Annotated in this window: 33 protein-coding genes and 2 pseudogenes (2 of these 35 cut by a window edge); 10 read left to right on the forward strand and 25 right to left on the reverse strand. The window is 43.0% G+C overall.

What is annotated here, in order from left to right:
- From GD631_RS05470 to GD631_RS05545, 16 genes are all read right to left on the reverse strand, one after another.
- Window positions 1–371, reverse strand: the start of a protein-coding gene (locus tag GD631_RS05470) for a hybrid sensor histidine kinase/response regulator transcription factor (RefSeq protein ID WP_143256709.1). It extends 3,688 nt beyond the left edge of the window; the window shows 371 of its 4,059 coding nt (coding positions 1–371); the start codon lies at window positions 369–371; its stop codon lies beyond the left edge, outside the window.
- 167 nt (window positions 372–538) lie between these two features.
- Entirely contained in the window at window positions 539–1,606 is a 1,068-nt protein-coding gene (locus GD631_RS05475) for an endonuclease/exonuclease/phosphatase family protein (protein WP_143256710.1), read from the reverse strand.
- 22 nt (window positions 1,607–1,628) lie between these two features.
- On the reverse strand, window positions 1,629–3,401 hold the full coding sequence (locus GD631_RS05480) for a RagB/SusD family nutrient uptake outer membrane protein (protein ID WP_143256711.1): 1,773 nt from the start codon (window positions 3,399–3,401) through the stop codon (window positions 1,629–1,631).
- Between the two features lie 11 nt (window positions 3,402–3,412).
- Window positions 3,413–6,445: a SusC/RagA family TonB-linked outer membrane protein gene (locus tag GD631_RS05485; protein ID WP_143256712.1), complete on the reverse strand. Its 3,033-nt coding sequence runs from the start codon at window positions 6,443–6,445 to the stop codon at window positions 3,413–3,415.
- Window positions 6,446–6,457: 12 nt separating this feature from the next.
- Complete coding sequence (locus GD631_RS05490) at window positions 6,458–8,296, reverse strand: RagB/SusD family nutrient uptake outer membrane protein (RefSeq protein WP_143256713.1); 1,839 nt, start codon at window positions 8,294–8,296, stop codon at window positions 6,458–6,460.
- A gap of 19 nt (window positions 8,297–8,315) precedes the next feature.
- Window positions 8,316–11,570 (reverse strand): SusC/RagA family TonB-linked outer membrane protein, encoded by a 3,255-nt coding sequence (locus GD631_RS05495; RefSeq protein ID WP_143256714.1) that lies wholly within the window; start codon window positions 11,568–11,570, stop codon window positions 8,316–8,318.
- Window positions 11,571–11,598: 28 nt separating this feature from the next.
- A complete protein-coding gene (locus GD631_RS05500) occupies window positions 11,599–13,347 on the reverse strand; it encodes a leucine-rich repeat domain-containing protein (protein WP_143256715.1) in 1,749 nt (582 codons plus the stop codon).
- A 37-nt stretch (window positions 13,348–13,384) separates the two neighbouring features.
- Window positions 13,385–16,894 (reverse strand): alpha-galactosidase, encoded by a 3,510-nt coding sequence (locus GD631_RS05505; protein ID WP_143256716.1) that lies wholly within the window; start codon window positions 16,892–16,894, stop codon window positions 13,385–13,387.
- Window positions 16,891–18,990 (reverse strand): glycoside hydrolase family 36 protein, encoded by a 2,100-nt coding sequence (locus GD631_RS05510; RefSeq protein WP_143256717.1) that lies wholly within the window; start codon window positions 18,988–18,990, stop codon window positions 16,891–16,893. The genes GD631_RS05505 and GD631_RS05510 overlap by 4 nt, the downstream gene beginning before the upstream one ends.
- Window positions 18,991–19,002: 12 nt before the next feature.
- Window positions 19,003–20,157 (reverse strand): MFS transporter, encoded by a 1,155-nt coding sequence (locus GD631_RS05515; protein WP_143256718.1) that lies wholly within the window; start codon window positions 20,155–20,157, stop codon window positions 19,003–19,005.
- A gap of 136 nt (window positions 20,158–20,293) precedes the next feature.
- Entirely contained in the window at window positions 20,294–21,895 is a 1,602-nt protein-coding gene (locus GD631_RS05520; RefSeq protein ID WP_143256719.1) for a glycoside hydrolase, read from the reverse strand.
- A 21-nt stretch (window positions 21,896–21,916) separates the two neighbouring features.
- On the reverse strand, window positions 21,917–22,495 hold the full coding sequence (locus tag GD631_RS05525) for an SIS domain-containing protein (RefSeq protein ID WP_143256720.1): 579 nt from the start codon (window positions 22,493–22,495) through the stop codon (window positions 21,917–21,919).
- Between the two features lie 5 nt (window positions 22,496–22,500).
- Window positions 22,501–23,469 carry an ROK family protein gene (locus tag GD631_RS05530; protein WP_143256721.1) on the reverse strand — a complete coding sequence of 323 codons (969 nt, stop codon included), beginning with the start codon at window positions 23,467–23,469 and terminating at the stop codon, window positions 22,501–22,503.
- Between the two features lie 5 nt (window positions 23,470–23,474).
- Window positions 23,475–25,877: a glycoside hydrolase family 2 protein gene (locus tag GD631_RS05535; protein WP_143256722.1), complete on the reverse strand. Its 2,403-nt coding sequence runs from the start codon at window positions 25,875–25,877 to the stop codon at window positions 23,475–23,477.
- 122 nt (window positions 25,878–25,999) lie between these two features.
- Entirely contained in the window at window positions 26,000–28,636 is a 2,637-nt protein-coding gene (locus tag GD631_RS05540) for a family 78 glycoside hydrolase catalytic domain (RefSeq protein WP_143256723.1), read from the reverse strand.
- A 125-nt stretch (window positions 28,637–28,761) separates the two neighbouring features.
- Window positions 28,762–29,772 carry a LacI family DNA-binding transcriptional regulator gene (locus GD631_RS05545; protein ID WP_143256724.1) on the reverse strand — a complete coding sequence of 337 codons (1,011 nt, stop codon included), beginning with the start codon at window positions 29,770–29,772 and terminating at the stop codon, window positions 28,762–28,764.
- Between the two features lie 187 nt (window positions 29,773–29,959).
- Between GD631_RS05545 and GD631_RS05550 the strand changes: the two genes are divergently transcribed.
- Window positions 29,960–30,601: a carbohydrate-binding family 9-like protein gene (locus GD631_RS05550; protein WP_143256725.1), complete on the forward strand. Its 642-nt coding sequence runs from the start codon at window positions 29,960–29,962 to the stop codon at window positions 30,599–30,601.
- Window positions 30,602–30,763: 162 nt separating this feature from the next.
- Here GD631_RS05550 and lpxA read toward each other — a convergent pair whose 3' ends face one another.
- The 5 genes from lpxA to lacZ all read right to left on the reverse strand — a co-directional run bounded on the left by lpxA (window position 30,764) and on the right by lacZ (window position 40,871).
- The gene (gene lpxA, locus GD631_RS05555) at window positions 30,764–31,534 is read right to left on the reverse strand and encodes an acyl-ACP--UDP-N-acetylglucosamine O-acyltransferase (RefSeq protein WP_143256726.1); all 771 of its coding nucleotides are present in this window, start codon (window positions 31,532–31,534) and stop codon (window positions 30,764–30,766) included.
- A gap of 18 nt (window positions 31,535–31,552) precedes the next feature.
- The gene (locus GD631_RS05560; RefSeq protein ID WP_143256727.1) at window positions 31,553–32,944 is read right to left on the reverse strand and encodes an efflux transporter outer membrane subunit; all 1,392 of its coding nucleotides are present in this window, start codon (window positions 32,942–32,944) and stop codon (window positions 31,553–31,555) included.
- A gap of 11 nt (window positions 32,945–32,955) precedes the next feature.
- Window positions 32,956–36,390 carry an efflux RND transporter permease subunit gene (locus GD631_RS05565; RefSeq protein WP_143256728.1) on the reverse strand — a complete coding sequence of 1,145 codons (3,435 nt, stop codon included), beginning with the start codon at window positions 36,388–36,390 and terminating at the stop codon, window positions 32,956–32,958.
- A gap of 16 nt (window positions 36,391–36,406) precedes the next feature.
- Window positions 36,407–37,582, reverse strand: coding sequence for an efflux RND transporter periplasmic adaptor subunit (locus tag GD631_RS05570; RefSeq protein ID WP_143256729.1), 1,176 nt, complete (start codon window positions 37,580–37,582; stop codon window positions 36,407–36,409).
- Between the two features lie 181 nt (window positions 37,583–37,763).
- The gene (gene lacZ, locus GD631_RS05575) at window positions 37,764–40,871 is read right to left on the reverse strand and encodes a beta-galactosidase, LacZ type (protein WP_143256730.1); all 3,108 of its coding nucleotides are present in this window, start codon (window positions 40,869–40,871) and stop codon (window positions 37,764–37,766) included.
- 615 nt (window positions 40,872–41,486) lie between these two features.
- On the opposite strand from lacZ, the gene GD631_RS05580 reads away from it, so the two are divergent.
- Entirely contained in the window at window positions 41,487–42,479 is a 993-nt protein-coding gene (locus GD631_RS05580; RefSeq protein ID WP_143256731.1) for an Rpn family recombination-promoting nuclease/putative transposase, read from the forward strand.
- Window positions 42,480–42,591: 112 nt separating this feature from the next.
- Here GD631_RS05580 and GD631_RS05585 read toward each other — a convergent pair whose 3' ends face one another.
- The gene (locus tag GD631_RS05585) at window positions 42,592–44,769 is read right to left on the reverse strand and encodes a TonB-dependent receptor (RefSeq protein ID WP_143256732.1); all 2,178 of its coding nucleotides are present in this window, start codon (window positions 44,767–44,769) and stop codon (window positions 42,592–42,594) included.
- A gap of 597 nt (window positions 44,770–45,366) precedes the next feature.
- Window positions 45,367–45,978 (reverse strand): HU family DNA-binding protein, encoded by a 612-nt coding sequence (locus GD631_RS05590; protein WP_143256734.1) that lies wholly within the window; start codon window positions 45,976–45,978, stop codon window positions 45,367–45,369.
- A gap of 337 nt (window positions 45,979–46,315) precedes the next feature.
- On the opposite strand from GD631_RS05590, the gene GD631_RS05595 reads away from it, so the two are divergent.
- A complete protein-coding gene (locus GD631_RS05595; protein ID WP_143256735.1) occupies window positions 46,316–48,232 on the forward strand; it encodes an Ig-like domain-containing protein in 1,917 nt (638 codons plus the stop codon).
- Window positions 48,177–49,052, forward strand: coding sequence for a DUF3108 domain-containing protein (locus tag GD631_RS05600; protein ID WP_087317595.1), 876 nt, complete (start codon window positions 48,177–48,179; stop codon window positions 49,050–49,052). Before GD631_RS05595 ends, GD631_RS05600 begins: the two co-directional genes overlap by 56 nt.
- A 68-nt stretch (window positions 49,053–49,120) precedes the next feature.
- On the opposite strand, the gene GD631_RS05605 is transcribed toward GD631_RS05600, so the two are convergent.
- Window positions 49,121–49,531: a PaaI family thioesterase gene (locus GD631_RS05605; protein ID WP_143256736.1), complete on the reverse strand. Its 411-nt coding sequence runs from the start codon at window positions 49,529–49,531 to the stop codon at window positions 49,121–49,123.
- Window positions 49,532–49,563: 32 nt separating this feature from the next.
- Window positions 49,564–50,214, reverse strand: a pseudogene (locus GD631_RS05610) (FecR family protein); the annotation flags it as partial.
- On the opposite strand from GD631_RS05610, the pseudogene GD631_RS05615 reads away from it, so the two are divergent.
- The 6 genes and pseudogenes from GD631_RS05615 to GD631_RS05640 form a co-directional block, all read left to right on the forward strand.
- Window positions 50,214–50,396, forward strand: a pseudogene (locus tag GD631_RS05615) (beta-galactosidase); the annotation flags it as partial. The pseudogenes GD631_RS05610 and GD631_RS05615 sit on opposite strands and share 1 nt — an antisense overlap.
- Window positions 50,397–50,717: 321 nt before the next feature.
- Window positions 50,718–51,722 (forward strand): LacI family DNA-binding transcriptional regulator, encoded by a 1,005-nt coding sequence (locus GD631_RS05620; RefSeq protein ID WP_143256737.1) that lies wholly within the window; start codon window positions 50,718–50,720, stop codon window positions 51,720–51,722.
- 77 nt (window positions 51,723–51,799) lie between these two features.
- Window positions 51,800–53,587 carry an L-fucose isomerase gene (locus GD631_RS05625; protein ID WP_143256738.1) on the forward strand — a complete coding sequence of 596 codons (1,788 nt, stop codon included), beginning with the start codon at window positions 51,800–51,802 and terminating at the stop codon, window positions 53,585–53,587.
- Window positions 53,588–53,597: 10 nt separating this feature from the next.
- A complete protein-coding gene (locus GD631_RS05630) occupies window positions 53,598–54,821 on the forward strand; it encodes a DUF6786 family protein (RefSeq protein WP_143256739.1) in 1,224 nt (407 codons plus the stop codon).
- A gap of 25 nt (window positions 54,822–54,846) precedes the next feature.
- Window positions 54,847–56,277, forward strand: a complete 1,431-nt coding sequence (gene fucP, locus GD631_RS05635; RefSeq protein ID WP_143256740.1) for an L-fucose:H+ symporter permease — start codon at window positions 54,847–54,849, stop codon at window positions 56,275–56,277.
- Window positions 56,278–56,288: 11 nt separating this feature from the next.
- Window positions 56,289–57,671 carry the 5' portion of a ribulokinase gene (locus GD631_RS05640; protein ID WP_143256741.1) on the forward strand. The gene runs 273 nt beyond the window's last position, so the window shows 1,383 of its 1,656 coding nt (coding positions 1–1,383); its start codon is at window positions 56,289–56,291; the stop codon falls past the right edge of the window.

A 57,671-nucleotide genomic window follows, 5' to 3' on the forward strand; every position in this document is an offset into this window, starting at 1 on the left:
GCATCCACATTCCCTTGCAGTAATGTTTTGAATTTTTGCGTAGTCAGATCGAACTCTGCTACTCCATCAGTGCAAAGCAAGTATACTTTTCCGTTTTTGTTTCCGGTGATGCGCAGCACTGTATTGCTGAACAGACTATTCGGATCGTTCTTATTGAGTTTGAAACTTTTGATATCGTTACCGTTATATCGGTTAAGTCCTTCACGCGTACCGATCCATATAATCCCTTGTTCGTCAATATAAAGGCTATTAACAGAGAACTGGGAAAGCCCGTCGTCCGTGGTCAAATGACTAAAAGTGATGTTTTGACCTTGTGTGCGGACTGCGACTACGCTTAAAAATAGCAAAAATAAAAGGATTACTTTTCTCACTAATTTGTATTTTAAGGTGTTTACATCTATGCAAATATATTGTTTTTATTTGATTTCAGTGAATCTTATTAGAAGAAAGTAACTATAAAACACCGGGAGAGAATTCTATTTAACAGAACTGCTCTCCCGGTGTTTAACTTAACTAACCTTTTATATAGTGCCCATGACTATTTGATGTAGAACGTGATCAATACTCCTTTATGATCGCTTGGCCATTGACTGTTTACGGGTGGAATAATCGGATCTTTGGTTTGTTCCTCTACTCTTTGCCCACGTACAATAGATCCTGTCGGGCCTACTAGCTCTGCTTTCTTCACTTGTAGACTCTTATTGGGATAGTAATAAACGAAATCAATCCGTTCACGTTCATCTGCCTCCGGTGCCCATGAGAGGTTTTCCGGAGCGATCGCCTTGTTGTCGGCAGGAAAAGTGAATCCCGGACATTTCACCGGATTGGGATGAATTACTCGGTAGGCATCTTTATATCCCCGTTGAACCAACAATTTGGAAGTTCCCCAATTGACGATACATCCGCGATGATCGAATAGATCTTTTGTATCGGCCTGCCAATCCAGATAAGAAGGCTCATTCAGATCTCCGGCAAAAAATACGAGTGCTCCTTGCTCTAGCTCTTTGGCGGCGTTGTTGATAAAAGCTTGGGCGGATTCTATACGGTCTGATTCTTCGCAGACAGCAAGTATCTTGTCTACATCAGTGATAGGAACCGGAAGCTTATCCCAATTAACGTTGCCGTCATTGTACCCCCGGGGATAATAACAGGTGTAGTAACGATACTCCGAATGTGCCGGGTAAACGGCCACTCGTTTCCCGTTTACATCCAAAATAGCTTTGAACATCCATTTATTGATGCGTTCTGTCTCTTTGATCGGAAATTTCGATATGACTGCCCTTCCGTCAATTCGTGCATCGTAATAGGTGAGTCCCCTATCTTTAAGTCCTTGCATCAGTTTAGGCATTACAGGATCGTCTTGCGGACCTTTATATAATTCACAAAATGTAGCAATGTCAGGCTGTAGGGCAGCAATCTGTTCTATCAGATATTCCGGAGCGTGTTCCACCTTGGTACACTCCACCCATAAGTTGAGTTGAAGGAACTTAATCTCTGTTTTCTTTCCTGTTTCTTCTTCCGGTACAGATACTTCCGTATCGGTTTTAGAACATGCAGTGATAACAGGAAGTATGGTAATAATAATAGTTAATAACCACTTTTTCATAATCTGTATTTTTTAGGTTTGATTACCAGCCCGGATTCTGACAGTTGGTTCCTGCTGCATTTTGCAACCTGATTGCCTCATCACCCGGTATCGGATACAACAGGAATTTCTCACTGTATGCTTTTCGGGTATTATCTACTACAAAACGGGAGTAACTTCCATCCGAGTTTGCTTTCATTCCGGTGACTACCTTATCTGTCTGATCCAGTATTTTCCAACGGCGTACGTCGAAGAAGCGATGTTCTTCAAAAGCAAGTTCCACACGCCTTTCGTTTCTGATTCGCAGACGGAACTGTTCACAGGATAATCCATAAGGAATGCCCGGCATGCCTACTCTGGAACGCACTGCATTGACTGCATCTACTGCATCATTAGGTACAGTCCCGGTGGTAGATGCCTCGTTAGCGGCTTCTGCATAATTCAAATATAATTCGGCCAAACGGAATTCTTTGAAATATCCGTCGAGGTTACCGGAACGTCCAGATTTATAATGTGAAAACTTACGTGTATAATAACCTGTACAGGTGTAGCGTGCATTGCTCGGATCGAGAGCACAGTTTCCTCCTGCCTTGGTTGAGACTAATGCACCCGTTTCCAGATTCAGTTTGGAACCATCATAATAGATAGAAGCTTTAAGACGTGGATCACGGTTCTCATACGGCTTAGATTGATTATAAAGGTTTTGAACAGCCGAATTCAGATTGGGTTGCAGGTGATTGGCGTCTTGATAGGGATTCTCAAGATTGAGCAGGGGATAGGCCTCTGTCATATCCGGGTTCACGACTTCATAAGCATCAAGTAATTCTTGAGACGGACATGCGCCGGCATCTGTCTGACCATCAGTAGTTGGCAGGCCGGCATAATTCCACATATACATTTGTCCAACCTCCATGATGGTTTCTTTGTCGTTTACTACCGGAAGGTCAGTACGCGAGTAGAAATAAACATCATAAGGAGAGTAGCCGGCTGTGGCATTCGGCTGTCTCTTATAAAGTTCATAATTGTTTGCCAGGCAGTCATCCAAAGATTTCTTCGTGATTTCTGCGGCTTCTGTCCAGGTGATTGTTCCGTCATTGTACAAGGGGCTGGCTGCATAGAGCGCTATTTGCGAACGGATAGCAGCGCAGATGGCTTTTGTCATTACATGACGGTAGTTTTCCTTGTCCAATGAACGCCATCCCCATTCTTCAACAGTGGGAATGTCGATGGCATCCTGGCAATCGGCCAATATTTGACGGGCACATTCGCCGAATGTACCTCTCTTGACTTTGGTATAATCGTAGTCAGGAGTTGTTATGACGGGAACGCCTCCATAACGTTTTACTAATTGAAGATAATAGAAAGCACGTAGTGTTAGTACCTGTGCCTTGAAACTGTTGCGTATCTCTTCCGAATAGACACTGGCAGTAGGGATATTGGCAAGGAAGATGTTACAAGCGCGTATCCCTTGATAATAATAGTTGTAATTTTCCGGATTACCTTCGATGTTTTCCAATGGATTACTGAAGGGGGATAATTGTCCTTCATTCCATTTGCGGGTAGCTCCGTTCTGTAATTCCCAAGCATCTTTAGCTTCGTCCGTACAGCCTGCAAGCATTGTGTAGTTATAGTTCATTCCGTAGTTTAGAATCCATCCGTAGCATTGGTTCATATAGGCATACGTTTTGCGATTAGTGGTAAACAAATCACTGTAATCTGTACGACCGTCCGGGTGATCCTCAATATCGGTGCATCCGTTCAATGCAGGCAATATAAATAGGGAGAGTACTCCTAATATAAGTTGTTTTATTTTCATAACTTTAGTCTTTAGAAATTCAAGTTAAGTCCGATATTAAATGTTCTGTAAATAGGGTATGTGGTATAAGAATATTGTTCAGGGTCCAGATTGTCAAACTTAAGAGATGAGGTAGTCAGCAGATTGGCGCCACTGATATAAAATCTCATCTTCTCCAGTTTTAGTTTACTGCTCCAACGTTTTGGCAATGTATATCCTAATACTACATTCTTTACTCGCAAGTAGTTGTTCTTAGAATAGAAGAACTCATTGTTTTGGAGACTGGAAGAGTTTCCGGTGGTCAGAGCCGGGTAGGAAATCTCTTCATTGGATGCATAACGTTCTGCTGTCCAGGCATTACGATGGAGGTCGGTGTACACGCCTTGATAGCTATTGTCGAAGATACCGCATCCACTATAATAGGCGGCTGTGCCCGACACACCCTGCAACTGAACATATAAATCAAAGTTCCTATATTCCAATTGGACAGAGCCGCCATAGGCGATGGTCGGCAGCGTTTGTGCTTTATCCATTGGGGCCTGGTCGCGTTCGTCGATATTTCCATCGTTGTTCAGGTCTTTGTAGATAAAGTCGCCCGGACGGGGAGAAGCTCCGGAGAATCGGAGTCCGCTCTTGTCTATTTCTTCTTGACTATTGTAATATCCGTTTCCGTTGGAATAGTCAATGAGATAGCCAAACTGCTGTCCGGCAGAATAACCGGTCTTACGATATGGGTAGTAATATCCGCTGGTTGTACGATTCAACTCTTTGACGTCAATTACTTCGTTTTTGTTGTATCCCATGTTGCCTCTGAATGTCATATTTAATCCGCATTTCAGTTTTTTGGTGTAGGATAATTCGATATCGAATCCTTTGTTATTCATCTTACCTAGATTTTCGAAGGGCAGATAATTGCTGGCAATACCTTGTGCAGAAGAGATACTATTGTTTTGGATAGCCATATTGGTCTGCTTCACATTCCAGTAGTCAAATGTGAGACTTAATGAATTGAACAGAGTGATATCGATTCCGTAGTTTTGCTGGAAAGACTTTTCATAGTGGATATATGGATTACCTTGCATACCTTCTACTGTTCGAGCTGCATAGTAGTTACTTAACAAATAGCCTTGCAACTGATAACGTACATCGGTAGCATACAAGAAACGTGTAGCGGATATTTGGTCATTTCCCAGCCAGCCGGCAGACGCACGCACTTTGAAGAAAGATAACCAGTCACTGTCTTTCAGGAAACTTTCGTTGGATACCACCCAAGCGGCGGATACTGTCGGAAAGAATTTAAAACGGTTGCCCGGTTTGAACTGTTCCGTACCGTCATAAGTGAAGTCTCCTTGTATATAGTATCGTGAATCATAGCCGTATTTCACATGTCCCATCAATGATAAACGATCGTATGGAAGATCTCCGTTTTTCATCATATTCTCATTGAAATAACTGACAAATGCATCTACTTCATGTTTTTCTCCAAAAGTACGGTTGTAGCTGACAAACCCCTGAAAGTTGATAAAATAACGCATATTGGCAGTCTTACTTAGGCTTAGAGGAAGAGTGGTGTGTGTGCCAAAAATGCCACTACCATTGGCTGCGTAACGTGCATAGTCGGTAGAACCGTAGATTGTACCGTCATAGTTGGCTTCATAACCTACTATTCCTTTCACGCTTAATCCTTTGGTCAGGAATCCCAGATCCAAGTTCATTCCATAGGCGACATTTAGGTTGATACCCGTTCGATGGCTATATCCGGAACGGTTGATAAGTCCGTAAGTAGGGTATTCGTTATACTCTGTGGTAATTACTTTTCCGTCTTCGGTGACAGGTCCCGGTACGGTGGGAGCCATCTGATAGATCGAATTCATAATATCTCCTGTGCCATTATACCCTTGATTCATCCGGTCGATAGTGACATTGGTATTAAGGAAACAATTCAGATAACGATGCAGAGTAACGTCTACATTGGCTAGGATGTTGAAACGATGCAATTTGAGCGCTGGGTTATAGTTGTCGTTCTTTTCTGCGTCAATCAGACTGTTTTGATGAAGATAACCGGCATTAACAAGATATTTCACCCGGTTATTGCCTCCGCTGATATTGATATTGTATCGTTGCATACTGGCTGCATCATTCATAAAGGTGTCATACCAGTCATGTCCGGGGATAGTCCCATCTGTGAATCCGGCTATTTCATATAAAGAATAAAGCGGAGTGCCTCCATCATTGAGTAATGCCTGGTTACGCATCTGTGCATATTCGCCTGTACTTACTGTTTTGGGGCGCTGGGTAGCCTGCTGTATGGAGAAGTCCATGTTTACATTTACTTTGGTACGTCCTATTTCTCCTCTTTTGGTAGTAATAAGAATCACTCCGGAGGAAGCTCGGGGACCATATAATGCTTTAGCTGCGGCATCTTTCAGAATACTGACAGACTCGACAGTGTTGGCATCAAGCGTATTCATATCGAATAGTGGAGCCGGAATTCCGTCGAGCACGACCAAAGGTGAATTGCCATTTATAGAGTTCAGGCCACGTATATACATTGTCGTTGCATCATCAGCCGGTGTGCTGGTTGACTGGATAGAGGTCAATCCGGCCAAACGTCCGGTCAATGTGGCTGAAAATCCGCTATTGGGCGTTTTTACCAATTCGTCTCCCTGAACGGTAGAGATAGCTCCGGTATAACTTCCTTTTTTCTCTTTTTGTAGCATGGCTACTTCGATAGGTGTATCCTGATCGGCAATATCTGATACCAGGCGAAATTCAACAGGTTTGTTCAGAGTGAATTTCATTGTCTGGTTCCGGTATCCCGGAATCTTACAAACTACCATATTGGCTCCTGACGGTATTTCCATGATGAATTTTCCGTCTTTGTCACTGCTTGTGGTGTATTCGGGATTGTCCGGAACAGAAATGATTGCACCGTCTAAAGGTTCGTTGCTCTCATTCCGCACCACACCGGATATTACTTCTTGCACTTGTGCCCGGCATACTTCGTTGCCTGCAAACAGGCATACGATGCACAAAAGTGTGATTATTCTGTTTTTCATATACATTCTGTTTTATGATTACCATCCTGCATTTTGCCACGTCTGTCCCGTTGTGCCTTCCAATACGGCTGCTTCGTTAGCTGGGATAGGATATACGTGCCATTTTTTTTCGTAACTCATTTTACTCGGCTTGCCGCCGTCTGTTCCTAAAATAATTCTTTCATAAGAATATGAATTTCCATTCTTGGTGATTTTCATACCTGTGGTAAACTTCTCGTTTTCCATGTTCTCATTTGCAGGTGTCCAACGACGGATGTCGAAATATCTGTCTTCTTCGCAAGCCAGTTCTACTTGACGTTCGTGGCGTACCAACAGGCGTGCTTCGTTCTTGTCATTTGTCGACAAATCAACCGAGGGATCAAAGCCTGCCCGATGACGGATTTCATTGACCCATCCCAGACCTTCGGTGAGATGACCGCTTTCAATAGCGGCTTCGGCTGCGTTCAGATAAATTTTACCTAACCGATAGAAACGGAAACGACCGTCATATCCGGCTACTCCGGCTGCTTTACAGTTACCGTTCACCATTCTCTTTCTCCAATAATAACCGGTACGTGTGTTTGTATTTCCACTAGTACGGATTTCGCTGTTTCCTCCTACATATGTTTCTACGACTGCCGGTTCTTTACCTAACAGAACTGGACTGTTATTGTAAAAAACAGTAGCTTGTAAACGTAAATCACGTCCATTATAGGGATTTGCAGGATCATAACCACTGTTGGGATTGTAATTGGGAGACAGATGTTTCTCGTCATTATAAGGTCTGGATAAATCCAATACAGGTTTTCCGGTTGCTAACATATCATAGGCGTCTACTAACTCTTGGGAAGGCACAATGGTTAGTTGGGCATTCCCTAATACCGGTGCTCCGATAACATCATACAAAGGATTTGTATACGGGTCGGGCCAATAACCTTCTGTGCTTTGCCAGATTGTTTCTTTATCACTGGGATCTGTTCCGATGTAGTTATTGAGCGTGAAGTACTCCATATAAGCATTGTTGTAATACTTTTCCGTATCCGAACATTTAGTATAGAGTTCGTATCCGTTGGCTTTCAGTTGTTCCAAACAGTCTTTATTGATTGTGTAAGCCCATTCCCATAGATCCTTTCCGCCATTGTTATAAGTGCTGGCAGCGAACAAAGATGCTTCGGAACGGATAGCCATTGCGATGCCTTTAGTCATTCTGATCTTTTCGTTGAGCGTTGTCAGCCGCCAGGGAAGGTTGGCTGATTTAAGGGCTGTTTCGCAATCGTCTACAATGAAGCGGGCACAGTCCTCGAAGCTGGGGCGTGACAAGGTTGAAAAATCATAATCCAACCCGTAAGGCTCCTTTTCAATAGGTACAGGACCATACCATTTTAACAGTTCCATATAGAAATAAGCGCGGAGTACATGAGCTTCTGCTACCCAGCGGTCACGGTCTGTTTCGCTCGGGATGGCAGCGGTGGCTGCCCGTTGGAGGAATGTGTTGATGGTGCGGATTTGTCCCCAGTATAATTGCCAGTATCCTCCCTCTGAATAGGTATCACCCATATCTCTGCGAACGTCGAGATAGAAGTCTGTAGTAGTACAGTTGCCTGATGCGGCATGTGCAAAGCCACCACCGGAACCATCTGTGCAATCCCATGCTTCGTCACTAAGTGCCACGGGATAGTTGCTCCAGAAGTGGTATCGCAAACTCTTTTTGGGCAGGTAGTCAAAACAAGTGCTGAAATAAGCTTTGGTCAGATCAGGATCCTGAAATACTTCATCCAGCGATAATCTTCCGTCAGGAGCTACATCCAATGCTTCATTACAAGAACTGAATGTGAGCAGGGAAGCAAACATGCATATATAAATAAATCTTTTTTTCATATCGGTTTTGTTTTAGCCATTAAAATGTAATATTCAAACCTACGTTGTAAGTGCGCATTGTCGGATAAGCTGCCGGACCGTTCTGTTCAGGATCGAAGCTATCGGTCTTGAGGTGAGTCCATGTATACAGATTGTTACCGCTTAAATAGAAACGTACATTGGATGCGCCGATCTTCTTGCTGATGCTTTCCGGTAATGTATATCCTACTTCTGCATTTTTCAGACGTATATAGGAGGCATCCATGATAAAGAAATCATTGGGCTGTAAGCTCGGTCCACCACTGCTGGATAAACGGGGATACGTAATCTTTTCATGATTATTATAGCGTTCTTCGCTCCAACGCCCCATGTGCATTTTGTAGAAGTTACCACTACTTTCGTAGATACCGGCTCCCGAATAAGTCTTGCTGTATTGACCTACTCCTTGCAACATGATGGAAACGTCGAATCCTTTCCAATTGGCAGATAAAGAGAAACCGTAATTGATGCGGGGTAACAAAGATGAATAGCCGATAGGAGCTTTGTCACGGTCATTGATCACCCCGTCTCCGTTGAGATCCTTATAAATAAAGTCTCCGGGCTCCGGTGTCCCTACGCCCTCGTAGGTCAGCCCACTCTTGGCGATACTTTCGTCACTGTAGAAGAAACCGGTTCCGTCACGGCCTTTTTCGGGATCATAGCTGTGGTCGATAATATATCCCCAGTTTTGTCCTAATGAAAATCCAGTGGTGCGGGTGCGGTATGCATAATCCTTACCTAATAGCGGTTCATCATATTCTAGAACTTTGTTTTTGGCATAACTGAAGTTTGCATTGGCAGAAACAGACAGCCCGTTCTTGAATTGCTTCTGATATCCGAGTACCATCTCAAATCCTTGGTTCTTGACTTCACCATCGTTCATTAATGGAAGGGCAGAGGAGGGCAGACCTTGAATCATAGGAGTTGTTTGAGGGATAATCAGGATATTCTTTCTTTTCTCAACGAAGTAGTCGAACGAGAAAGAAAGATCATGATACAAAGATATGTCTATACCATAATTCTGTTTTTCAGCTGTTTCCCATGTGATACTTTTGTTTCCGATATAGTTCTCGGCGATTTTATAACCTTGTCCCCAGCCGGAACCGTTGGAAGCATATCCCAAGCTCGGAGATAGCCAGTGGTCTCCTTTACTGTCTGTTACTACGGAATATTGACTGATATTATCCAGATAAAGGAAGCGGGCAGGCTTTCCGTCACTGGTTGTAAATGCATCATTTCCTACTTTCCCCCAAGAAGCTCTTAATTTCAGATTCGTCAGGACTGGATTATCCTGAAGAAAGCTTTCGTTGGTTACTAACCAGCCAAGGGAGGCGGCAGGGAAGAAACCGAATCGTTTGTCTGGAGAGAATTGTTCCGAACCGTTGTAACCCATATTTACTTCTGCAAAATAACGTCTGTCATAATCATAGGTTGCACGTCCTGCAATACCGATTACATTATAAGGCAGCAACAGATCACCTGATGTTTCTTTAGATTCTTTAATATCCCGCTGTGCCAGGAACATGGCAGTAATATTGTGTTTCTCAGCAAAACTACGGTTGTAGTTGATTTGTGCCTGCAGGTTCATTGTCCAATAAGACTCGGAAGACTTGGTCAGCTCGATTGGACCATCTTCATCTTCCAGGCTAGGATGCCGGTTGATAAACAGATGCTCTCCTGAAGCTAACGTCTGATAGGTATACCAAGTGTAGGAACGTTTTCCTATTGTTTTGCCGAATCCTTTGGAGTCGAAAGATACTTGTCCTTTAACAGAGAGTCCTTTGGTGATAACCCCCAAATCAATTTCCACTCCTCCGATGACATTGATTCCTGATCTGGTCTCCAGTTGATAACCCGAACGGTTGATTAACGGATATGCACTCAACGAATTGTTGGCAGGATCTTCTACAGATAATCCGGCTCCGATAGGGAAGGTACGTATAGCGTCGGTGGCGTATGCACCTTCCGGAGTCAGATACATGGAAGTAGGCCGTGAAGTAAGAGCACTGTTGAATACACTTGTCATGCTTGCGGAAGTCCCATTGATCCGTTCCAGATAAGAGGAAGCATTTAAGTTGATCTTCACTGACTTATTGACTTTATAGTCAATATTTGAACGGAAGTTGTAGCGATCTAATGAAGACTGGGCATTGTAACCCAGCTTGGATTTAGGTTCTACGTTGAACATACCTCCCTGATGCAGGTAGCCGGCACTTACAAAATATTGAAGTTTGTCCGAACCTCCGGAAACGTTCATGTTAGCTCTGGTCATAGGTGCATAATCTCTGAATAAGATATCTTGCCAGTTATTATTCGGATAGAAATCAGGATCTACGGGGTTACCTGTTTTCCATGAGTCGAACTTGTCGATGTCCGGTCCGAAGAACTCGGCAGAGTTCCCGTCGTTAGTAAGTGCTTCATTGCGAAGTCTTACCCAATCCCATGAGTCCAGGCGTTCGGGTTTGAAGGCCATTTCCTGCATACTGAATTCTACATTGGCACTGATACGGGCAGTTCCTTTTTCGCCTCTCCGGGTAGTGATCATTATAACTCCATTGGCACCCCGTACGCCGAATACTGCCGTTGCGGAAGCATCTTTCAATACCGAAATATTAGCGATTTCATTCGGATCAATAGAACGCATATCGTCTACAGCTACTCCATCTACCATGATTAATGGATTTGTCCCGTTTGTAGTGGCTGCACCACGAAGGAACATGGTCACTTCGTCACGTCCCGGTTCACCGGAAGTTTGGATAGTGGTCAGTCCGGGGAGCTTTCCGGATAAAGCAGAGCTTAAGTTGGGCGATGAAGACTTCATCAATTCTTTTCGGTCGATGGAAGCAACGGAGCCAATGACAGAAACCTTTTTCTGGGTACCGTAAGCCACTACTACGACTTCTTCCAGATTCGCTACGTCCGGATGCATGATGATGCGCATGTCTTTTTTGGCAGGTACATCCTGTTTCTGATAACCTACATAACTGATCTCGAGTATTGCGTTGGGAGCAACCGATAAAGAGAAACGACCGTCTATGTCGGTAATAGTACCATTCGCCGCGGCTCCTTTTTCCATGACGGAGGCTCCGATCAGGCTTTCACCGGACTCGTCCACGACGACTCCGGAGGCTGTTATTTTAGACTGTTGCTGTATCAGGGTAGCATCTCCGATATCTGATGCATTTCCTGTAACAGGAATACAGATTCCCAACCCGAGCAACAGGCACATTTTGTATAGCCAATAACTTCTTTTCATAACTATAACGTTTAAGATTATTTTCTGTCTAATTAAATGAACTCAACATTTTGTCCTTGTCGTATCCTATGTATTCATAGCGTTCTATCCGGACACCTTGATCTTTTGCGATAATACAAGGGCTTGTGCCGTTCCAAGGGCTATCCATCCACCATTCTTCCACTAATAGCTTTCTTTGAGTTGAAGGGCTGTTAGTAAATGAGAACTGAACTTTTGAAGGATCTACTGTTCCTCCGGAATAACCTAAAACAGAATAAGTGCCTGCCAAATTACGCAGATCGACATAAACGAGCGGGCAACCGGATGCGTTTAATGCTGTGATGGATTTGCAACGGTTTATATCCAGATGTGTCAGCCCCGGATTATTGCTTACATCGATAGAGGTTATCATATACTGGTCTCCGGAAATAAACTTGGTCAATCCTGCGTTCTTGGCACTGAAAGATTGAATACCTTTCTCATCTACCGGACCTGCCGTATAGCTGGTGCTGATTGCATATTTACTCAGGTCGATCTCTCCCAGATTATTACCGTCCAGGATGAGGCTCTTATATCCACAGAAATATTGCAACCCTTCCAGATTGGTGATTCCTTTGTTGCTAAGATCAAGAGTTGTGTTGTTCTTGAAGTATTCTGCATTCAGAGCTGCCACTGTCAGAACTTTATCTCCTTCGAATACATCCGGGACCAGAGCTTTAAGGGCATTCCGTAGGTTTACATCAGGAATTTCCCCGTACTTTTTCAATGTTTTCTGATATTTTCCGTAACTGTAATAATAGTTATTGTTTCCGTCCGGATAGTCGTGCATCCAGTCGTATCCTTCCACTGTAACCCCATTATTGATGGCGTCTACAATGGAACCGCTATTGCTATAGTATGAGTCCATCCACCAGGATTCCATTTTCAGAAGTCGTTCTTTGCTCGCATCATCACTGAAAGTAAATTTGAAATCTGTGCTGTTGTAGTTCAGACATCCGCCATAGATGCTGTGGTAGTTACGTACATCCAAATAGACCAGTTTGCAGTTTAGAGCAGAGAATCTTTCAATGGTATAACAGTAATACAGATCGATAGATTCCAGTTGGGTGCTTCCGTCTATGTTGAGAGATACCAATGTGCTATTCGGATGTTCTGCAGTAGCCAGTTCCAGTTTAGACAATCCTGTGTTTTGTGCAGTCAATTCGGACAGCCTGGACAGAACTTCAGCAGGAATTTCGCTTATATCATTGTTGTTGCAGATCAGTTTCCGGATGTTGCTGAAATACTCGAGCCCTTCCAAAGAAGTGATATTCTTATCGCTGATATCCAGTGTGCCATCAGTGAATGTAACATACTTCGCACTGGAAGAAATCTTCTCTCCTTTGAATATATCGGGGAAGAGAGCAGAGAGGGCATTGCGCAAGTTCTCATCGGGCATTACTCCTACGGTACTGTTGATGACGCCCAATGTTCGCATTTTACTGCCACGTACCAATACAAGTCCATAAGAATCTTTGTTTGCCGTAGAGGGGTAAAGTACCGTAATATGGTCGGAGGATACTTCTCTGGTTTCCATGTAGATGGGCTGTTCTGTCCCTCCTGATAAAGGAGAAAGTGCCAGTACATCACAGTCAATAAAGCCATTTCCCTGAATGGTGATTTCAGTGCCCAGGGATTCTTCCGAAATGTCCGGAAGCACTACATTGGTTACTCCCAGGTCTGTGCCTAACTTTTCGTCTTCACATCCCAAAAGGAATACCATTCCAAGCATTAATAAAATGTAGAAATGTGTTTTCATAAATACTATTTGTTTAATGAATAAATAGAGTACATTGTTATTCTTGTTTTAAGACAACCACTGAATGAGGTGGTAACGAACATTGAATTTTATCTTTTACTTTTAGAGGCTGGACATCCGGTGCCAACATCTGGTCAGTAGTAGGCAGATTGTTTTTGGTATAACGGTAGACCTGATAGTTACCTTTCGCTTGTGTATGTCCGTTGATGAGGCTTATCATTTTCTCCTGATCCATTCCGTTGGCGAAGACATATACCCATTTACCATTTGTGTTTCGAACGGCAGTTCCTGCATACCATTCTTCCGGCGTTGTTATCGGATGGATTTCGGCCCCCGGGCGTATGAAACGTGTCAATAGAGAATAGGCATAATATTGAGGGCGTACTTCGTAGTCACTCTTGATGTCATTGTAGTATGGTTCTGAAGCGTATGTCTTCTTTACATACTTCCACAATCCCAGTTGCTGCATTGCTCCGTAGTCTGCGTCTTTGCCATAATATTGGTCTATCAAGCTCCAGTAACTTATGCCGCTTGCTCCTGCGTTCAGCATATTGATGGCTATGCGTGCCATTAATACTCCCCGTTCATACAAATCGATATCCTTCTGTCTGGTGGCACCCACGCATTGGTTTCCACCGAATTCACCGATGAAATGGGGCTTTCCAACTGAAGCGGCTAATTGGGCGTTTTGTCTTTCCCAATCCAGAATTGTGGAGTTTGGGGTCTCATATCCGAAGATATAGGTATGGGAGTTGAATACATCAGCAACATTTGCCAGTCCTTTTGTGCAGGCTGCCAGATATTTATGTGTTCCTGTGCCTCCATCCGAGTTGTCGGAAAGGCTGAAATGTACTTTATTCCGTATTCCGTCTTTTTTGAAACGTTTGTCCAGTACCTTGCACATTTCAATGTAGTCAGCGGTAGGGGCAGCCTGGCCTTTGATGATGTATGACCAGTCCGGTTCATTGATTGGAGTGATTTCTTTGACACATGTGTATTTTTTATCATTGAACAGATGTTGTACAAGTGCTGAAAAATTCTCGCTCCATTCTTCGTAGTTGGTTGGGGCTACTACCCAGTTGCCATAATTCCCTTCTGCCAGAAAATGTCCCGGAGGAGCTCCCCAAAGAACGAGAGTGACTTCCATCTTCTGTTCCTGTGCCATATCCAATACTTTGTAGAGTGATTGCATTTCGACAGAATCGAATGTGAAATTACGCCAGTCGATACTTGATGCATCTGAATTGTCATTCTGTGGTTCGTACCATTGTGGCATGACCATTACACGCAAACTTTGCAGTCCCATTTCTTTGACACGTTTTACCACGATCCGATCCCAATCCTCGGCCTTGGCTCCATCATTACGAGTCACATTCTGTGAGAGGAAATGAGGATCGAGTTCTGCGCCTATGGCCCGGAGGTTTACGCCGGTTTTCTTTCCTACAGAAAGCTCCTGTGTGGTGGCTTCCTTACTTTGATATTTGATTATCAAGCTACTTTGTGGATTATCCAGTGTCAGAGTATAACCGTTGGCCAGTTCTTTTCCGGTTTTCTTTATAGACTCTCCCGTGTCTTTATTGGTGAGTATATAAGTCCGTTCGGGATGTAGTCCGGACAGTTTGACTGTGTAGTTTTTGTCTGGATTGTCCTTGCGACGGAAAGCTACGACGTAGCCGCTGTCATCGGACGGACGATAAAGTTGGTATGCTAACCAAATGTTTTCCGAAGTAATGTTGTCTATCCCACTTAACGGATAATAATCCTCGTAGAAATAGGGGCGGAGTTCTTTGAACTCTGCCTGACGGTCACGCATATCATAGATGGATTGTCCGGCTTCAGTTATTTTCCAGTTGTAAATAATGGAGGTACCGAGACTGGAGCGGAAGGTAAACTTGTCGGCACTTACCGTTCCTGTGCCATGCAAAGGAAGGTATAAGTTTAATCCATAGGTATGACACTGGTAACCAATCGGCTCTCCATAGCTGTAGTCTGTTCTCCACATCGGTGCGCTGCGTGAGATACTTTCGAGATCGATGCGACGTCCGCCACTGGCACAGTTGTCAACCAGCAATCCGGGAAAGCGGTTCAGAAGATATTCCCAGAAAGAATAGAGACCTTCAATATATCGGATTTCACAGATACCTTGTCTGCCTGGTTCGTCATTGGCTGCCCAGAAACCTTCCGGCTCTATATTGAAGTCTTGCCGATAGTAGTCTATTCCGTTTTCTTCGAGGAAGTCACCGATGTATTTACTCATCCATTGGCATGCCTCCGGATTTCCGAGATTGAACAGATAAGAGTCGTGTTCACCATCTTTTGTCCAGTCTTCCTGTTTGGCCTTCCCTCTGGCATCCAGCATCCATTGGGGATGTTCCAATGCCCAGGCAGAACCTTTCATAACACGTTCCGGTTCAAACCATACCATAAATTTTGAACCTACTCTGTGTACTTCATCGGCGATGGGGCGTAGCCCTTCGGGGAAACGAATGGAGTCAACACTCCAGTTCCCTACAGTATTCGCCCAATTCTTATGATTGGCCACATCTGCAGAATGATTGTACCATCCGGCATCCAGCCAGAATACTTCAGGTACTAATTTGAATTGTTCGTATCGTTTCACCATAGCAATGGCATAATCAGTAGTCAGGCAAGTATACTCATTGCAGGGAGTAGGGTCTCCATAGTTAAAACTGGTTGATATTGGATATACAGTCGGTTTACCGTCCACTTTCCATGTGTGATGGGCTTGTACGAAACGGCGGAACTGATTGTGTCCTTTCATACGGTCGGCTCCATTCCAGAATGACAGACATACGCTGGAAGTGCGGATACTTTCTTCCGGATACAGATAGGTTTTCAATCGCTCGATGCCAGAGATAAGTGCTACGCTTTGCTGATCTGCGCAACGTACATCAGCAAACCAGGTTCCCGTCCAACCGATAGCTACGATGACCCCTTGATTGGCAGGAGATTCGATATTGAAGAACGGCATACGCATTTGTGATGAGCGTCCGCCTTCCGGTCTCATATAGAGGTTATCACCCGTAGAAAGCACTTTAAGCTGTTGGCTGAAGTCTGATTTCGATGCGTGGCTACCTTCGGAGTAATGTAAGTTGAATGTTCCCGAATGATTGTAGCGGAATGTGATATCGGATACTTTTACGTTGGCAATTTCCGGTGTGTTTCTCTTACCCTGGTTGGTGAAACGGAGTACCCATTCCACGGTATTGAAGTCGGTAAAGCCTTTTACTTCACATTCTACCTTTAGTCCTCCGGATGGCTCACGGTAAGTATAAAGGTATTTCAAGACCTTGGGATCATCACTTTTCTGACGGGTAGCCGTGTAAGACCAGCTTTTGATAAACTCCTGTGAGGATTTGCCTCCATATTCAAAAGAGAAAGGAGGGACAACACCGCGGGCAAAATGAGTGGCTATCCATTGGCTGGTGTTTACCGGTCGGTCATTCATGCGGGCTACCGTCTGTCCTGTTCCGTTGTGAGGAAACAGAAGCAGAATGAATAGATAATATAATATTCTTTTTTTCATTCTTTATTCGGTTTTTCGTTGGTAACTTTATATTTCAATAATAAGGAACTATGCGGCTTTTCAAGCATGAGTACCAACTGGTCTGCCAGTTCTTTTCCCTGATAGGTTTTGCTCTGTTTGGTATCCATGTCTGTTACTGTATAGTATTTATCCGGATTTACTCCCGAAAGTCTGACGGTAATTTGTTTGTCTTTAGAGGCAGCTCTGCGGAAAGCTACGATAATTCCACTGTCGTCTGACGGACGGTGCATCTGATAGGCTAACCAGATACTATCCCGAGTCATGTCTTCTGTACCGGTTAGTGGATAGTAGTCTTCGTAATAGTAAGGTCTGATTTCATGGAATTCTTTCAGACACCGTTGCATTTCATAGACAGAGGCATTTTTATCGGTGATTTTCCAATTATAAATCAGAGCGGAGCTGACACTCGAACGGAAAGAGTATGGGTCTGTTTGTAAACTGCCTGTTCCGTGTAGAGGCAGGAAAAAATTCAATCCATACGTGTGACATTGATATCCGTCCGGGTCGTCGTAATGATAATAATCACTTCTCCATAGCGGTGCGCTTCTGCCGATTGTTTCCCAGTCAATGCGTCGTCCGCCACTGGCACAGTTGTCTATGAGCAGGTTAGGGAAACGGTTTAGCAAATAATCCCAGAAGTAGTATAATCCTTCGATGTGGCGTATTTCTTTCATTCCTGTACGTCCGGGTTCATCATTGGCTGTCCAGTAGATATCCGGCTGCATATTGAAATCCTGACGATAATAGTCAATGCCGTTTTCTTCGAGCATATCGCCTATGTATTTACTCATCCAGCGACAGGCTTCGGGATTTCCCAAGTCGAACAACAGATAAGTGTCATTATTATGTTCGGGGATATCGAGCATCCAGTTCGGGTGCTCCACCGCCCATTGAGTACCACGGATAACGCGTTCGGGTTCGAACCAGACCATGAATTTGGCTCCTACTTTGTGTATTTCGTCTGCAACAGGGAGAAGACCTTTTGGAAAGCGTAAAGTATCCACTGTCCAGTTGCCGGCTGTATTGGCCCAGGTTTTGCCATGTTCAAAGTCTGCGGCATCGGTATTCCATCCGGCATCCAGCCAGAATATCTCCGGTTTCAGTCCGAACTGTATGTAACGTTTCACCATGGCGATGGCATAATCGGCTGTCAGGCATGAGTATTCGGTACAGGGTGCGGGATCCCGGTAATTAAATCCGCTGGAAAGAGGATATTCAGCAAATTTCCCGTTAATTTTCCGTGACTTATGTGCCAGTACAAAACGGCGGAATTTGTTGTGTCCATCCATCCGGTCGTTACTTTCCCAAAACATCAGGCTGATGCTCGGAGTACGGATTGTTTCTTGCGGGCGTAAGTATAATTTCATGGTTTTCATTCCTGAAGCCATGGATATTGTCTGGTTGTTCTGTGCACATACATCTGCATACCAGGTGCCCGACCAGCCCACTCCTAATACAACTCCCTGTCCGGCAGGTGATTCGATGTTGAAGAAGGGGAGATAGTCGCCTTCTGAAGAGCGTCCTCCCTGGGGAGACATCTGTTTGGTTTCTCCCATTGCCAGGGTAACTGAACGTGGATGGAAATCATATTTGGAGATGTGGTTTCCGTCAGCATAGTGTAGCTTGAATTCTCCTTTGGAAGCGTACTGCATGGCAAGGTCTACCACCTTCACTTGTTCAAGTGTGGGGGAGTTGCTCGTCCCTTCGTTGGTAAAGTTCAATACCCATTCGGCAGCCTGGTAACTGGGGTAACCTTTTACTGTACATTCTACTTTTAATCCGTTGGTTGGATTGTAGTAGGTAAAGAGATACTTTATCATGTCCGGTTCTTCGGACTCCAGCTTTTGCTGGGAATATTTCCATTGGCGGATAAATTCTCCAGAAGGTTTTCCATCGCATACAAACGAGAACGGAGGTGTTTTTCCTTTTGCGAATTGTTTCTGAATCCATTTTTCGATATCAGGAATGTGTTTGGAAATTTTGGCTGTCGTCTGACCTGCAGCCATGATACTCCACACACTCATTATCAGCAATGAGAACAGAAGTTTTGATTCGATTTTCTTGAAATGTTTCATTAGAATACAGGTTTATGTAGTTTTTATTTTTTTCATTATTCCGATCAGGTAGCACCATACAATAGCAAGGACTATAATTGCGGATAACTGATTGTGGAATGAATCGGTAATTACTCCTAAAATAGGAGGAAGGACCGCACCGCCGGACACACCGACGATCAGAAGAGCCGATACCTCATTCGCTTTTTCGGGGATGCGTTTCAAGGACAGAGAGAAGATGATGGAAAACAGATTGGCATATCCGATTCCGAAAATCGCCACACACCCGAGGATAAACCATAGGTTAGTGCTTACAATCATCAGGATCAATCCTGCGAGGGCTATCCAGACACTATAAATATAGAATTTACTTTCTGAATATTTCATTAACAGGATGCCGCCCAGAAAGGCTCCGACAGTACGGGCGAAGAAATAGACACTGTTGCCCATTCCGGCATCGGTCAGTGGCAGGCCACAACGTTCCATCAGAAACTTGGGAAAAGTCATATTGATACCTACGTCTACACCTACCAGTACGAGGATGCCAATGAAAAAGGCAAGAATGTATTTGTCTTTGAATAATTCGAGGGTGACTTTGAAGGAAATGTTCTTTTGCTCCTGTTGCTTCTCTTGTATCGGAGTAAGCCATAACCATATCAGAGCGAGTAATGACAGTACGGCATAAATGGGGAATATCATTTTCCATCCGAAGAAGCTACCGGCCACCCAGGCTGCCAGGATAGGACCCAGGAATGAGCTGACTGCCTTCACAAACTGTCCCAAAGTCAATGTACCTGTCAACTTGTCGTTTGCAACAACATCCGTTACTAATGGGTTGAGTGAAACCTGCAGTAAAGTATTGCCGATACCTATCAAGGCGAATGCAATTAATATAGCGGTAAAGTCGTATGCAATGAGTGGAAGACACATGGCTAATACATGAAATGCGAAGCTAAGCAATACTGTTCTCTTGCGTCCGATGCGATTCATTAACATTCCGGTAGGAATGGAAAGCACCAGAAACCACAAGAAACAGGATAAGGAGATGAGATTAACCATTGTGTCTGTGAGATGGCTAAAATCATTCTTCACATAGCTCGTGGTTATTCCGACAATGTCTACAAATCCCATAACGAAGAATCCGAACATGACGGAGAGCATTTTTACTATGGATATTTCTTTTTTCATTCGTGTACTTTTGATGATAAATAACTTGGTTGGTGGACATATATATCCAGCATGGTAGATATATATGGCTAGCGTGGTGTATATATATGCCCAACACGGTGTATATATATGCCCACTAAATGGGGCATATACACTTCTATTTTTGTACTAATACCCTGATTGATGAACGAGATAATTTAAGTTTTAGGTTATTTTCTTGTGTGGTGATTGTTTCTGTCGCTTCTATCAGATTATCTCCTTCCGGTAAGCGCCCTTCCATATATTTATAGACATTGTATTCTCCATTCGCACCTTCTTTGTCGTTTTCCAGCTGTATCATCTTGTCTTTGTCTGTGCCGTTGGAAAGTACGTATGTCCATTTTCCCTCTGTGTTGAGGAAAGCACTTCCGGCTATCAGTTCGTCACCGAGGTCTAATGGATACACTTCATCTCCTTGGCGGACAAAGCGTGTCAACAGACTGTATGCATAGTATTGGGGACGCACTTCATAATCCTCCTTGATTTTGGCATATACGTCCGGATCTGCGGTGTAAGCGGATTTTAGGTATTTCCATAAACCAAGTTGTTGCATTTCCGAATAAGAAGCATTGCGGTTATAATATTGATCGATCAGACTCCAGTAACTGACTCCGCAAGCACCGGCATTCAGATAGTTCAGGGCGACGCGGATGAGTTGTACCCCTCTTATGTATGTGTCTATTCCGTATTGGCGGGCACTTCCATATCCCGGGAAACCGAATTCTCCGACAAAATGTTTTTTACCTCCGGAGGAAGCTATATTCTGACGTTCCCAATTTACGAGAGTTGAATTAGGAGTATCGTAATCAAATTTGTATACATGAGAATTATACAAGTCAGCTTCGTCGTTAGTGAAAGCAGAGACGCAGGCTGCGATATATCCCGGAGTGCCGTCTGTGTTATCAGAAAGGTTGAAGTGTACCTTGTTCCGTATTCCGTCGGCTTTGAACTTGGCATCCAGTGCTTTCACCATGGGAGCGTAAGTGTCCGGCCAACCCATCGTTTCAAAATCGCCTTGCCACATGATGCGTCCGTAACCGGCTATATGGCTGTCCGGTTCGTTGAACGGAGTAATCTGGTTGATACAGGTATAGTGTTTTTCCTCTATCAGGTATTTCACCATTGTGGAGAAGTTTTCGGCAAATTCTTCATAGTTATCCGTACCGGCAATCCACCCCGGGTTAACATTATGGCTTCGTGCATCACACAAGAAATGCATCTGGCCGCTGTTGATACCTGATAGTAAGTCGATATTGGTAATGGATCCCCATACGACTAATGTGACTCCGATATTATTTTCCTGGGCCAAATCCAACACTTTATATACGGACTGCATCTCTTCCGAATCAAAGGTGAACTTGCTCATATCTGCTACATTAGGATCATTATTGTCGTTGGAAGGCTCCCACCATTGTGGCTGCATCATGATTCGAAACTGCTGTATCTTCATTTTCTTTACCCGTCGTACGACTATATTTTCCCAGTCTTCAGCTTTTGAACCATCGTTGCGGGTGATGTTTTGTGAAAAGAAATGCGGATCCATTTCGACGCCAATAGCACGAACCGGAGTTCCTGTTGAACTTCCTACTGCAACAGAGTAGTAGTCACAAGTCGGACAATCGTCATATTTATTATAATCATCCGAGCAAGCGGACATTCCCCAAAGTGTACAAACAATGCTCAATAGAGTTTTACTGATATGTTTCATTTTCATTGCCATATGATTAAATTTAGTAGGTTATTATTCAAAGCCTAATTCTGCTTCAATTGCCTGAATCAGAATGTGGATCACTTTGATGTGAATTTCTTGTATCCTGTCGGAATGTGCTGCTCGTGGTGCGCAGACTGCGATGTCTGCCAGTCGGGACAGTTCATTCTCTCCTTTTGAAGTCAGCGCTATCACCTTCATTCCATTGCTGTGTGCTTGTACGGCAGCTTTCAGAATATTTTCGGAATGTCCGCTTGTGCTGATGGCCAATAATACATCTCCTTTACACCCCATAGCCTCTACGTATCTTGAGAATATATCGTTGAACGAGAAGTCGTTTCCCACACAGGTCATGTAGGCAGGGTCATTGATTGCAATAGCCGGTAGGGGGATTCGGTTGTTGCGGTAACGTCCGGTCAGTTCTTCTGCAAAGTGGGTGGCGTCACATAAGGAGCCTCCGTTGCCGCAGCTGATGATCTTATTCCCGGCTTTTAGTGCTTCGGCGCAGGCAGAGGCTGCCTGTGAAATAACCCCGACTGTCGTTGCTTCTCCTAGAAAACTTTCTAACGTCTGCCGGGCTTCTTCCAGTGTTGTTTCAATAAGCTCTTTCATGATGGTTAATCGGTTAAGTTGGCGGCCACAGAAAGAGCAGCATAATCTCCTATCTGTTCTCCCAAGGCAGCCGGTTTTACTTTACATACTTTGTTTGCACAGGATAATGCCTCCTGATCGATGATCTTTTGCATGATGGGTTCCATCATTTCTTTATTCCGGGTATAGATACCACCTATCACAATGACTTCCGGATTTAATATATCGATCACCATGGATAATCCTTTTCCCAGGTAAATGGCAGATGTTTCGTATATGCTTTGGGCTAATTTGTCACCTTTTGCGGCTTCTTCAGCTACTTTCCGTGCGGTAAGCTGGTCTAGTTCCTGTAAAGTGCACCATTCAACTTTCTGTCCGGTTTGTAATTTCTCCATAACATACATCTTGGAGAGTTGCGCAATGCCTCCACCACTGGCAAATCCCTCAAAAGAACCTTTCTTGCCATATCCTACAGGACCGAAATCGGACAGACGGATATGTCCCAGTTCTCCGGCGTTGTCATTGGTGCCTGTATACAGTTTGCCATTCAATATTAATCCTGCTCCCAATCCCGTACCGAATGTGAGAAAGACCATATTCTTAGTTCCTTTTCCTGCCCCGAATTTCCATTCGGCTAACGCACAGGCATTGGCGTCATTATGTAAGCTGGTTTTAACACCCATTCTTTTCTCTACCATTTCCACAATGGGAATGTTGTCCCATCCCGGCAGGTTAGGAGGTGACATGACAATACCTGTTTCACTGTTGAGGGGACCTCCGCAACAGATTCCAATCGCTTTTGTGTTAGTGGGGGTTAGTTGATGGAGTTGCATCATCTTTTCGGTCTCACAGAGGATTCTTGCTATTGTTTCGTCGACTGTTGTCGTGTCAAACTTCTTTTTGTCGATGATATGTAGCTCGTCGTTTTCTTTGATACCGTAGATGATGGCACATTTGGTGCCTCCTACGTCAATTCCTAACATGTTCTCTTTCATAAGTATTATTTTTTAGCGTATAATCCTGTTTTTTGTAACAATCGCTTGTATTCTTTCAGGCTGAAAGGAGCTTTACCGTAGAGGTAGTGGTTCATGAATTTCTGATTACCGATTTGGTATTGAATCAGATAGATTCCCTGACCGCTTTTTTCTGGCAGTGAGGCTATTTTAACCTTTTCATTAGCTGGGATACGGAAGGTGCCTTCGTAGATTTTGCGACCGGAGGAGGCGTCTGTTACTGTTACATTTCCACTTTGTACACTGCGTGTATCATTGGTTGCTATCAGTGGATAATTTCCGTCTTCTGCATCATTGATCAGTACACAAACGTCTTGCTGAACATTTTTGATGAAATAATATGCCATCTTCTTTGAATTGTAATAGTCAACAATTGCATCAGAGATTACTGGCCAGCCGTCCCGTAGATTCCACCAGATAATACCGGTCTTATCGTCGAATTTCTTTCCACGCCACATCTCTATGAAATATTTCATAGCTTCTGCCTGTACTGATTGAGAAGCGAATATGAAATCGTCCAGTTTGGAAGGAACTTCACCGAAAAGCAAGCGTACCTGGTTAATCATGAGATTGTTACGGTCGAATGTCTTTCCCCATTCCGGGAATCTGCGTACGGATTTAGTAACCCATTCGTCATTCCATTCATGATTCTTTGTCCAGGGATATACGGCATCCTTCGTCATCATTTTCTGTAGACTTTCGAGATTCGGACAGCCATGATAACCGATTTCGCTGACAAAGCAGCAAGTAGCATCTGTATAGAATTTATCTTTATAATACCCCCTAGGTCCCCATAAGTGGTTCTCCGGTAAATACTGATCGGCACTTCCTTTTTCGTATACAGCCTGACTGTAGTAAGGAGAACTGGGAAGATAAGGGCGTGTAGGGTCAAACTCATATATAACAGCCGGAAGCACTTTACGGCTTACTACATCGTGATTCGGGTTAATATTAAATGGTTGTAAAGACCAGCGTAGTGCACAATCGTCTTCATTATTTCCCGACCATAAGACCAGTGACGGATGATTGCGTAATTTGCATACGACGGAAATGGCTTCTTTTTCCAATGCTTGTGTGAATGAGGTGCGTTGAGGATAGAAAGTACATCCCATCGTGAAATCCTGCCATACCATAATACCGTTTTCATCACATAAATCAAAGAAATGATGATCTTCATACACATTGCCTCCCCAGCAACGTATCATATTGCAGTTTAGCTCTGCGGCCATGCGGATAGACTCGTCTATAAAAGAATGATCCCGGCTATGGAGTGCATCCATTGGCACCCAGTTGGTTCCGTGGATAAAAATAGGTTCTCCATTGACAATGAAGCAGAATTTACCCGGATGATCCGGTGGCAGGTTGATATCTGTAATGTCCAGTTGGATTGTACGAAGACCTACCCGCTTATTGTCAGTAGACAGAATTGTTCCGTCGGAATCCACCAACTCTACTTTGGCGTCATATAAAGCAGGCTCTCCATACCCTCTCGGCCACCATAAGTCTGCATTCTTGATTTCCATTATATACCGGAATGCCGGGGAAGCAACAATAGAACTTCCTTTATAGACTTCTTTCCCATGGCGGCTTAATGTATATACGGCTTTTACTTTATCGAATTTGTCGAAGGGTAATTTCACTTGTACATCTGTATACAAGCGGACATTCCGGGTGGCAGTGTCCACGTTAGCGACCATATAATGGACATCTGTGAGACGTACCGGATTCAATATGCGCAGCTCGACATCTCTCCATAAACCAGCGCTGACTAAGCGTGGCAGGATATCCCATCCATAAGTGTGCGGAGCTTTTCTGATGAATACGGATTCTTCAGAAGGAAAGTTTCCAATACTGAATGTTCCTAGCATGTGTTTTTGTCCTTCGATAACAGATGAACGGAGTATTACTTGAAGTTGATTGCTTTCTCCTGCTTTTATTTCCTTAGTTACATCGAAAGCATGTTCAATCATCATATTTTCTGCTTTGCCAATATGTTTCCCATTTAACCAGATGTCAGCCAGGCAGTCTATTCCGGCAAAAAAGAGTTGGTAATGTTGGCCTGACTCAATTTGTGGGGCTACGAATGATTTGGAATAACACCATTGATAGCCTTCCCATTTACGTAGGTCGTTTACATTACTGCCAATCATTGGATCTTTGATTAAGTTGGCAGCCATTAAATCCAGTTCCACATTACCGGGAACCTGGGCCGGTAAATGCCTCGTTTCAACGAGTTGCATGTCTTTTGGAGAAGTTACAGGTTCTTCAGGTTGTAGCCAATAGGAGAGCTCCCATGTCCCGTTTAAGGAGATGGATTTACCGGAATCGGCAAAAGTATCACTTGTGTAAGTGAGAAGTATCAAAAATATTAGTGTACTAATCTTCTTCATTGTTAATAGATTTGATTGATGGTGTGACAAAGTAATTTGCGATCTATTTTTATAGTATTGCATAACGGTCTCATTTTTATTTCTTTATATATTTATTAAAAACCTCCTTTCTTTTATTTTAATTAAAATGTTAGCTGATGTTTTCCTGATCCTAAATCTATCTTTTTACCATTACATTCTACTGTTGCATTTGTATTCACCGGGATTGTAACTTTAAGAATCACCTGCTCCCCTTTACGTTCCCATTCAGAACGGATGATTCCATTTACAGATTTATATTCTGCTTTTACCCAGTCAAGACCTTTTACGAAGTGGGGTTGGATAAGAATATGTTTAAAGCCGGGCTCTTGCTCGTCATAATTAATACCCGCCAACACATTATACATCCATGCATTAACGTCTCCCAAAAACATATGATTCACAGAAGCATCTCTAAATTCGGGTGAGAGTATCCATGTTTCTCCCAGCGTAGTGAATCCCTGTTTTATCCAGTTGCCCCAGGAAGGAGCCTCTTCTTGCGCAGCCATCTGATAAGCCAAGTCAGCATATCCATGTTTAGAAAGCATTCGCAGAACTGTTTTACTGCCTAAGACTCCAAAATCGAGAAGATTGTTATTGGCTTTTATCATCATTGAGAGATTGTCTGCGACTTGCTGCTCATATTCTTTCGGCACGATTCCAAGGTATAAGGCAACTCCCTGTGCTGCTTGGGAGCCATTGGCATAAATCGCTTTTGATTGGTCGAAATATTTCTGGTTGATAAGTGCTTTCAACTCCTCTGCTTTTTTTGCGTAGCGATTTCCATCTTTTCCTATGAGTTCTGCAAATTTAGCCATATAAAGATGGTCTAAATAATAATAGCAGGTAGTCGTGAATGCTGTAGGAGTTTGCGTTTGGTAGAATACCCAATCACCGATTCCATAAGTTACGGTTCCTTCCGTATCTTCGCGTCCGGCAAGATAATCAAGGTATTTGACGCATACAGGCCATATTTTTTCAATACTTCTGGTATCTCCATAATAATGGTAGATTGACATGGGGACGATAAACATTGCAGCATCCCATACAGGTCCTATCCAGTCATCATAACCCCATCCGGAGCTAGGAATGATTCCGGAGATACGTCCTTCTTCATTCTGATTGTCGACCATATCATCGAGCCATTTTTCATAGAAAGTAATGCCGTCAAAGTTCAGTAATCCTAGATCCATTGTTATATGTGCGTCGGCTGTCCATCCGTTTTTCTCTCTTTGGGGGCAATCGGTCGGGATGCTCATCAGGTTTGATAAGTATGATTGGTTGGCCGCTTTCCATATTTTATTTAATAACTCATTAGAGCAGCTGAAGTTGCCGGTAGGGGGAACAGCCGTATGTATAAATTGCGCTGTTAAACTTTCCTTTGTTAGTTTCACTGGGCGGTCTGAACGTACTTCTACATATTGAAACCCATGATATGTGAAATCGGGAGTGAATGTACCCTGTTCTCCGTCTAATATATAAGTGTCTGTCTGAAATGCAAGACCAGGCAATGGTTTATAATAAATATCTAGGTTGCGCATTTCCAGGCGTCCGTTATCTTTTAATAATTCGCCGTGTTGCAGGTCGACTTTAGTCCCTTTTTCACCATTGATAGAAAGTGTACAGACTCCTGACATGTTAACTCCGAAATCATATACATAAACTGTATCACCAAAAGAACGCATATTGACCGGGGAGATAAATTGTTCAGTCGCAATAGCGGGCATGTTCTGTGATATCAGTAGGGGAGAAGGAGCATCTACCTGAATTGCGTTCGTCCATTTAGAGTCATCAAAACCCGGTTTATTCCATCCGGCAATTGCAAGACGCGCATCATACGTGTCACCACTATAAATGTTGTTTTGCGCATAGGGACCAGTGGCGGTCTTCCAACTGGAGTCTGAAGTGATAATCTGTTCTTCTCCGTTTGTGTATGAAATATGCATTTCACAGATCATTCTCGGGCGGTTACGCCAGCGGGCTTGTTCATAGCTCCATGTTGCTACAGGAGCTGCTTCGTTGTAAAATCCGTTTCCAAGTACTGCAGATAGTACGTTCTCTCCTGTATGTAGTAGTGAGGTTACATCGTATGTATTATATAGATTTCTTTTATCGTAATGAGTAAAACCCGGGTTGAGATGTGAAGACGTTACCGGCTGGCCATTTAGTGTCATTTTATAATATGCTGCTGCACTTACATACAATCTTGCCTGCTGTATTTTCTCTTGAGTGGTAAACGATTTGCGGAGCATGGGTGCTGAAGGGTAGTCTTTATCGTGATTATCAGTAATCCATACTCCTGTCCAGTCACTTTGATTGATCTGGGCAGTTTCAAAACTGGATATGGGAGAGGTTATTTTATGGTTTCCTGTCTTGTCCCATGCTGTTACTTGCCAATAATAACGAGTTCTGGGTTTTAGTTTTTTTGCTCCTTGATAGATCGCATAAGGAATACCAGAGTAGATTGTGTCGGATTGCCAGCTATTCTCAGATGAGTTTCCCAGATCTTGTTCCCGGGTGGCGATACATAGTTGGTAACTATTTTGAGAAAACTCTGTCTCATCTTCATTGCTGGTTGTGTAATTCCAGGTAAAACGTGGTGCCGGTGAATCAATGCCCATCGGAGCGGCTTGGTATTCACATCGCATATTTTCAATATCAATATTATTGCTGTTACATGCCCATACAAGAAGTCCTAATAGAGCCAGCATGTGTTTTTCACTTTTAATTTGGAGCTTCATAATTCTGTATCTTTTTGTTAATAACTAGAATATTATTTTCTTTTTTGTTACATCAGCTAATCTAATATCCTTAACTACTTTCACTAAACCGGTTAAGTAATTAGGGAAAAATATAAAAATTACAATTAAGGTAATGAGCACGGCAGGACAAGTGTTTCTACTTCTCTCTTTCCACTGGAATTTTCTAGGCGATATTTGATATCGCCAAGTAGGATTCTTACAGCATTTTTACCAATCTCCTCTATTGGCATTCTTGCGATGTTCATATTGGGGGCTAAGACACGGAATGCAGATACTCCATGAATACAAGCTAGTTCATATCCTTTATTTATATTGATTCCTTTTTCATAAAAGTAGCGGAAGGCTTCCAAAGCTAAGATATGTGTTGTGAAAAAGAACCCGTCTACATCGGGTACTTTGCTGAAAATCTGATCTAATGCTTTGAAAACATTCTCTTCATAATCCACAAAAGTCACTTCTCCATATAGATCAGGGTCAACGGGCAGATTAGCTTCGATTAAAGCTCTGGCATACCCTTCCCGTCTCATGTTCATTGTGCGGAGATGGGGGTTTGTTGTGATAATAGCTATTTTGGATGATCCATTATCGATCATCCTTTTAACCAACTCGTAACTGCTGCCTTCATTGTCAATAATGATGTAGTTTGTCTGCATCTCAGGAAAGTAACGGTCGAATAAGACCAGTGGATAACCCTCCTTGACTAAATTCTGTATTTCAATTTTAGAAACTTTTGTGGGGGCTACTATGATTCCGTCCACTTGTTTCGCCTTGAATAATCGGATCATCCTGTTTTCTCTTTCTATTTCAGACTCAGAGCTACAAATCATTAGTGAGTAGCCTTGTGCTTCCGCTTCCATTTCTATAGAGCGGGCAACTTTGGAATAAAAAGAGTCTGTAATATCCGGTATAATTAGCCCGATAGTGCCTGATATACCTGTATTCAGGCTTCTGGCCAGTAAGTTAGGTTGGTAGTTGAGCTGCTTGGCACATTGAAATACTTTTTCTTGTGTGGCGAGACTGATGCCTTTTTCATCCCCTTTGCCAGAAAGTACCCAAGAGACTGTAGTCTTGGATAATTTTAATGTTTCTGCTATGTCTTTAAGGGATGTTTTCATAAATAGCATCTATTTAATCGGTTAAGTACAGGCAAATATATGAAAAAATATCTCATTATATAAAAGATAGACAAGATTTAACTAATAATTGCATTTTAATGGAATAATTTGCGATTTAAAAATAACATGGAAATAAGGTGTAAACCAAAGAAAGTAACTATATTTGTATCATTCAAACGAAAGATATATGAAAGTAAAGAAAATTAGTGCGGCTAACGTGGAGGCTTGTTCGCTTCCTAAATTATTCGATGAAGAAAAAATAGATTTTCAGCCGATTCACTGTGTCAATTGGGCTGAATATCCATACAAACCCAAAGTGAACTTTCGCATTGCTCACACGCAGAACTCAATTTTGCTACACTTTAAAGTGAAAGAGGAGAGTGTACGTGCCAAGTACGGTGAAGATAACGGTTCTGTATGGACTGATTCCTGTGTAGAATTCTTTTCTATACCTGCAGGCGACGGGATCTATTATAATATAGAATGTAATTGCATCGGAACTATTCTGGTGGGTGCCGGCCCAGTTCGTAACAACCGGGAACATGCGCCGAAAGAAGTGACTGCTCTTGTGCAACGTTGGTCTAGTCTGGGTAATCAGCCTTTTGCGGAACGTGTCGAGGAGACAGACTGGGAAGTTGCTCTCATCATTCCGTATGCTGTATTCTTTAAGCATCAGATTGAATCACTCGATGAAAAGGAGATAAAAGCTAATTTCTATAAGTGTGGTGATGAGTTGCAGACTCCTCATTTCCTTTCATGGAATCCGATAGAGATTGACCAACCGGATTTCCACCGCCCCGATTTCTTCGGTACTTTGGAATTTGAATGATGAATTGAATTTCTGGATTTGAAGATGAATCACTAGTGACGCTGAATCACTGAAGTTTCGTCCATTTATAAAAATATTATCTATTGCGTCATCCGTCTATAAAAAAGAAGGGTGACGCTTTTCTTTGAGCATCACCCTTTCTTTCTATATAAGTCATTTTGTTTATTTCACAATACCTCTTTCCGAGCTCTTTACGAAATTGACAATATTCTCGATTTCTTCACTCATAGGAACTTGATCAATAATCTTCTGTACGGCATCTTGAATGCTGAAATTACCCTGATAAATCAAACGGTATGCATTAGCGATGTGACGAAGGATTCTTTCCGATGTATTATGATGTTGGGAAAGAACTACGGCGTTCACACCGTGATATGCCACCGGATTTCCTGACATGATAACGTATGGAGGTACATCTTTAGATATACGGCATCCGCTTTGTACCAGTGTCCAACTTCCTATGTGACAATATTGATGTAGGGTAACGTTTCCACTTAGAATAACGCAGTCATCCAATGTACATTCTCCTGCAATAGTGGTGCCGATACCTACCACACAGTTATTGCTGATTTGTACGTCATGGCAAAGATGTACCTTGTCCATCAGATAGTTTCCGTTTCCGATTTTGGTAGCATTGCCGGCAAATGTAGCGCGGCTGATTACTACATTCTCACGAATATCGTTATTATCTCCGATAATCAGGCTGCTTTTTTCTCCAGTATAGTGGAAATCTTGTGGTTCCGCTCCGAGAACAGCATTCTGATGTACCTTGTTTCCTTTTCCCATTTTAGTACCTTGCAAGATACTAGCGTAAGACATGATGACGCAGTCATCCCCGATTTCTACATTCTTTTCAATGTAGGCAAAAGGCTGAACTGTTACATTCTTACCCAGCTTTGCTTCGGGATCTACGTAAGCTAACGGACTAATCATAATAGTATATGTTTAAAGTTATTCTTCTCTTCCACCACCCAATGCCTGGTAAAGGCTTACTACGGCCTGCATCTGATCGAAGCAATCGGAAACCTGAGAGATTTGTGCGCTCAGGTAAGACTGTTGTGCCGATAGTACTTCCAGGTAGGTTGAGGTCCCTAAGTTAAACAATTCTTTTGTATCTTCCGAAGCTTTTTTAGCAGATTCTACCTGCATTTGGCGAGATTCTACTTTTTCACAGGTTTTTTGGTACAAACTTAGCGCATTGCTGACTTCGCTTCCGGCGTTTAAAAGTGTTTGCTGGAAGGAAAGTTTAGCTTGTTCTTCCTGTGCTTTTGCAGCTTTCAGCCGGGCTATGTTCTGACCCCGGTAGAATAGAGGCTGCGTAAGTGAACCAATGGCAGAAGCCAACAACTTACCCGGATTTATAATCGCACTTCCGGCGCTGTTTGTCCATCCGGCGGAGCCGCTGAGCGTGATTTGCGGATAGAATGCAGCACGTGCCGAATTTGTATTGTAATAGCAGCTTGCCAGTGACATTTCGGCTGCTTTCACGTCCGGACGGTTGGATAGCAATTGAATGGGTATCCCTGCGGAAAGTTCCGTCGGAAGTACTTGTGCTTCCAATACACCACGTTTGATGGCATGGGGAGCTTCTCCGAGGAAAGTGGACAGGGCATTTTCTGTCTCACGGATGCTTTGTTCAATGTCCGGAATAGTGGCAAGTACTTGCGCATAAGCAGCTTTGCTCTGTTCTACGCCTGCCGAATTGATATTGTACATAGCAGAGTTTTTCATTGCTTCCATTGTCTCGGCATTCTGTTTCAGAATTTCAGCCGTGGCTTTGGTTATTTCCAGTTGGCGGTCCAACATCATTAATGTATAATACATATTGGCGATGTTAGAGACAACTTGTGTTTGTACTGCCTGGCGGTAAGCTTTCATTTGCTTCAGTGTAACTTGCGCATTTCGTTTAGAGTTTAGCAACTGACCGAATAAATCGACCTGCCAGCTAGCTGTAACAGGCAGTGAGTAAGTTTTGGTAGCTGCGTTCTTGTCGAAGCTGCTGATAGTTCCCTGCGGAGACAATCCTAGTGACGGGGCATAAGCCAGACGAGCTGACATCAGGGACGCTTCTGCCGCTTTTACATTCTGTGCAGCGGACAAGAGGTCAGTATTTTGGTTCAGTCCCGCTTCGATGAGAGACTGGAGTTGTGGGTCGGTGAAGACTTCTCTCCACGGCAGATTACCGAAGTTGGTTGTATCCGAAGCCAGCGTATCATTCTCCGCTACCGGATCGCGATACAGGCCGGAAGTAGTAATGTCTTCGGGTCTGTCATACGACTTATAGATGTGGCAGCTGCTCAGGAGAGCAGTTGCGCACAACATATATAGAATCTGTTTCTTCATATCGAATTTCATTATTTAGCGTATTGTTCAATCTCTGTTACGGCATCTGTATTGTCGATATCTTCCCATTCCATCGGTTTCACTTTTTCTTGCAGATACTGGAAGATAACAAACAAGACAGGAACGATGAAAATCTGGCAAATCATACCGATTAACATACCACCGATAGAAGCAGTACCCAGTGTACGGTTACCATGAGCACCTACACCGAAGGCAAACATCAACGGAAGCAGACCGACTACCATCGCCAGGGAGGTCATCAAGATCGGACGGAGACGGGCACCGGCACCCAATACGGCTGCCCATGTGATGCTCATACCCATCTTACGACGGTCGAGGGCGAACTCTACAATCAGGATGGCGTTCTTCGCCAACAGACCCATCAACATGATTAACGCAATCTGCATATAGATATTGTTGGACATCGTACCAAGAATCATCTTCAGCATCGAGATATTACCGATAGCACTAACTCCGTTCACAAACAGGAAGCTGCCTAACAGACCGAACGGAACGGACAGCAACACGGCCAACGGAAGTATGTAACTTTCGTACTGCGCACTCAGCAACAGGTAAACGAATACGAAACAGAGGATGAAAATCAATCCGGTAGCACTACCACTGCTCTGTGCTTCTTCACGTGCCATACCACCCAGCTCGTAAGTGTAACCGGTCGGAAGGTTCTGGCTGGCTACTTCCGCCAATGCAGCCAATGCCTGGCCTGATGTATAACCACTGGCAGGAGCCACCATCACTTTCATGGAAGTGTAGAGGTTGAAACGGCTGATGATGTCTGGGCCATATACCTTATCGACAGTGATGAATTGAGAGATAGGAGCCATTTCACCGGCATTGTTACGAACCTTGATATTCTTCAAGGATTCCAGGTTCTTGCGTGATAACGGATCCGACTGAATCATTACACGGTACATCTTACCGAAACGGTTGAAGTTGGATGCATACAGACCACCGTAATATCCCTGCATGGTAGTAAGGATGTCACTCGGGCTGATGCCTGCCTTCTTACAAGCTGCCGCATCGATATCAATCATATATTGCGGGAAATTCGGGTTGAACGTCGTTTTTGCCGAATTGATTTCAGGACGGGCTTCCAGTGCGGCGGTATAGTCGTTGACTACATCGAAGAACTTGTTCAGGTCGCCACCCGTCTTATCCTGCATGTTCACCTCAATATCTGTAGATGCCGAATAACCCGGAATCATCGGCGGAGCAAAGAACAATACCTGTGCTTCCTTGATGATCTTCTGTGCACGCATATATAAGGAACCCACCACAACGTCAGAGTTCTGTATCATCGAACGTTCATCCCAGTCTTTCAGTTTGATGATGAAAGAACCGTAGGACGGTCCCTGTCCACCAATGAAACTGAATCCGGAAATCAGTGTACGCGAAGATACGGCAGGGTCAGCGGCAATCAGGCTGTCTACACGTGCCAGAATCTCTTCCGAGCGGTCTTGTGACGTACCCGGCGGCAAGGTTACAGCTCCCATCAATGTACCGGTATCTTCATTTGGCACCATACCTGTCGGAGTAGTATTCATGAAGAACATAAGCAATACGATGGAAGCAACGACCAGTCCCATAGACAGCCACTTCTTTTGGATAAAGAACAGTACGCGTTTCTTATACCGTTTCAGGATAGATTCATAGGTATCATTGAAACTGTTCTTGAATTTCTTCGTGCTCATTCCGATTAGTGCCAGGATACTGAGAAGTATGAGGATGGCGGTAACTATCGGGTTGATATTGAAGAATCCGAAAATCATACCGAGGATGACAACAAGTGTGAATGTGAGTGTGATTCCCGGATGCAACATCTTTCCGATAGCCTCGGTATATCTGTTTATCATTGTTGTATGAGCTGCCTTATAGGCTGTTTTCATACGCTCCTTCAATGGAGGAACCTCTTCGGAACCTTCACCTTCCTGCTTATGCGGTTTCAGAAGAACGGCACACAAGGCGGGACTTAATGTCAAGGCGTTCAGGGCGGACAGACCGATGGCGATGGCCATTGTCATACCAAACTGGCGGTAGAATGTTCCTGCCGTTCCTCCCATGAAACTTACCGGAACGAACACAGCCATCATGACCAGCGTAATGGATACGATAGCACCACCCAACTCATTCATCGCGTCGATGGAAGCCAGACGGGCGGATGTGTAACCTTGGTCTAGCTTGGCGTGTACACCCTCGACGACCACAATGGCATCATCGACCACAATCGCGATGGCGAGCACAAGCGCACATAACGTCAGCAAGTTCAAGCTGAAGCCTACCAGAGACAGAATGAAGAAAGTACCGATAAGAGCTACCGGGATGGCAATAGTCGGAATCAATGTAGAACGTAAGTCCTGTAAGAAGATATATACTACGATAAATACCAGGATAAATGCCTCGATCAATGTTTTCAATACCTCATGGATAGAAGCGAACAAGAAGTCGTTGGCATTCATGGAAACGTTTATCTTCAAGCCGGCCGGCAGTGATTTGGACGCTTCATCCAGTAACACCTGAATGTCACTGATGGTTTGTGTCGCATTTGTTCCTGCCATCTGATAAACGATACAGGTTACAGCCTTATGTCCGTTTACACGGTTGGTAAAGTTATATCCCAAACGGTCCAGTTGGATTTCGGCAATATCATTCAGACGAAGTACTTCACCGTCGGGCAAAGACTTGATGACGATATTTTCGAACTCTTCCGGCTGTTGCAGACGTCCTTTGTAACGGATGGTATATTGGAAAGTCTGGTTACTGCGTTCACCGAATTGTCCCGGGGCAGCTTCCACGTTCTGTTCCGCCAATGCTGCGGATACGTCACCCGGAACCAGCTTGTATTGTGCCATCACGTCCGGACGCAGCCAGATACGCATGGAGTAGTCCTGTCCCATTACGGAGGCATCACCCACACCCGGCACACGCTGAACTTGCGGAATCAGGTTGATTTTTGCGTAGTTCTCGATAAATGCTTCTGTATACGTATCGGTTTCATCGTAAAGAGAGAATACCACCAGCATGGAAGTCTGGCGTTTCTGGGTTGTCACACCGACTTTGGTTACTTCGGCAGGCAGTAATCCCTGTGCCATAGAAACACGGTTCTGCACGTTGACGGCGGCCATATCCGGGTCTGTTCCCTGTTTGAAATAGATGGATATATCACCGGCACCGGTGTTGGATGCGTTGGAGGTCATATACATCATATTTTCTACACCGTTGATTTGTTCCTCTAGCGGAGCAATCACGGAGTTCAATACAGTTGATGCACTGGCACCCGTATAAGTGGCCCTTACCGATACGGTAGGGGGCGCAATGTCCGGATATTGGGTGATTGGCAGTGTTGCCAGTCCGATAGCACCCAGGATGACTATCAAAATAGAAATAACGGTTGATAGTACCGGACGGTTAATAAATTTATCTAACTTCATACGATTATCTAAATTATTAATTGAAAGCTGTAGCTAAATTACCATCGTGCTGGTCTTTCAAATGCTGTTGATAGTTCGCTTCTTTTTGAGCAGGTGTGATAGGCTGTATGTGCTGGCCGTCTTTCAGACTCTGTACTCCTTCAATTACGATTTTATCTCCCGGATTCAGGCCGGAAGTAACGAGATATTCTTTTCCGTTATCCAGGTTAAAGATGCCGATTTCCGTATATTTTACGGTGTTATCCGGTTGCAGCACGTAAACGAACTTCTTATCCTGGATTTCTACTGTTGCAGATTGTGGTATGCTGATTACATTTTCCATGGTATAAGGGATCAGCACGTTTGCTGTTCCACCGCTACGCAAGATATGCTCATTGTTCGGGAAAAGTGCACGCATGCTTACCGAACCGGTTGACTGGTCGATCACTCCTGTAATTGCGTCTACTTTACCTTCGATGCTGTACTCTGTACCGTCTATCAATTGTAATTTGATAGCTGGAATTTTGCTGATTTCTTCTTTGATAGTACCTCCGGTCTTAGTCATGGCCAACAATTCTTTTTCTGTCATGGAGAAATATACATATACTTCATCAATTTCAGAAACAGTAGTCATTGGAGTAGAGATGGAAGGGCTTACCAGTGCACCCAGACGATAGGGGATGTCATTGATTACCCCGTCGGAAGGGCTCTTCACTTGGGTGAAAGAGAGATTCTGCTGAGCTGTGGTAAGCTGTGCTTTCGCTTGTGCCAGTTGTGCCTGTGACTGTGCCAGTGAGTTTTCTGCCATTGACAAATCATAGTCACTGATAATGTTCTTCTTATTGAGCTCACGCTTATTGTCCACTGTCATTTGTTGAGTGCGGACAGCAGCTTCTGCTGTAGCAACGGCAGCTTTTGCTGTGCGTACTGAAGCTTCATATTGTGTAGGGTCAACAATGAACAACACTTGTCCTTTACGGACAGCTGCACCTTCGTCTACACATAGTTTCGTGATAAAACCCGATACTTGGGGGCGGATTTCTACATCTTGTTTACCTCTAATTGTAGCCGGATAGGCAGTTGTTAAATTAGCAGTCGTTTTTTGTAACTCTTGTACTGCATATTCAGGAACCTTTCCTGTGTCATTACCCTTATTGCCACAACTAGACAAGAGGGCTACGCAAAATGCAAATAAAACAATTCTACTTTTCATACTTCTAAATATCTGTTTTTTAATTTAATGCGTTTGTTGCCAGTGTGCTGTTCATCCATATAGATAAGGGGGTTAAGGAAGAAAAACCGGAAACTAAATTAGAGACTTTAGTTTCCGGTTGCAAAAGTACTTTAAATTCGGTATTCTTGTTCTCTGATACCGTGTTTTTTAACTATGTTTTTTACTTTATTTTATGATATACAGGAGTCATAATAAAACTTAACTCATAATCCTGGTAAGGAAGACGATATTTTTCCAGTGGGATAGCTCCCCAACTGTTGACACAGGCAAGTCCGGTTTGTGCCTTATCGATGCAGAAGTTGGTGAAGTCTGCCTTTTCTACTTCCGGCGAGTGGCGCTGGTCTTTGCCGTCGCCGTCATCCAATGATTCGATGGTGTAATTCAGGGCAGAAGCGGAGAAAGGAGCACTCGATACGAATTGTAGTCCGTTGCCACTGATGTTCAGAAGTCTCCACCAGCGGATATCCGTTTTTGTTCCGGTTTCCTGCGGGCGGATGTAAGGATAGAATTGTTCCTCCACTGTCTGGCGATATTTACCTAACATTGCCGCGTGGTTGCGGTCGGCGTAGTTTTCTCCTGGGCCACGGCCGTAATATTCTATCTCGTTGAAGTTGACCGGCATGCGCATTTGCATACCGAAGCGGAACATGTCAGAAACTTTCTTGCTCTTGTCTGCCGCCATTTTTTGGGTAACTTTCACCGCGCCCTTATTATTGATGGTATAAGTCAGCGATAACGTTCCACCAATCGACTTCATGTCATATTCGGCACGAACCACTGCCTGATCGTTTTCAATAGCATGTTTCAAAGAAGTCAGTTTCAGTTCCGGATTCTTCCAGACAGCATATTTACGTTGCAGTCCGGCTCCAAAGTCGTTATCGGTTGGTGCACGCCAGAAGTTAGGAGTCAGTGCGCTGCCATCTTCCATCAGTTGCATACCGTTGACATCGTAACGGCAGAGGTAACCGTTTTGTTTGTTAAAATCCATGGAGAAGTTTTCACCTTTCACAATCAGGTAGTTGTGGTCGTTGTCCAAAATGGTGGGCACGATGACCGGAAGGTTAGAAGCCTGTTGGTTTTCCAGTTTCAGTTCCGGTGCTTTGTAGTCACGGATGCTTAGTTGGTTGTAAGCGATGGTAGTTCCTGCCGGTAGCAGTGTTTCGGCAGCTTTCAGTTTATAGCTCACGTTGAGCAGCAGTTCTTTGCAAGGGCAGATGTTCTTTGTGTCAAACGGGATTTGCACTTTTGCAGTTTGCTGGGGTGCTACTTTCAGGTCGGATACGATGCCTGTTTGCACTACTTCTCCGTTTGCCAGTAATTGCCATTCCATATAATAAGCAGATAAGTCGCGGAAGAAATACTCGTTGAAGATGTTGATTTCGCCTTTGGCAAGATCAGCGGGAGTTGTCCATATATTCTGATAGAAATAAGCTACTTCGTATGCATGCGGATTGGGTACGCGGTCGGGACTAATCAAACCGTTGTCGTTGAAGTTATTATCCGAAGCGTCGTATTTGTTGAAGTCGCCGCCATAGCCGTAGATGCTCACTCCGTCTTTGTTTTTCCAGTGGCAGGACTGGTCTACGAAGTCCCAGATAAATCCGCCCTGATATTTCGGATATTTGCGGATGATGTCCCAGTATTCTTTGAATCCGCCTTCGGAGTTACCCATAGCGTGCGCGTATTCACATTGGATTAACGGCTTTTGGATATTGCCTTCGCTATATTTGATACAAGCGTCGTAGTCATAGTACATCGGGCAGAAAATATCGGTGAATTCGCTGGTTCCTGCTTGTTCGTACTGTACGGCACGTGTCTTGTCTTCATTCTTGATCCAAGTGTAGCATTTTTCAAAGTTCGGTCCCATGCCGGCTTCGTTACCCAGTGACCAGAAGATGATGGACGGATGGTTGTATCCGCGTTGTACGTTGCGTTGGTTACGTTCCATGTGAGCTTTGGCGTAACTAGGGTTCTTTGCCAGTGTCTGGTCGCCGTAACCCATTCCGTGAGATTCTACGTTAGCCTCGGCTACTACATATAGGCCGTATTGATCGCAAAGGTCATACCAACGGTTGTCGTCCGGGTAATGGCAGGTACGCACGGCGTTGATGTTGAGCTCTTTCATCACTTTGATATCCTGCAACATACGTTCGGTAGAAACCACATAACCGCCGTCCGGATCCATTTCGTGACGGTCGGCTCCTTTGAAGAGTACCGGTTGACCGTTTACGAGTATCTGTCCGCCTTTCAGCTCAATTTTGCGGAAACCTATTTTAACAGGGATTACTTCTACTACGTTGTTGCCGTTTTTCAGTGTAGCGGTCAGTGTGTAGAGATTAGGCGTTTCAGCAGTCCATTTTGCCGGATTGGAGACGGATAGGGTCGTGTTTAATTTGCCCGAACCTTTCAGGTCGGCAGTTGCTATGCTGTTGCCTTGAGCATCTGTCAAGTCCAAAGCTACTGTGCCGCTTCCTTTCAGGTCAACGGCTATATTTAATGTACCGTCTTTATATTGGCTGTCCAAATCGGGAGTGATGCGAATATCCTGGAGGTATTTCTTGTCGCGTGCGTAAAGATAACAGTCACGTCCTACACCGGAGTAGCGGAAGAAGTCCTGATCTTCCAGGTAGCTGCCGTCGCACCAGCGGAAAACTTGAAAGGCGATGACGTTTTTACCCGGTTTCAGGTAGTTAGTCAGGTTGAATTCAGCTTCCAGTTTGCTGTCCTCGCTATATCCTACGTAGCGTCCGTTCACCCAAAGGTACATATTGGACGTTACCGATCCGAAATGTGCGAAGATTTCTTTGCCTTTCCAGTCGGCAGGAAGGGTGATCTCTTTGCGGTAAGAGCCTACATGATTGTTTTCTGTCGGCACTAGCGGAGGATTGTTTTTGAATTGACTTCTCCAGGCATATCCTATGTTGACATAGATAGGGTCACCGTAGCCGTTCAACTCCCAAACACCGGGAACCTGAAGATCGTCCCAACCTTTGTCGTTGAAATTAGTCTGATAAAAGTCAGTCGGGCGCGCGTCTGCGTGTCTCACCCAGTTGAATTTCCAAGGACCGTTCAGGGTCATGAAATTCGCGGAATTTTCTTTAATACCGGCTTTAGCTTCATCAGCCGATGCGAAAGCAAAGTAGTTAGTATGCATAGCGGAACGGTTTACGGAATTCACTTCCGGATCTTTCCACTCGTTGAAGCTTTGCGCTTGAATTGCTGTCAGTCCCAATGCAGCCAAGCAGCAAGAGAGTAGTTGTTTCTTCATGGGTTTTTTGTATTAGGTTTGAATTTCTGGAGTCAAAGATAGGGAATATTTTATTCAGTGAAGGTTAAAGAATCATTCAATTAAGTCTAGTTTTTAATAAATTGGCTAGAAAACAGAGTATTTTACTGACTCTAATCAGTAAAAACGTGAGATACAGTTTTCCCCTGCGATGGAAAAGGTATCTCACGTTAATAAAAATTGGCTGTTACATTAGTCAGCTCTTATACGCTGTTTGTACGTACATATCACTCAAGTGTGGGGAAGGTATCCTCTTCGAAGATAGAACGAAAGGACTACTTGCACAAGCAATCTTTTTCGCTTTGTTGTCTATCTTCTATATATACTGGTTAGGGTTATGATTCTTTTCAGGTTGTCGTACATATCTTTGTTATGTTTACCGCATCATTTCTCTGTGGTGCGCGGTTAAAAAAAAAGAGAGCGTGGGAAACTACCACTGTATGCGACCGTAGGTATCCAGCTAAAACCCTACAACGACATAAGTGATAGCCCCACGCCCATTTATTATTATGGATAAATGGCTATATATAATACTTTTAGCTGAAAAGTATCCCTTTTTACCAATATAATGCTTACCTTTGCTAAAAACGTATTCTTATGGAACAGAAAGACAAATATATTCGTTTTGACTGGGCAATCAAACGCCTTTTACGCAATAAGGCTAACTTCGGGGTGCTTGAAGGTTTCCTCACAGTATTATTAGGTGAGGAGATTCATATTCTTGAAATTTTAGAAAGTGAAGGTAATCAGCAACGGGAAGATGATAAATTTAATCGTGTTGATATTAAAGCCCGCAATAGTAAAGATGAAATAATTCTTGTTGAAGTTCAGAATACTCGTGAACTCTATTATCTGGAACGTATCCTGTATGGGGTAGCTAAGACTATTACCGAACATATTGATCTGGGCGAAATCTACTCTAACGTAAAGAAGGTATACTCTATCAGTATTCTTTATTTCGACATTGGGCAAGGAAATGATTACCTTTATCATGGACAGAATACATTTTTGGGTGTACACACGGGCGATCATCTGAAAGTTACTACCAAAGAACAGGGGGCTATTGTTCGTAAGTTGCCTGCTGAAATCTTTCCTGAATACTTCCTTATCCGTGTGAATGAGTTTAATAAAGTGGCTGTTACTCCTCTGGAAGAATGGATTGAATATCTGAAGACAGGGTGTATACGCCCTGATACAAAGGCACCCGGACTTGAAGAGGCTCGTAAGAAACTGGTTTATTATAATATGGATAAGGCTGAAAAGCTGGCATACGATCGCCATATAGATGCGGTAATGATACAGAATGATGTGTTGAGTACTGCTAAATTAGAAGGGCATGAAGAAGGACACCAGCTTGGACTTGAAGAAGGACGACAACGAGGACTTGAAGAAGGTATTAAGGAAGGACTTGAAAAAGGCATTGAGCAAGGTATTGAGCAAGGTATTGAGCAAGGTATTGAAAAAGGTATTGAGCGAGGCATTGAAAAAGAAAAAACAATCACTGTCCGTAAGTTGAAATCTCTCAATATCCCTGTTGATACTATTATGCAGGTTACAGGATTGTCTGCTGAAGAGATAGAACAACTCTAATAGGCACCTATTATAGGTCCTTTTCCTATAACTATATAAGAGAATCCTGCACTAATAAAAAAGTTCAGTGCAGGATTCCTCATTCTTATTATTATAGAAAATGTTTTGTAACCTAAAATCTTAATTTAACTCCGGCATTCATGACGAAACCGTCAAGCGGTGCATAAATATCCCTGAATATAGGATTGGATATACTGCCTGTGTATATCGTGTCAAAACGGGTTTGGCGTCTATCCGTGAAGTTTTCAAAGTTGGCATATAAAGAAAACATTTCCCATATTTTCTCAATCATAAAGCCGCATACCACATACTGTTTCCCTTTCAGTCCGTCTCCTAATTTCTGCGGACTAAAGTAATATGCCTCTAAACCAATTTTCCATTTGTCCTCTACCTCATACATCAAAATGCTGTTCAACCGGTGTTTGGGAGTTAATATATTCTCTTGTCTTATACCGTTTTCTTTCGTGTCGGTATCGGTAAATGTATATCCTAAATATAGATGGAAATCTTTATATCCGATTTTTACATTCGTTTCTCCGCCTTTGCTATCTGTATGGCCGGTTATGTTGTTGAGTCTGTACAGACCGTCTGTTGTTGATTGTAGCAGGAGGGGATTGTCGAGATAGGTATAAAAGAATAGTTGGTTGATGCTGAATGTAATGTTGCCGTCACAGAAGGAAGTCACATAATTAAAGTCTATATTTAACCCGTAACTTCTTTCCAGTTTATTCTTATCCTTGTCGATTGGTAATACATGCTGGTATTGAAGCCTTTCGCTATCTTCTGTAAAGATAGTAGGTGCTTTATAGCCAAACCCTCCTCCGAGCCGGGAGGAAAATTTGTCAGTTATCTTGAAGTGGGCGGAGACGCGTGGAAGTATGGCAGTTCCATAATCAGGGACATAATCCGTTCGTAATCCTGTTTCCAGGTTAAGCCACTCTGTCGCTTCCCAGTTGTTCTGTACGAAAGCTCCCAGTATTGTTTGGTTATAGTCTCTTGGTTGAAAATCGGTCAGTTTCTTTTCATCAAACTTATCCGTCCACAAATTCAGTCCGGCTACCCATTCTGTTTTTTGATTCGTATGTGTGTATGATAGTTCGCTGAATGTAGATACTTGAACACCTTCGAAAGAATAGCTTGGTACTCCTATGTTTCTTTTGAAATAAGTGACACTATTCTTAAAGTCCAATCTGTCTTTTTCATTAAATCTGTGCCCGAAGGTTAATTGGGTAGAATGTCTTTGTGTCTTATTCTTCTCGAAATAAGAGTGGGTGTCGTCTCCTTTTCCTTTTATATATTCAATATCTCCTCCCAAGCGGTCCTCGAACATGGCATTAAGCCCTATGCTTATCTGTGTGTTTTCAGTTAAATAGAGGAATAATTTAGGATTAAAGACATATCTGTCGAACTGGGGTATTGCCGTGAAACCGGTATCCGAAGGGTCATAAGCCCAATTTCTATTATAAGAAGCAAAGATTGTTGTACCGACCTTATTGAATCGTTGCCCATAAAATCCGCTCACGTCCAAGCCTTTGCCTGATGTCCCGTTGAGATGCAGGCTTAAGTCTCTCTTCTCTTCGGGAGTTTTTGAGATGAGGTTGATTAATCCGGCTATTGCTCCGCCGCCGTATAGGGTAGATGTAGAGCCTTTGATAATTTCAACCTGCTTCAAGTCGAGGGGAGGAGTCTGTAATAGTCCCAGTCCGCTTGCCGCACCTGCAAAAACGGGGAATCCGTCTTTCAATATCTGCGTATATCTGCCGTCTAAACCCTGTATGCGTATAGCTGCGTTTCCTGATGTCGCAGAGGTTTGTTGTGTAATGATACCTGTACTTTCGTTCAGCAACATACGGATATCTCCCGGCTTCATACTTCCTTTTTCTCCAAGCTCTTCACTGGAGATGAATTCAACCCTGGTAGGTATATTTTGGATACTTCGTGTTCCTCTGGTCGATGAAATAATTACTTCTTCCAGCATTTCTTCATCTTGCTCTAAGAAAATCTCCACCGGAGCTGTTGAGGAGAGGGGGAACGAAAATGATTTTGTTTCAGACTCATACCCTAGATAACTGAATGTAATATGTTGCACTCCGTTTGGTATGTTTGATATTGTGATTATTCCGTTCTCATCCGAGCTGGCTCCATTGGTTGTTTTGTTAAGAACAGCGTTCACGCCAATCAATATCTCTTTGTTTTTTTCGTCTTTAACGATTGCTTTAAATGTGTTTTGCGCCCATGCGTTTTGCGCCAGCAATGTAACTATTGCTAGTGTTATAATTCTTATGTTCATATTTTTATTATTGATAATTTACCGTTGCACACTTATTCACGCTATGAATAAATACGCAGCAAACCTACGGTGAAGTATAACCTTCGCCGTCGTGAATTAAATAAATAGTTATATCTCCATAGAAGGGATATTCTTAAATAAATGATTAGAGAATCATTATCTTGGGTGGTTGCCAGATAGAAGATGAGAACTGCGGAATCAGTTTCTCCTTGTAAAACGAAAGGGGGGTATCATTGAACTGAATCATTGTGACAAATGGCGAATGAAACAGTTTGGGCGCAGGGCAGCCCGTACAAGTGTTGCAATGTAAGAAAGGTGAGCAGCAACAATCTGTGCAGGAACATCCGTCGTCATCAGTGGATGTCTCTTCCTGCGTGTCATTTTTGCATTGGAATAAACATTCGTCTTTCAAAAAACAAGGAGCTGTTGATAATAACAACACCCATAAAGCTATTATGTAAGACAAATATTTCATATATGTTGTACAACGTTTAAATTCGGGCGCAAAGTTACTGCTTTACATTTAATAAACAAAATGTGTCATGTTTTTTGTGCGAAAATTAGGATTGTGATAATGCTATCCCATCCTTCAATTATTTACTCTTCTGTCTTTTTCGCATATACTACCTGTTTGCCTGCTCCGTAACGAATCAGCACACCGTGTTCGATAAAAGTATTCAGTTCTTTCAAAGCACGTTTCTTGTCGTGCCCTGTCAATCGGCAATAGTCGGTGCGGGTTAGGCAGGGATATTTGTTCAGATGCTGGTTGATTATTGTCAAACATTCTTCTTCACTGCGCCCTTTCCCGTGGTGACGAGTCATCGATTCTCCACGTTCTAGTCTCATTTGCTGGCCTACTTCTTTCTTAAACTGGCTACTTGCCCGGAAATTGACATTCTTCAGTTCTATGGATTGTGCATGTACATCTTTTTTCTTCATCACGCGAGGTCCCTTCAAAGACACAGAAAAATATCCGATATCTCCCAGTTCCACAATCCATCCGTTGGCAATCAAATCTCTCAACTCGTTTTGGAAAGACTGCATGGCGCCTGCCAGTAAACTGCGGCTTATTCCTGTGAATTTGTGTACACGGTCTAGAAATTCTTCCTGATCGACGGTTCCTTTGAATACTACGCGGGGATGAAGCGGTTGTGCATCGCCTGTTTGTTGAATGTCAGGCGTGTCGTAAAGGTCATATTGTATACTCATATTCGTTTTTATTTTGTGTAGGCACATTGATAAATCTGCTTGCCTATCCGGATTTACTTCGTTTGCTACTTTTATTTCGTTCCACTATAGTTTCTCTTTCGTCCCACTATAGTGTTCCGTAAGGGAAACTATAGTGCTCTTTGTGGAACACTATAGTGGAACGAAAAAAGATTAGGCAACAAAGGTAATCTCTTTAGGCAATAAAACTAATTATATTAGCAGGAAAAAAATAAAAACGTCGCAAATATTGTTTATTACCTTAAGCCACCCTTTCCTTTTTTAATAAATTAGCTAGAAAGTGTGGTGTTTATTGAATAAGAACCCTTATTTTTGCAGCATGTTACAATTTGAGAATCAAAAGATAAAACAAATAGTTCGCAAGGTGCTTCCGGTAGTAACGCTGGGGGCGATGTTATATTCCTGTGCCAGTATTGGACGACCGGACGGTGGACCATACGATGAGACGCCGCCTCGTTTCATCGGTAGCACTCCGGAGGCGGGGGCTTTGAATAATAAAAGGACTAAAGTCTCTTTGATGTTCGACGAGTTTATTAAGCTGGAGAAAGCGACCGAAAAAGTCGTTGTTTCCCCTCCCCAGATACAGCAACCGGAAATCAAGGCTTCCGGTAAGAGAATACAAGTCAACCTGCTCGACTCTTTGAAGCCTAATACGACCTATACGATTGATTTCTCGGATGCAATTGTCGACAATAATGAAGGTAACCCGTTAGGTAACTTTGCGTTTACGTTCTCTACCGGTACAGAAATCGATACGATGGAAGTGGCAGGAACGATGCTGGATGCCTCTAACCTGGAACCTATTAAAGGTATGCTAGTCGGACTACATTCCAACCTGAATGATTCGGCTTTCAACAAATTGCCTTTCGACCGTGTGGCACGTACGGACAGCCGTGGACGTTTCTCCATCCGTGGTGTAGCCCCCGGCAAATATCGTATCTATGGATTGATGGATGCCGACCAGAACTTTGCCTTCAACCAGAAAAGTGAAATGATCGCTTTCCACGATTCGTTGATTATCCCCCGCATGGAAGAACGCATCCGCATGGATACGGCTTGGGTGGACTCATTGACTTATGACACGATTGTTGAAAAGAAATATATGCATTATTTGCCGGATGATGTAATCCTCCGTGCTTTTAAAGAGCTCAATTATTCACAATATCTTATCAAGTCGGAAAGACTGGTTCCTCAAAAGTTTACTTTCTATTTTGCCGGTAAGGCGGACACTTTGCCTGTCTTGAAAGGCTTGAACTTCGATGAAAAGGATGCTTTTGTGATCGAAAAGAATCAGCGGAACGATACGATCCATTATTGGGTAAAAGATTCTCTTCTCTTCAAGCAGGATACGCTGGCCATGAGTCTGACTTATCTTTATACGGATACCTTGAATCAGCTTGTACCCCGTACGGATACACTGAACCTCGTTTCAAAGCAGAAATATAAGAAAGAGGAGCCGGATAAGGACAAAAAGAAAAAGAAGAAAAAGAAAGGGGAAGAGGATGAACCCGAACCGACGAAATTCTTGCCGGTGAATGTCAATGCCCCTTCGTCAATGGATGTATATGGATATATTTCTTTGAATTTTGAAGAACCGATAGCCAGTTTCGACACTGCCGCCATACACCTGCGGCAAAAGGTGGATACGCTCTGGAAAGATATACCTTTCGATTTTGAGCAGGATTCAGTGAATCTGAAGAGGTTTAATCTGTATTATGATTGGGAACCGACGCTGGAATATGAATTCTCAGTAGACTCGACTGCCTTCCACGGAATATACGGATTATTTACTGATAAAATAAAACAAGGATTCAAGGTGCGTAGTGAAGATGAATATTTCACGCTTCATTTCAACGTGACGGGAGCGGATTCACTGGCCTTTGTCGAATTGCTTGACGCCCAGGATAAAGTGGTCCGTAAGCGAAGAGTGGAAGAGGACGGAATGGTCGATTTCTATTTCCTGAACCCGGGAAAATATGCAGCCCGACTAATCAATGACACAAATGGAAATGGTGAATGGGACACGGGAGACTTTGCTAAAGGCATCCAGCCGGAGGCTGTTTACTACTATCCAACGATATTGGAATATAAAGCGTTGTGGGATGTGACTCAACCGTGGAATATTCATGCGACTCCTGTGGATAAGCAGAAACCGGACGAACTTAAAAAACAAAAACCAGATGAAGACAAGAAAAAGAAAGATAGGGATCGAAATAATCAGAACCGCCGTCGTTGACGTTCGACGTAACCTTATTATTGGATTGGTGGCATTATTGACCGGAATCTTCGCCCTCCCCGCCAGTGCCCAATGTGAAGCGAAGAATGATGCGTTTCAATCCGGCGAACATGTAATGTATGATTTATACTTCAACTGGAAGTTTGTCTGGGTGAAAGCCGGACTCGCCAGTCTGACAACGAATGCGACCACTTATCATTCGCAACCAGCCTATCGGATCAACCTGCTTGCTTTAGGTAGCAAACGGGCAGACTTCTTTTTCAAGATGCGCGATACGCTGACTTGTGTGATCGGTGAAAAACTGGAACCGCGCTATTTCCGCAAAGGTGCTGAAGAGGGAAAACGTTACACGGTCGATGAGGCTTGGTTTTCTTATAAGGACGGTCTTTGCTTGGTAAATCAGAAGCGTACTTACCGGGATGGAGCGTTTGATGAATCTGAAGCTAGCGATAGCCGTTGTATATACGATATGTTGAGTATTCTGGCGCAGGCACGTTCTTACGACCCTGCAGATTATAAGGTGGGAGATAAAATCAAGTTCCCGATGGCTACGGGCCGTAAAGTGGAAGAGCAAACGCTTATCTACCGTGGAAAAGAAAATGTGAAAGCGGAGAATGGAGTTACTTACCGTTGTCTGATCTTCTCATTGGTAGAATATGATAAGAAAGGAAAAGAAAAGGAGGTGATTACTTTCTTCGTAACGGACGACTTGAACCATCTTCCTGTCCGCCTGGATTTATTCCTGAACTTTGGTTCGGCAAAAGCATTCCTGAATAATGTGACGGGTAACCGGCATCCGCTGACTTCTATCGTTAAATAGATATAGAGAAAAAACAGAAAGAGCTGGAAAGCGCCTTTGCAGGTCGTTTTCCAGCTCTCTCTGTTTTTTTATTCCTGAACTTCGAAAGGCACTTTCTGATCCTTTCGGAACACGCTGGATTCAAAAGTAGCAATCAGCTCTCCGTTTTGGTTTGTTATATCTACCTGATAGCAACCTGTGCTTCGGCCGATATAGCGTTCACGTGCTTCGGCAAAGAGAGTGTCTCCAGGTCCGCTGGCACGTAGAAAAGTAATAGTGGACGAGAGAGAGAAAGCTAGTGTGCCGTGCGAGTTGGCAGCTGCGGCAAGCGCCAGATCTGCTAACGTGAAGATCGCTCCTCCTTGTGTGCGGGCACCTGCATTAAGATGTTCGGATTTTATTTCTAATTTGGCTTTACTGTAACCTTTGCGTACTTCCAGCAGTACTACGCCTGCATTTTCGGCAAACAGATCGTTCTTAAAAAACTCTTGTGCGGTCATGATATTATTTTTGAAGATTCTTTAATCGTTTCTTATTTTTTCAATGAATAGATATATACCTTATCTTTTTCAATTGAGTAGCTAAATTTATTTGTTTCAGACATAATATCCAATATTTTCTCCAATTTATTTGTTTCTATAATAAAACTTCCATGGAAAATCAAATTCTTGAGTTGCTCTGACTCAAATGCGAATGTCACATCAAACTGGCGCTCCAACTCTTTAGAAATGATCGACATAGGAATCTCATCCCAAAAAACTTTGCAGTTGATCCACTGTTCAGCATAGTCAGCACTCTCGGTCAGCTTATAAGTTTGGTCAAGCTTATTAACTGTCATCGTTTGATTAGGTTTCATTGTAAACTCTTGGTTGATGCACGATAAGGCAATGGAACCTTCTAGGAGTGATACCCTTATATAATTCTCGTCATCATAATTATTTACGTTAAACTTAGTACCCAGTACCTTGATCTGTGTAGAGTCTGTTCGTACAACAAATGGATGTTCTCCATGCGCTACCTCAAAATACCCTTCGCCTTCCAGCCGGACATTGCGATTCTTCCGACTAAAACTCTCGGAGTAAGAAAGCTTGGAATCTGCGTTTAACCACACTATAGAACCGTCTGGAAGCTTCATTTTTAATTTCAATTTTCTTGGAGCGTATACTTCGGAAATCAAAGAATCTGAAGTATGCTAATATACTGAAGGATATGATTGCACGTGGATTCTCAGCAGCTGTTTATACACAGGCTACAGATGTTGAGATCGAAGTGAACGGATTGATAACATACGATCGTAAAGTGATAAAACTAGATGAACAGAAATTGAAGAGGATGAATACGGAAATTTGTGAAAGTTTGAAATAAGAAGTCGGATTAGCTACTTGGCTGAGCAAGACAACCCATCTGTAGTCATTCGAATTATAGATACTGTTTACAATATTATATAATTGAGAAAACAGAAGTGTAATAAAAGACCTTGTCGGAAGGAAAAACAGATGCGAGTAAATTCAGTAAGAAGTGCTACTCTCCTTTTTTGTGATTAATGTTATAACGAATTAGCAAAATAATTTGCAGGTTTAATTTTTATGTTTATATTTGCACCGTGAGAGCATGATAAGTGTTGCTAATTCACAATATGACCTGAAAGTATAATGCTATTTTATAGCAAAAACATTGCGCAAATATATGTCGTCACTGAAAAAAATATCGCTAAAGGATATTGCTGAAGCTGCAGGCGTTTCAACAGCATTGGTCTCTTTTGTCTTGAATGGCAAAAGAAAGGAATATCGGGTGGGTGAAGAAACTGCCCAACGAATATTGAAGATCGCTAATGATATGAATTATCAGCCGAATCTTGCGGCAAAAAGTCTCCGAAGCGGTAAAACGAAGACGATCGGACTCGTAGTCTCTGATATATCCAACCCCTTTTTCTCCCAGCTGGCGCGTGTGTTGGAGGATGAAGCCGCCAAGCGGAATTACACTGTGCTTTTTGGAAGTTCGGATGAAAACAAGGATAAAATGAATAGTCTTGTTGGTAACCTTATTAATAAAGGTGTAGACGGGTTGATAATAGTTCCTTGTGAGGGTTCGGAAAGAATTATAGCTTCACTCGTATATGATAATGTTCCTATAGTTTTGTTTGATCGTTATTTTTCTGACATTAATGTAAGTTATGTTGCCCTGAATAATTTTAATGCTTCCTATGTTTTAACCAAACATCTTTTAGAAGTTGGCTATAATGCTCCATGTATGGTCGCTTATGATGTTGACCTGATTCACATGAAAGAACGTGTTCGCGGTTATAAAAAAGCTATGGGAGATGTTGGTAAGAAGAACTTGATTAATGTCGTTTTCTTGAAACAAAATGCTCCCAGAAAATCAGCGGACCGTTTGCTTCCTAAGATGGTTGATGGTGGTGTAGATGCTTTTCTTTTCGCTACCAATATGATTTCATTAGCTTGTTTATACACGATAAAAGATATGGGAGAAGGGATTGTTGGCAAAATAGGTTTAGCGGGTTTTGACGGTAATCCGGCATTTGACTTTTTTAGTGTTCCTATATCCTATATCCGGCAGCCTATAGATGTTTTGGCACAAAAAGCACTTGAAATTCTGATAGATAGTATGACTAACGGGAATACTGTGCAATCTGTGCTTGCAGAGGGTGAGCTTGTTGAGATGATTTCTTAGAGGTTTATTTTTTTTATATGATTGCTTAATCGTTTTTGCTAATTTGTTGAATTAATCCTAAATAAATCAGTTAAACCATGAAAAATTCAAGATTAATCGGTGGAAAACCGAAAATTGGCATCCGTCCTATTATCGATGGCCGCCGTGGAGGTATTCGTGAGTCATTGGAAGGTATGACCATGACTATGGCCCATAAAGTAGCTGAACTATACTCTTCTGTTTTACGTCATGGCGACGGTACTCCTGTAGAATGTGTTATTGCAGATACTACTATTGGTGGAGTGGCTGAAGCAGCTATGGCAGCAGAGAAGTTTCGCAATAATGGAGTGGGGGTTGTACTTTCTGTAACTCCTTGTTGGTGTTATGGGTTTGAGACTATTGATATGGAGGGGGAAATGCCCAAAGCTATTTGGGGCTTTAATGGTACAGAACGTCCGGGAGCCGTTTATCTGGCTTCGGCATTAGCGGGACATACACAGAAAGGATTACCTACATTTGGCATTTACGGACGGGATGTACAAGAGGTTACTTGTACAGATATACCGGAAGATGTAAAAGAAAAACTATTGCGTTTTGCCCGTGCAGGTATAGCTGTAGCTACCATGAAAGGTAAATCTTATCTTTCGATAGGTAGTGTATCTATGGGTATTGCAGGGTCTATCCCCAATCCTGATTTTTTTCAGGAATATTTGGGTATGCGTAATGAATATGTGGATGCCAGTGAGATTGAGCGTCGTATTCAATTAGGTATTTATGACCATGATGAGTTTGAACATGCTATGGCCTGGACCGAAAAGTACTGTAAGAGCAATGAAGGAACAGATTTTAATCCGCCCCATTTGGTATATTCGCGTGAAGAAAAAGATGCTCGTTGGGAATATGTGGTGAAAATGACTCTTATCTTCCGCGATATGATGATTGGTAATCCTAAATTGGCGGAAATGGGCTTCAAGGAAGAATCAATGGGGCATAACGCAATTGCTGCGGGATTCCAGGGACAGCGTCAATGGACGGATTATAAGCCTGATGGTGATTTTTCAGAAGCTATATTGAATACTTCTTTTGACTGGAACGGTATTCGCGAAGCATTTATTTTTGCAACGGAAAATGATACGTTGAATTGTACTTCTATGTTATTCAACCATCTGTTGACAAATACAGCACAAATATTTGCAGATGTACGTACTTACTGGAGCCCGAATGCTGTTGAGCGCGTAACAGGTAAGAAATTGGAAGGCAAGGCTGCAAATGGCTTCATTCATCTTATCAACTCCGGTTCTTGCACACTTGACGGAACTGGTTGTCAAACGCGTGATGGCAAACCCGTAATGAAACCTTTCTGGGAAATTACGGAAGAAGAAGTGGAAACTTGTCTTGCTGTAACTAAATGGCATCCGGCTAGTCGTGAATATATGCGTGGGGGTGGTTATTCTTCCCAGTTTCTGACTCGCGGTGAAATGCCTGTGACAATGTGTCGTCTGAATCTTGTAAAGGGGCAGGGACCGGTATTACAGATTGCTGAAGGGTGGGCTGTGAATTTGGATGAAGATGTATTTAAAGCTATCAATGAGCGTACTGATCGTACTTGGCCTTCCACTTTCTTTGCTCCGCGTCTGACCGGCAAGGGATATTTCCGTGATGTATATACTGTTATGAATAACTGGGGGGCCAATCATGGTGCTATTAGTTATGGTCATATCGGTGCCGATTTGATAACTTTGGCTTCTATGCTTCGTATTCCGGTGTGCATGCATAATGTTTCAGAGGAAAATATTTTCCGTCCCAGCGCATGGGCTGCTTTTGGTGAAGATATGGAAGGAAGTGATTACAGAGCTTGCAAGAATTACGGACCTCTCTATAAATAACTTAGGCAGTATGTTGAAATCAAACAAACTGAAAAATATTTTGCTGGTAGGTACAACTACAATACTTGTATCATGCGGCGGACAAAATGAAATAAAGATGGGAAGTTATGCTTATGATGCTGAGTTCTTAAAAAAACATGGCATTGAATATACAGAGTTGGTATCTGCTGATGGAAATTCTAAAGTAATGGTTATACCGGCGTGGCAGGGTCGTGTTATGACTTCCTCGGCTTCTGGTGATGAAGGTGATAGCTATGGTTGGATCAATTATCGTTTTATAGATAAGAGGGAGATTAGTACCCAATTTAATCCGGTGGGTGGTGAAGAGCGTTTCTGGCTTGGTCCTGAAGGTGGCCCGTTCTCACTTTATTTTAAAGGTGGGCAAGAACAGGTTTATGATAATTGGGTAGTTCCTGCTGTGCTTGATACGGAGCCTTTTAAGGTTGAGTCACAAAATGAAAGCAGTATTCGTTTTGTGAAAGATACTCGTTTGACAAATGCTTCCGGTACTACTTTTGATATAAATATTGATCGTGTCGTGTCGTTGATGGATACTGATAAAGTGGCTGCAGATTTTAATATCCAACTTACAAATGATATGAAAATTGTAGCCTATAAAAGTGAGAATAAGATTACCAATATGGGTGAGAATGCGTGGACAAAAGAAACAGGGCTGATATCTGTATGGATGCTCGGTTGTTTTAATCCCACACCGACCACTACTGTATTCATTCCTTATAAGCAGGGGGCGGAAGGAACAATCGTGAATGATGAATATTTCGGTAAGATTCCTGCAGACAGGCTGATAAAGGAAGATGGTATTATTTATTTTAAAATAGACGGACTTTATCGTTCAAAACTGGGATTGCCAGCTTCACGTGCAACGAACTTATGTGGAAGTTATGATTCTTCAAAGGGGGTACTTACTATTCTGTGGTGTAATCTTCCTGAGGTTTCTTCAACTTACGTAAACGGACAGTGGGGAGTTCAGGAAGATCCATTTGCCGGTGATGTAATCAATTCTTATAATGATGGTCCGGTAGAGGACGGCTCTATTATGGGGCCTTTCTATGAGATTGAAACATCTTCTCCCGGTGCTGAATTGGTTCCAGGAGCATCATTGGTTCATATACAGAAAGTCGTTCATATACAAGGTAAGGATGAACAGTTGGCTCCTATTGTACAAAAATTGTTTGGAGCCGACCTGAATATAATTAAGGCAAAGTTTCAATAGGGTAATTATATAAAAGAGAACTTGTATGGAATCGAATAAAATAATACCGAAAGGTCTCCTTTTCCCATTCATTCTGTTAACTACGCTTTTCTTTGCCTGGGCTGTACCGAATAATCTCACAGATACTATGTTGGCAGCTTTCAAGCGCATCATGAGTATGAGTGACTCGAAAACAGCCTGGATACAAATAGTTTGTTATTTATTGGGCTATGGATGTTGTGCTGTTCCCGGTGCCTTGTTCATCAAAAAATATACCTATAAATCTGGTGTGATGCTGGGACTTGGTTTGTATGCGTCTGGAGCTTTATTATTCTATCCGGCAATGTTAAGCTCGGGAGTGAATGTTGAATTTAGTTTCTTCATGTATCTATTGGCAATCTTTATTCTCTTTGCAGGACTTTCTGTTTTGGAAACATCTGCAAATTCTTATGTATTGTCAATCGGTCCTGAAAGCACTGCAACGCGTCGTTTGAACTTGTCGCAGGCATTTAATCCGTTTGGAGCTATAACAGGGGTGGTGATCAGTCAGATTTTTATTCTCTCACAACTGAATGGGATGACGGCTACGGAACGTGTACAACTTCCGGCTGAAGAATTGGCTGTCATTCAGGGACAGGAATTAAATGCTGTTACCACAGCTTATGTAGTGCTTGGTTTAGTAATGTTGGTATTGTTGCTCGCTATCCGGTTTACCAAGATGCCGAATCTTAGTGAAAAAGGGGAGAAGGTGGAGTTTCGTGCTACTTTCCGTCGTCTGGTAAGAAATAGAAATTATGTATGGGGAGTAGTTGCACAGTTTTTTAACATAGGTGCCCAGATAGCTGTTTGGTCATTTGTTATTCGTTATGCTATGGTACAATTGGATTTTGATGGTGTATTAGCTTCTTTGGGAGATACGGCTTCTGCTGATGCTGTTATTAACGCATTGCGTAGCGTGGAACCGGTGGCGGCTGCATTCTATAACGGATGTGAATGGCTTGGGCTGGATGATTTATTGCCACGCACAGCGGAACAGGCTGGAGCTACTTACTATATCATGTCACTCATTCTCTTTGTCATTATGAGATTTGTTTGTACTGCGATGATGAAGTATGTGAGAGCTTATAAATTATTGATAGGTCTTGCTCTTCTTGCTGTGATGTGTTGTTTGGGAACGATGTTGGGTAAAGGCAGTTTTGGGGTTTATTGTTTGATGGGCATTTCCGGTTGTATGTCATTGATGTTCCCTACTATTTATGGTTTTGGACTTACCGGACTGGGTAATGATACCAAAATTGGCGGTTCATTTATGGTAATGGCTATTGCTGGCGCGGCTGTTCTGACTCAAATTCAAGGTATTGTTTCTGATCAGACAGGCAGTATTATGGCAGCATACATTGTACCGGGTATTGCTTTTGCTGTAATTGCGTATTATGGTTTTTTTATTGCAAGAAAACAGGAGTTGGCAATTAAATAAAGGTTGAGACCATGGAATTAAATAAGAAATACGTTATCGGCCTTGATTTTGGAACAGATTCTTGTCGTGCATTGGTAGTAGACACATGTAATGGGCATGAAATCGCTGCAGGGATAAGTTTTTATTCCCGCTGGAAAGCTGGGCTTTATTGTGATGAGCATAATAACTGCTATCGTCAACATCCTTTAGATTATATTGAGTCCATGACAGAAGCTGTACATGTAGCTTTATCCAGGCTGAATAAAGAAGAGGTGGCTTCTATCTGCGGATTGTGTTTTGACACAACTGGAAGTACTCCCGCCTTGACTGATCATACAGGTATGCCGTTAGCTTTACGTCGTGAGTTTGCAGAAGAACCGGATGCAATGTTTGTTCTTTGGAAAGATCATACAGCTGTCCGAGAAGCAGATCAAATTAATGCACTGATTAAAGAACGTAATCTCGATTATTTGCTTTATGAGGGTGGCACTTATTCATCAGAATGGGTGTGGTCAAAAGTCTTGCATATTATCAGCACAAATGACGCTATAAAAGAGGCGGCTTATGCTTGGGTGGAACATTGTGATTGGATGACTGGACTAGTAACTGGTAATACTGTTCCTGAAAAAATTCTTCGTAGTCGTTGTGCTGCAGGTCATAAAGCTATGTGGCATGAAAGTTGGGGGCTTCCTTTAGGTGAGTTTCTAGGGGAACTTAATCCGGCATTGAAAGAAATGCTTCCACATCTTTTCACAAAGACCTATACAAGTGATACGAAAGCTGGTACATTGACTGCCGAATGGGCGGAGAAATTAGGGTTATCAGAAGGTATTGCTGTTGCCGTAGGAGCATTGGATGCTCATATGGGGGCTGTAGGAGCTTCTGTTGCACCGGGAATATTGACACGTATCATAGGGACATCTACCTGTGATATTATGGTGGCCGGGAAAGGCGAAGTCGGCGATCGTTGTATCAAAGGAATCTGTGGACAGGTGGATGGCTCTGTTTTACCGGGTTTTATTGGGCTTGAAGCTGGTCAGTCTGCTTTTGGGGATATTTACGCTTGGTTCAAGAAGATATTGTCATGGCCTCTTAAAAATATTCCGGACGGACAGGCTAAGCAAGAAATATTGGACAACATATTAGTTGAATTGACTCGTGAGGCTCTGGCTATAGAGCCGTCCGAGGAAGATGCGGTTGCTTTGGATTGGATGAATGGACGTCGTACTCCCGATGCTGATCAGAATGTGAAAGGTGGCATTATAGGACTTACTTTGGGGACTAGTGCTCCAGAAGTATTCCGTGCACTGGTGGAGGCTACTGCATTCGGTTCTCGTCGTATTGTTGAGCATATGAAGGGGCAGGGTTTGCGTATTGATTCTGTCAATGCTATTGGAGGTATCACAAAGAAAGCT

This window comes from Bacteroides luhongzhouii (genome assembly GCF_009193295.2).
In the GTDB taxonomy this organism is placed as follows: Bacteria; Bacteroidota; Bacteroidia; order Bacteroidales; family Bacteroidaceae; genus Bacteroides; species Bacteroides luhongzhouii.

What these genes read in the sequence shown, in the direction of transcription:
- GD631_RS05475 (WP_143256710.1), bottom strand. Translation starts at nt 1,606, where the DNA reads ATGAAAAAGTGGTTATTAACTATTATTATTACCATACTTCCTGTTATC.
- GD631_RS05480 (WP_143256711.1), bottom strand. Translation starts at nt 3,401, where the DNA reads ATGAAAATAAAACAACTTATATTAGGAGTACTCTCCCTATTTATATTG.
- GD631_RS05485 (WP_143256712.1), bottom strand. Translation starts at nt 6,445, where the DNA reads ATGTATATGAAAAACAGAATAATCACACTTTTGTGCATCGTATGCCTG.
- GD631_RS05490 (WP_143256713.1), bottom strand. Translation starts at nt 8,296, where the DNA reads ATGAAAAAAAGATTTATTTATATATGCATGTTTGCTTCCCTGCTCACA.
- GD631_RS05495 (WP_143256714.1), bottom strand. Translation starts at nt 11,570, where the DNA reads ATGAAAAGAAGTTATTGGCTATACAAAATGTGCCTGTTGCTCGGGTTG.
- GD631_RS05500 (WP_143256715.1), bottom strand. Translation starts at nt 13,347, where the DNA reads ATGAAAACACATTTCTACATTTTATTAATGCTTGGAATGGTATTCCTT.
- GD631_RS05505 (WP_143256716.1), bottom strand. Translation starts at nt 16,894, where the DNA reads ATGAAAAAAAGAATATTATATTATCTATTCATTCTGCTTCTGTTTCCT.
- GD631_RS05510 (WP_143256717.1), bottom strand. Translation starts at nt 18,990, where the DNA reads ATGAAACATTTCAAGAAAATCGAATCAAAACTTCTGTTCTCATTGCTG.
- GD631_RS05515 (WP_143256718.1), bottom strand. Translation starts at nt 20,157, where the DNA reads ATGAAAAAAGAAATATCCATAGTAAAAATGCTCTCCGTCATGTTCGGA.
- GD631_RS05520 (WP_143256719.1), bottom strand. Translation starts at nt 21,895, where the DNA reads ATGGCAATGAAAATGAAACATATCAGTAAAACTCTATTGAGCATTGTT.
- GD631_RS05525 (WP_143256720.1), bottom strand. Translation starts at nt 22,495, where the DNA reads ATGAAAGAGCTTATTGAAACAACACTGGAAGAAGCCCGGCAGACGTTA.
- GD631_RS05530 (WP_143256721.1), bottom strand. Translation starts at nt 23,469, where the DNA reads ATGAAAGAGAACATGTTAGGAATTGACGTAGGAGGCACCAAATGTGCC.
- GD631_RS05535 (WP_143256722.1), bottom strand. Translation starts at nt 25,877, where the DNA reads ATGAAGAAGATTAGTACACTAATATTTTTGATACTTCTCACTTACACA.
- GD631_RS05540 (WP_143256723.1), bottom strand. Translation starts at nt 28,636, where the DNA reads ATGAAGCTCCAAATTAAAAGTGAAAAACACATGCTGGCTCTATTAGGA.
- GD631_RS05545 (WP_143256724.1), bottom strand. Translation starts at nt 29,772, where the DNA reads ATGAAAACATCCCTTAAAGACATAGCAGAAACATTAAAATTATCCAAG.
- GD631_RS05550 (WP_143256725.1), top strand. Translation starts at nt 29,960, where the DNA reads ATGAAAGTAAAGAAAATTAGTGCGGCTAACGTGGAGGCTTGTTCGCTT.
- lpxA (WP_143256726.1), bottom strand. Translation starts at nt 31,534, where the DNA reads ATGATTAGTCCGTTAGCTTACGTAGATCCCGAAGCAAAGCTGGGTAAG.
- GD631_RS05560 (WP_143256727.1), bottom strand. Translation starts at nt 32,944, where the DNA reads ATGAAGAAACAGATTCTATATATGTTGTGCGCAACTGCTCTCCTGAGC.
- GD631_RS05565 (WP_143256728.1), bottom strand. Translation starts at nt 36,390, where the DNA reads ATGAAGTTAGATAAATTTATTAACCGTCCGGTACTATCAACCGTTATT.
- GD631_RS05570 (WP_143256729.1), bottom strand. Translation starts at nt 37,582, where the DNA reads ATGAAAAGTAGAATTGTTTTATTTGCATTTTGCGTAGCCCTCTTGTCT.
- lacZ (WP_143256730.1), bottom strand. Translation starts at nt 40,871, where the DNA reads ATGAAGAAACAACTACTCTCTTGCTGCTTGGCTGCATTGGGACTGACA.
- GD631_RS05580 (WP_143256731.1), top strand. Translation starts at nt 41,487, where the DNA reads ATGGAACAGAAAGACAAATATATTCGTTTTGACTGGGCAATCAAACGC.
- GD631_RS05585 (WP_143256732.1), bottom strand. Translation starts at nt 44,769, where the DNA reads ATGAACATAAGAATTATAACACTAGCAATAGTTACATTGCTGGCGCAA.
- GD631_RS05590 (WP_143256734.1), bottom strand. Translation starts at nt 45,978, where the DNA reads ATGAGTATACAATATGACCTTTACGACACGCCTGACATTCAACAAACA.
- GD631_RS05595 (WP_143256735.1), top strand. Translation starts at nt 46,316, where the DNA reads ATGTTACAATTTGAGAATCAAAAGATAAAACAAATAGTTCGCAAGGTG.
- GD631_RS05600 (WP_087317595.1), top strand. Translation starts at nt 48,177, where the DNA reads ATGAAGACAAGAAAAAGAAAGATAGGGATCGAAATAATCAGAACCGCC.
- GD631_RS05605 (WP_143256736.1), bottom strand. Translation starts at nt 49,531, where the DNA reads ATGACCGCACAAGAGTTTTTTAAGAACGATCTGTTTGCCGAAAATGCA.
- GD631_RS05620 (WP_143256737.1), top strand. Translation starts at nt 50,718, where the DNA reads ATGTCGTCACTGAAAAAAATATCGCTAAAGGATATTGCTGAAGCTGCA.
- GD631_RS05625 (WP_143256738.1), top strand. Translation starts at nt 51,800, where the DNA reads ATGAAAAATTCAAGATTAATCGGTGGAAAACCGAAAATTGGCATCCGT.
- GD631_RS05630 (WP_143256739.1), top strand. Translation starts at nt 53,598, where the DNA reads ATGTTGAAATCAAACAAACTGAAAAATATTTTGCTGGTAGGTACAACT.
- fucP (WP_143256740.1), top strand. Translation starts at nt 54,847, where the DNA reads ATGGAATCGAATAAAATAATACCGAAAGGTCTCCTTTTCCCATTCATT.